Origin of the sequence: Acinetobacter sp. CWB-B33, from assembly GCF_039655955.1 — a bacterium.
Lineage (GTDB): Bacteria > Pseudomonadota > Gammaproteobacteria > Pseudomonadales > Moraxellaceae > Acinetobacter > Acinetobacter bouvetii.
Window position 1 is genome coordinate 600,311 of record NZ_JAGFEU010000001.1, and the last position, 57,671, is coordinate 657,981.

At 44.8% G+C, this 57,671-nt stretch carries 47 protein-coding genes, 1 tRNA gene and 1 pseudogene (2 of these 49 running past the window's edge); 21 read left to right on the forward strand and 28 right to left on the reverse strand.

Annotated features, from left to right (window positions below; all coding sequences use genetic code 11):
- Together JZ784_RS02845 and JZ784_RS02850 are read left to right on the forward strand one after the other, a co-directional pair.
- Positions 1-177 carry the 3' portion of a hypothetical protein gene (locus tag JZ784_RS02845; RefSeq protein WP_005010937.1) on the forward strand. Its footprint begins 132 nt before the window's first position, so the window shows 177 of its 309 coding nt (coding positions 133-309); the start codon falls outside the window, past its left edge; the stop codon is at positions 175-177.
- A gap of 117 nt (positions 178-294) precedes the next feature.
- The gene (locus JZ784_RS02850) at positions 295-1,068 is read left to right on the forward strand and encodes a M48 family metallopeptidase (RefSeq protein ID WP_005010932.1); all 774 of its coding nucleotides are present in this window, start codon (positions 295-297) and stop codon (positions 1,066-1,068) included.
- A 322-nt stretch (positions 1,069-1,390) separates the two neighbouring features.
- Here JZ784_RS02850 and JZ784_RS02855 read toward each other — a convergent pair whose 3' ends face one another.
- The 3 genes from JZ784_RS02855 to JZ784_RS02865 all read right to left on the reverse strand — a co-directional run bounded on the left by JZ784_RS02855 (position 1,391) and on the right by JZ784_RS02865 (position 4,748).
- Entirely contained in the window at positions 1,391-1,873 is a 483-nt protein-coding gene (locus JZ784_RS02855; RefSeq protein WP_005010926.1) for a peptidylprolyl isomerase, read from the reverse strand.
- 135 nt (positions 1,874-2,008) lie between these two features.
- Complete coding sequence (locus JZ784_RS02860) at positions 2,009-3,310, reverse strand: NAD(P)/FAD-dependent oxidoreductase (RefSeq protein ID WP_346313726.1); 1,302 nt, start codon at positions 3,308-3,310, stop codon at positions 2,009-2,011.
- A 124-nt stretch (positions 3,311-3,434) separates the two neighbouring features.
- Entirely contained in the window at positions 3,435-4,748 is a 1,314-nt protein-coding gene (locus JZ784_RS02865; RefSeq protein ID WP_346313727.1) for a D-alanyl-D-alanine carboxypeptidase PBP6B, read from the reverse strand.
- A 177-nt stretch (positions 4,749-4,925) separates the two neighbouring features.
- Between JZ784_RS02865 and JZ784_RS02870 the strand changes: the two genes are divergently transcribed.
- On the forward strand, positions 4,926-6,629 hold the full coding sequence (locus JZ784_RS02870; RefSeq protein WP_346313728.1) for a M61 family peptidase: 1,704 nt from the start codon (positions 4,926-4,928) through the stop codon (positions 6,627-6,629).
- Between the two features lie 64 nt (positions 6,630-6,693).
- Positions 6,694-7,458: a hypothetical protein gene (locus JZ784_RS02875; RefSeq protein ID WP_346313729.1), complete on the forward strand. Its 765-nt coding sequence runs from the start codon at positions 6,694-6,696 to the stop codon at positions 7,456-7,458.
- Between the two features lie 37 nt (positions 7,459-7,495).
- Here the strand turns inward: JZ784_RS02875 and JZ784_RS02880 are convergent, their stop codons facing one another.
- The gene (locus JZ784_RS02880) at positions 7,496-8,284 is read right to left on the reverse strand and encodes a pseudouridine synthase (RefSeq protein WP_346313730.1); all 789 of its coding nucleotides are present in this window, start codon (positions 8,282-8,284) and stop codon (positions 7,496-7,498) included.
- Positions 8,285-8,481: 197 nt separating this feature from the next.
- Here JZ784_RS02880 and icd point away from each other — a divergent pair, with 197 nt between their 5' ends.
- The 3 genes from icd to JZ784_RS02895 all read left to right on the forward strand — a co-directional run bounded on the left by icd (position 8,482) and on the right by JZ784_RS02895 (position 10,849).
- Positions 8,482-9,735: an NADP-dependent isocitrate dehydrogenase gene (icd, locus tag JZ784_RS02885; protein WP_346313731.1), complete on the forward strand. Its 1,254-nt coding sequence runs from the start codon at positions 8,482-8,484 to the stop codon at positions 9,733-9,735.
- A 125-nt stretch (positions 9,736-9,860) separates the two neighbouring features.
- Positions 9,861-10,157 carry a hypothetical protein gene (locus JZ784_RS02890; protein WP_346313732.1) on the forward strand — a complete coding sequence of 99 codons (297 nt, stop codon included), beginning with the start codon at positions 9,861-9,863 and terminating at the stop codon, positions 10,155-10,157.
- Between the two features lie 533 nt (positions 10,158-10,690).
- Complete coding sequence (locus tag JZ784_RS02895) at positions 10,691-10,849, forward strand: hypothetical protein (protein ID WP_005010906.1); 159 nt, start codon at positions 10,691-10,693, stop codon at positions 10,847-10,849.
- 222 nt (positions 10,850-11,071) lie between these two features.
- Here the strand turns inward: JZ784_RS02895 and JZ784_RS02900 are convergent, their stop codons facing one another.
- Entirely contained in the window at positions 11,072-12,244 is a 1,173-nt protein-coding gene (locus JZ784_RS02900) for a YbfB/YjiJ family MFS transporter (protein ID WP_346313733.1), read from the reverse strand.
- A 222-nt stretch (positions 12,245-12,466) separates the two neighbouring features.
- On the opposite strand from JZ784_RS02900, the gene JZ784_RS02905 reads away from it, so the two are divergent.
- Positions 12,467-14,446: an acyltransferase family protein gene (locus JZ784_RS02905; RefSeq protein WP_346313734.1), complete on the forward strand. Its 1,980-nt coding sequence runs from the start codon at positions 12,467-12,469 to the stop codon at positions 14,444-14,446.
- A gap of 61 nt (positions 14,447-14,507) precedes the next feature.
- On the opposite strand, the gene JZ784_RS02910 is transcribed toward JZ784_RS02905, so the two are convergent.
- Positions 14,508-15,938 (reverse strand): pyridoxal phosphate-dependent aminotransferase, encoded by a 1,431-nt coding sequence (locus JZ784_RS02910; protein ID WP_005010899.1) that lies wholly within the window; start codon positions 15,936-15,938, stop codon positions 14,508-14,510.
- 228 nt (positions 15,939-16,166) lie between these two features.
- Here JZ784_RS02910 and msrB point away from each other — a divergent pair, with 228 nt between their 5' ends.
- Positions 16,167-16,586: a peptide-methionine (R)-S-oxide reductase MsrB gene (gene msrB, locus JZ784_RS02915; RefSeq protein ID WP_005010896.1), complete on the forward strand. Its 420-nt coding sequence runs from the start codon at positions 16,167-16,169 to the stop codon at positions 16,584-16,586.
- The gene (locus tag JZ784_RS02920; RefSeq protein WP_346313735.1) at positions 16,583-17,065 is read left to right on the forward strand and encodes a glutathione peroxidase; all 483 of its coding nucleotides are present in this window, start codon (positions 16,583-16,585) and stop codon (positions 17,063-17,065) included. The genes msrB and JZ784_RS02920 overlap by 4 nt, the downstream gene beginning before the upstream one ends.
- 173 nt (positions 17,066-17,238) lie before the next feature.
- On the opposite strand, the gene dapC is transcribed toward JZ784_RS02920, so the two are convergent.
- From dapC to JZ784_RS02945, 5 genes are all read right to left on the reverse strand, one after another.
- Complete coding sequence (gene dapC / locus JZ784_RS02925; protein ID WP_346313736.1) at positions 17,239-18,408, reverse strand: succinyldiaminopimelate transaminase; 1,170 nt, start codon at positions 18,406-18,408, stop codon at positions 17,239-17,241.
- A 24-nt stretch (positions 18,409-18,432) separates the two neighbouring features.
- The gene (gene glnD, locus JZ784_RS02930; protein WP_219189666.1) at positions 18,433-21,099 is read right to left on the reverse strand and encodes a [protein-PII] uridylyltransferase; all 2,667 of its coding nucleotides are present in this window, start codon (positions 21,097-21,099) and stop codon (positions 18,433-18,435) included.
- Between the two features lie 29 nt (positions 21,100-21,128).
- On the reverse strand, positions 21,129-22,343 hold the full coding sequence (purT, locus tag JZ784_RS02935; protein ID WP_346313737.1) for a formate-dependent phosphoribosylglycinamide formyltransferase: 1,215 nt from the start codon (positions 22,341-22,343) through the stop codon (positions 21,129-21,131).
- A gap of 179 nt (positions 22,344-22,522) precedes the next feature.
- The gene (gene ygaH / locus JZ784_RS02940) at positions 22,523-22,870 is read right to left on the reverse strand and encodes an L-valine transporter subunit YgaH (protein ID WP_346313738.1); all 348 of its coding nucleotides are present in this window, start codon (positions 22,868-22,870) and stop codon (positions 22,523-22,525) included.
- A 1-nt stretch (position 22,871) separates the two neighbouring features.
- Positions 22,872-23,618 carry an AzlC family ABC transporter permease gene (locus tag JZ784_RS02945; RefSeq protein WP_346313739.1) on the reverse strand — a complete coding sequence of 249 codons (747 nt, stop codon included), beginning with the start codon at positions 23,616-23,618 and terminating at the stop codon, positions 22,872-22,874.
- Positions 23,619-23,721: 103 nt separating this feature from the next.
- Between JZ784_RS02945 and JZ784_RS02950 the strand changes: the two genes are divergently transcribed.
- Together JZ784_RS02950 and JZ784_RS02955 are read left to right on the forward strand one after the other, a co-directional pair.
- Entirely contained in the window at positions 23,722-24,204 is a 483-nt protein-coding gene (locus tag JZ784_RS02950; protein WP_346314246.1) for a hypothetical protein, read from the forward strand.
- Positions 24,205-24,598: 394 nt separating this feature from the next.
- A complete protein-coding gene (locus JZ784_RS02955) occupies positions 24,599-24,757 on the forward strand; it encodes a hypothetical protein (RefSeq protein ID WP_228128316.1) in 159 nt (52 codons plus the stop codon).
- Between the two features lie 121 nt (positions 24,758-24,878).
- Here JZ784_RS02955 and JZ784_RS02960 read toward each other — a convergent pair whose 3' ends face one another.
- On the reverse strand, positions 24,879-25,580 hold the full coding sequence (locus JZ784_RS02960; protein ID WP_346313740.1) for a Crp/Fnr family transcriptional regulator: 702 nt from the start codon (positions 25,578-25,580) through the stop codon (positions 24,879-24,881).
- Positions 25,581-25,689: 109 nt separating this feature from the next.
- On the opposite strand from JZ784_RS02960, the gene JZ784_RS02965 reads away from it, so the two are divergent.
- Positions 25,690-26,223, forward strand: coding sequence for an Mpo1-like protein (locus tag JZ784_RS02965; RefSeq protein WP_346313741.1), 534 nt, complete (start codon positions 25,690-25,692; stop codon positions 26,221-26,223).
- 53 nt (positions 26,224-26,276) lie between these two features.
- Here JZ784_RS02965 and JZ784_RS02970 read toward each other — a convergent pair whose 3' ends face one another.
- The 9 genes from JZ784_RS02970 to JZ784_RS03010 form a co-directional block, all read right to left on the reverse strand.
- Positions 26,277-26,582, reverse strand: coding sequence for a hypothetical protein (locus tag JZ784_RS02970; RefSeq protein WP_346313742.1), 306 nt, complete (start codon positions 26,580-26,582; stop codon positions 26,277-26,279).
- 353 nt (positions 26,583-26,935) lie between these two features.
- Positions 26,936-28,027 carry a redox-regulated ATPase YchF gene (ychF, locus tag JZ784_RS02975; RefSeq protein ID WP_130145234.1) on the reverse strand — a complete coding sequence of 364 codons (1,092 nt, stop codon included), beginning with the start codon at positions 28,025-28,027 and terminating at the stop codon, positions 26,936-26,938.
- A gap of 106 nt (positions 28,028-28,133) precedes the next feature.
- Positions 28,134-28,793, reverse strand: coding sequence for a methionine ABC transporter permease (locus JZ784_RS02980; protein ID WP_346313743.1), 660 nt, complete (start codon positions 28,791-28,793; stop codon positions 28,134-28,136).
- Positions 28,774-29,844, reverse strand: coding sequence for an ATP-binding cassette domain-containing protein (locus JZ784_RS02985; RefSeq protein WP_346314247.1), 1,071 nt, complete (start codon positions 29,842-29,844; stop codon positions 28,774-28,776). The genes JZ784_RS02980 and JZ784_RS02985 overlap by 20 nt, the downstream gene beginning before the upstream one ends.
- A gap of 11 nt (positions 29,845-29,855) precedes the next feature.
- The gene (locus tag JZ784_RS02990; RefSeq protein WP_346313744.1) at positions 29,856-30,692 is read right to left on the reverse strand and encodes a MetQ/NlpA family ABC transporter substrate-binding protein; all 837 of its coding nucleotides are present in this window, start codon (positions 30,690-30,692) and stop codon (positions 29,856-29,858) included.
- 10 nt (positions 30,693-30,702) lie between these two features.
- The gene (locus JZ784_RS02995; protein WP_346313745.1) at positions 30,703-31,533 is read right to left on the reverse strand and encodes a MetQ/NlpA family ABC transporter substrate-binding protein; all 831 of its coding nucleotides are present in this window, start codon (positions 31,531-31,533) and stop codon (positions 30,703-30,705) included.
- Between the two features lie 36 nt (positions 31,534-31,569).
- Positions 31,570-32,997 (reverse strand): LLM class flavin-dependent oxidoreductase, encoded by a 1,428-nt coding sequence (locus JZ784_RS03000; RefSeq protein ID WP_346313746.1) that lies wholly within the window; start codon positions 32,995-32,997, stop codon positions 31,570-31,572.
- Positions 32,997-34,229 carry an SfnB family sulfur acquisition oxidoreductase gene (locus JZ784_RS03005; protein WP_346313747.1) on the reverse strand — a complete coding sequence of 411 codons (1,233 nt, stop codon included), beginning with the start codon at positions 34,227-34,229 and terminating at the stop codon, positions 32,997-32,999. The genes JZ784_RS03000 and JZ784_RS03005 overlap by 1 nt, the downstream gene beginning before the upstream one ends.
- A gap of 10 nt (positions 34,230-34,239) precedes the next feature.
- Complete coding sequence (locus tag JZ784_RS03010; RefSeq protein WP_346313748.1) at positions 34,240-35,442, reverse strand: SfnB family sulfur acquisition oxidoreductase; 1,203 nt, start codon at positions 35,440-35,442, stop codon at positions 34,240-34,242.
- Positions 35,443-35,806: 364 nt separating this feature from the next.
- Between JZ784_RS03010 and JZ784_RS03015 the strand changes: the two genes are divergently transcribed.
- Positions 35,807-36,571 (forward strand): glutathione S-transferase, encoded by a 765-nt coding sequence (locus JZ784_RS03015; RefSeq protein WP_005010862.1) that lies wholly within the window; start codon positions 35,807-35,809, stop codon positions 36,569-36,571.
- Positions 36,572-36,641: 70 nt separating this feature from the next.
- Here the strand turns inward: JZ784_RS03015 and JZ784_RS03020 are convergent, their stop codons facing one another.
- On the reverse strand, positions 36,642-37,982 hold the full coding sequence (locus JZ784_RS03020) for a hypothetical protein (protein WP_346313749.1): 1,341 nt from the start codon (positions 37,980-37,982) through the stop codon (positions 36,642-36,644).
- Between the two features lie 503 nt (positions 37,983-38,485).
- Here JZ784_RS03020 and JZ784_RS03025 point away from each other — a divergent pair.
- On the forward strand, positions 38,486-38,956 hold the full coding sequence (locus JZ784_RS03025; RefSeq protein ID WP_005010857.1) for an Lrp/AsnC family transcriptional regulator: 471 nt from the start codon (positions 38,486-38,488) through the stop codon (positions 38,954-38,956).
- A 103-nt stretch (positions 38,957-39,059) separates the two neighbouring features.
- Here JZ784_RS03025 and JZ784_RS03030 read toward each other — a convergent pair whose 3' ends face one another.
- A complete protein-coding gene (locus tag JZ784_RS03030) occupies positions 39,060-39,809 on the reverse strand; it encodes a YebC/PmpR family DNA-binding transcriptional regulator (RefSeq protein WP_005010856.1) in 750 nt (249 codons plus the stop codon).
- Between the two features lie 105 nt (positions 39,810-39,914).
- Complete coding sequence (locus tag JZ784_RS03035) at positions 39,915-40,484, reverse strand: 1-acyl-sn-glycerol-3-phosphate acyltransferase (protein ID WP_005010855.1); 570 nt, start codon at positions 40,482-40,484, stop codon at positions 39,915-39,917.
- A 778-nt stretch (positions 40,485-41,262) separates the two neighbouring features.
- On the opposite strand from JZ784_RS03035, the gene JZ784_RS03040 reads away from it, so the two are divergent.
- Together JZ784_RS03040 and JZ784_RS03045 are read left to right on the forward strand one after the other, a co-directional pair.
- Positions 41,263-41,339, forward strand: a tRNA-Ile gene (locus JZ784_RS03040).
- A 253-nt stretch (positions 41,340-41,592) separates the two neighbouring features.
- Positions 41,593-42,031 (forward strand): annotated as a pseudogene (locus tag JZ784_RS03045) (transposase); the annotation flags it as partial.
- A 1,402-nt stretch (positions 42,032-43,433) separates the two neighbouring features.
- Here the strand turns inward: JZ784_RS03045 and JZ784_RS03050 are convergent.
- The 4 genes from JZ784_RS03050 to JZ784_RS03065 form a co-directional block, all read right to left on the reverse strand.
- Positions 43,434-44,672 (reverse strand): hypothetical protein, encoded by a 1,239-nt coding sequence (locus JZ784_RS03050; RefSeq protein WP_346313750.1) that lies wholly within the window; start codon positions 44,670-44,672, stop codon positions 43,434-43,436.
- 15 nt (positions 44,673-44,687) lie between these two features.
- Positions 44,688-45,821 (reverse strand): hypothetical protein, encoded by a 1,134-nt coding sequence (locus JZ784_RS03055; protein WP_346313751.1) that lies wholly within the window; start codon positions 45,819-45,821, stop codon positions 44,688-44,690.
- A 135-nt stretch (positions 45,822-45,956) separates the two neighbouring features.
- A complete protein-coding gene (locus tag JZ784_RS03060; RefSeq protein ID WP_346313752.1) occupies positions 45,957-49,859 on the reverse strand; it encodes a hypothetical protein in 3,903 nt (1,300 codons plus the stop codon).
- Between the two features lie 44 nt (positions 49,860-49,903).
- Complete coding sequence (locus JZ784_RS03065) at positions 49,904-50,173, reverse strand: hypothetical protein (protein ID WP_346313753.1); 270 nt, start codon at positions 50,171-50,173, stop codon at positions 49,904-49,906.
- Between the two features lie 26 nt (positions 50,174-50,199).
- Between JZ784_RS03065 and JZ784_RS03070 the strand changes: the two genes are divergently transcribed.
- The 4 genes from JZ784_RS03070 to JZ784_RS03085 form a co-directional block, all read left to right on the forward strand.
- Positions 50,200-52,320, forward strand: coding sequence for a type I secretion C-terminal target domain-containing protein (locus JZ784_RS03070; protein ID WP_346313754.1), 2,121 nt, complete (start codon positions 50,200-50,202; stop codon positions 52,318-52,320).
- Between the two features lie 144 nt (positions 52,321-52,464).
- Positions 52,465-53,988 (forward strand): glycosyltransferase, encoded by a 1,524-nt coding sequence (locus tag JZ784_RS03075; protein WP_346313755.1) that lies wholly within the window; start codon positions 52,465-52,467, stop codon positions 53,986-53,988.
- A gap of 125 nt (positions 53,989-54,113) precedes the next feature.
- Positions 54,114-55,634 carry a TolC family protein gene (locus JZ784_RS03080; RefSeq protein WP_346313756.1) on the forward strand — a complete coding sequence of 507 codons (1,521 nt, stop codon included), beginning with the start codon at positions 54,114-54,116 and terminating at the stop codon, positions 55,632-55,634.
- Positions 55,631-57,671 carry the 5' portion of a type I secretion system permease/ATPase gene (locus tag JZ784_RS03085; protein WP_346313757.1) on the forward strand. 107 nt of this gene lie beyond the right edge of the window, so 2,041 of the gene's 2,148 nt are visible here — the first part of the coding sequence; it begins with the start codon at positions 55,631-55,633; the stop codon falls past the right edge of the window. Before JZ784_RS03080 ends, JZ784_RS03085 begins: the two co-directional genes overlap by 4 nt.

The following is a 57,671-nucleotide window of genomic DNA, read 5'->3' on the forward strand; positions in this document are numbered from 1 at the left end:
TTATCGGCCATGATTGCCTGTATTTTAGTGCCAATTATATTGATTCAAAATGCATTTCTATTTTTTAAACGTAAAAGTGAAACACTTGAGACAAAGGTCGAGCCGCTGTGCAAGCTGTATCTATTTTTGAATGCCTGCTGTTTGCTCTATTGGCTTTATATTCAGTTTATTGGATGAACATATTTTACATAAATCCTATCATAATGTGCTTTAACTTCATTCAACCTCCTAAATTTGAAGAATATAATTGCTATAATTCATGCTGTTTAGATTGCGGGTTTGGAGTCCTGAATAATGAATAAAAAAATATTGATGAGCTTATGTGCAGCAGGTGCTGTAACAATTTCTGGCTGTACAACTGTGGCCGATATGGCTGGCGCGGATACCGCAACACTGAATGCGGCAGCGACTCAAGGTTTTAATAAAACGGTCACTGAAGCGCGCAACAGCAATACTTTAGACACCTCATCTGCGACTTATAAGCGTATTTACAGTGTGTTTACCCGCCTTAAGCCTTATGCCGATCAAATGAACCAAACCGGGACTAAATTTGACTGGCAGCTTGCGGTGCTGAAATCGCCGCAAGTCAATGCTTATGTGGCGCCAGGCGGTAAAGTTGTATTTTATACAGGGATTGTCACGAAGTTGAATCTGACAGATGCTGAAATTGCCGCGGTGATGGGCCATGAAATGGTGCATGCCCTTGAAGAGCATTCGAAGAATAAAGTTGGCGCGCAGGCGCTGACAGATTTGGCGCTGGGCATTGGCTTAAGTGCAGCGGGTGTAGGTCAGACAGGAACAGCGGCAGCGCAATTGGGCAGCCAAATTGGGATTGGCTTGCCCTATTCACGCAGTTTGGAAAGCCGAGCGGATCAGGGCGGCTTAATGCTGATGGCGCGGGCAGGCTATAATCCTCAGGCTGCAATTACGCTGTGGGAAAAAATGAATAAGCTTGAAGGCGCTGGCGGTTCATCGTTCCTGTCGACTCACCCGTCAAATAGCCAACGGATTGATGCCATGCGTAAAAACCTGCCGGCTGCGCAGCAGATTTACAACCAACGCAGATAAAAAAATTTAAAGCGTATGCGCAGGATATAAATTCCAATAAAAAGCAGAGTATAGGCTCTGTTTTTTTATGTGATCTAATTTTCAAGTTAAACGGAGGCGCTGTTTTAAGATTGATGTTTATTCAGATGATGATGTGTGCCTTGGTGCTTGCATGCTAGCTAAGCAGGATTTGAAGTCATTCATCCCGATTCAGCTGTATGAAATGATCTAAAGCCGGATGAATAGCCGAAACTGCGCTGGGTGCGGAATATCATTTGCCATGTATCAGCAATAAAAAAGGCAAAGTAAAAACTTTGCCTTTTGCACGTCAGATCATAAGATCTTAGTGGTGGTGGCCGCCGGCACCGTGTACGTGACCGTGATCTAATTCTTCTTGAGAAGGTTCACGGATTTCAATGATTTCAACGGCAAAAGTCAGGTCTTGGCCAGCAAGCGGGAAGTTTGCATCTACAACAACATTGTCGCCTTCAACTGCTTTAACAGTTACGATTTGAACGCCGTCGTCAGTTTGAGCTTGGAATTGCATGCCAGCTTGAATATTGTCAACGCCTTGGAACATTTGAGCTGGAACTTCTTGTACTAGGTCTGGGTTGTATTCGCCATAACCTTCAGCAGCAGGAACAGTTACAGTAAATTTTTCACCAACTGTTTTGCCTAATAATGCTTTTTCTAGGCCAGGGATGATGTTGCCAGCGCCGTGCAAATAGGCAAGTGGTTCACCTTGAGATTGGTCAAGTGTTTCACCTTCAGCATTAGTCAATGTGTAGTGGAAAGAAACCACAAGGTTATTTGCAATAGCAGTCATGTTATTGATCCATTCAATTTTTTAAGGGTACATCATAAAGTGAAATTGCTTTTTTGTAGACTAAATTTACTAAAAAATTGCACTTTTACTATTCAGATGATGGTTTTTTCATTAATCGGGGTGAATATTAAAATTTCAATGCATTTTTATTTTTGGCGAGATTTTTCTGTTCACAAAATCTTTGGCGGTCAGTAAGCCTGCATGCGCATAGCCGTAAATGGCGGCTTGATGCATGCGGTATAAAGACACATACATGGATTTTGCGATAAAGCCCTGCACATTAACCTGGCCTAATAATTCACCGACGGCTTTATTTTTACTGAGTGAAACTAAAGAGCCTTTATCTGAAAAATTAAACATGGGCAGCGGTTGACCGTTCAGGCGGGCTTTTAAGGCTTCTGCCAAAAAAGACGCCTGCTGGCTTGCAACCTGCGCCCGCGGGCCAAGTACAGGCTCGTCGGCCCGCGGCTGGCAATGCGCACAATCCCCAAAGGCAAAAATATTCGGGTCTGCCTTGGTCTGCAGGGTAGCATAGACGTCTATGCGGCCCATACGGTCTTTGGCAAAGCCTGGCAGGCTGGCAATGACTGGCGGGGCTTTAATGCCTGCAGCCCAGACCTTGAGTTCTGCATGAATGCTGCTGCCGTCATCAAAGTAAATTTTGTCAGCATCTACTTTTGCGACGCGCTTAGAGGTCAGCACATCAATTTTCATGCGGTCCAGCTGCTTATATGCATGATCCGCCAGTTTTTCGGGCAAGGCGGGCAAAATTCTGTCAGCGCCTTCAATTAAGGTGATTTGCACATTCTGGGGCAAGATTTTATTGAGCCCGAATTTATAAAAATTATGCTTGGCTTCTGTCAGCGCGGCAGAAAGCTCTACGCCAGTCGCGCCAGCGCCAATAATGCCGATGTTCAGCTGGCGGGGTTCATTGCTGTTTTGCGCATCCAAATACAGACGCAGCAGATCCTGCTGGAAGATTTCAGCCTGCTGCAGGCTGTCTAAATAATGGCAATGCTCGGATACGCCGGCTGTGCCAAAATCATTGGACACAGAACCTACAGCTAAAATAAGGGTATCGTAATGCAGCATCAAATTTTCGTCTGAACTGCTGTATTTTCCCAAGGGTGCCCGGTTCAGGACTATGCGCTTTTCTGCAGGAATGATGTTTTCCAAGCAGCCTAAAACAAACTCATAAGAATGTTTGGCGGCATGGGCATAATAATTGGTGGCTTCTTCATTGATATTCATGGTGCCGGCTGCAATTTCATGCAGCAGCGGCTTCCAGACATGGGTGAGTTTCATGTCAACCAAAGTAATATGCGCCTTGCCTGATTTTCCAAGACTGCCGCCTAACTGTGTGGCCAACTCCAGACCGCCAGCGCCGCCGCCGACAATGACAATCCGGTGCAGATTGCTATTCTTTTCAGGATTCATTGAAATGCCTATTTTTATTGTAAAAAAAAGAAGATGGCAGGAGTATGCCATCTTCTTTTTGCGGGTGTTTTTTGAATTGTCTTACAAGTTACATTATCTCACCGATAAGAATTCTGCAGGCCGATTATTGCTGCAATGGGTAGGTTTTTACAGCGCCTGAATCTGATGAGAAAATACCGAAAACACTTTTAAGCCAAAATAGGAAACGTTCGAAAACATTGGCTTCATCAATATTTACGTCATCTTCAATATCAATGGTGTTGATCAGCTGGTTGTTTTGATACACATTTACGGTGACTAATTTCATCACTTGAGCCAAAGGCGCCGTGAGCAATTTTTCATTCACTTCGATATTCATATGCGTTTGAGTTTGCTGCAGCGGTTCAATGCCTTGCAATAAGCCATTGCCGGTATCCAGCATGATGCGCTGATGCGGCTGATCAAAGGTGTTCATATCAATGGTCAGCGCAGGGTCAAATAATGACGTGGTAATGATTTGCGGCTTTTTGGTTTCCACTTTAAACATTTTTAAAGTGGACTTAATGACTGGCAATTCGGCAATCAGCTGTTTGTCTTTAATGGCAACTTCATTGCGGGTATAGACATAAGCAAGGTTCATCAGCTTATGGGCTACTTCAGCGCGCTTCAGCCCGCTTTTAGTGCCCATAACCACTACAATTAAACGGCGGTCAGGCACATTATGCAAGCCTGAAGGGCGGTTGGCGGTTAAGGCCAGGTTATAGCCAGCCGCTTTGGTAAAGCCGGTTTTCATTCCATCGACTGTTGGGTCTTGCTTCAGCAGGATATTGGTCGCTTTATGAAAATGATTGTTATAGCTGAAGCTGGTTTGTTTGGAATAGTTGAGATAGTCTGGCGTTTCCTGCACTAAGGCGCGGCCTAAACGCGCGAGGTCTGCTGCGGAAGAATAGTGCTCCGGCATAGTAATGCCCGCCGGATTTTGAAAGTGGGTGTCATTCATGCCGAGCGCTTTGGCTTCTTTATTCATGCGCTCAATAAATTGCGGAAGCCCGCCGGAAATTTTCTCTGCCAGAGTGACCGCCGCATCATTGGCGGACATGACCACTAGGCCTGCCAACAGGTGATCAACCGTAATTTGCTCGCCTTGCTTTAAATACATTTGCGATTCATCCCACTGAACCACATTGACTACTGGGGTCGCCGTCAGAACTTCATTTTTATTCAAATGGCCCGCTTTGATTTCTTTCAGGGCAATATAGGCCACCATCATTTTGGTTAAAGAGGCAGGAGCGCGCTGTACATGGCTATTATGTTCAGCAATCACTTGTCCTGATTGCGGATCTAGAATAGTCCAAGCTTCAGCTTCTACCGTTTCTGGATTGATGTTCAGCAGTGCAGCATTTGCTACCGTGGAGCATAAAGCGCATAGCGCCACGATGAAGTAAATTACGCGTTTCAATGAGATTCCTTATAGCCTTTCCGTAGGCCGAAAATACAAAAAATTTAAGGAATGCTATGCCTTTTTTTTTCCGCTGACTAGTCTTAATTGTAGACAATTAAGACTGTTGCGCACCGTTGTGTCAAAAAATGTTAAGCTTATTGCCAAGTTATCTTTTTTTATTTTGTATTGCCCATTATGCTGCATTATCAAATCGAATTTGACGATTATCGTCAGCACCTTATTCATGTCACTGCGCGTTTCTTGGCAGATCCAACGCAAGTGCTGTCACTGCCGTCTTGGATACCGGGAAGCTATTTAATCCGCGAGTTTTCAAAACATATTGAAGCGGTACGCGCTTACGATGAAGACGGGCGCCAGCTGCAGATTCAAAAATTTGAAAAGAATAAATGGCGCTTATTCAACACCGATCATGAGCTGATTACGGTTGAATATGATGTCTATGCCTATGATTTGTCAGTGCGCGGCGCTTATGTTGACCAGTCCCGTTTATATGTTAATCCAGCTTGCGCATGTTTAGGTTTGGAAGGGCAGGAACACAAGGCCATTGAAGCGGAAATTTTCTTGCCTGAAGAACTGAAGCATTTCCAAATTGCCACTGGCTTAAAGTCTAAAACGTTGGTGAAAGGCCGTTACACCCTGTATGCCGACAATTATGCGCAGCTGATTGATTCGCCTTTTGAGCTTGCAGATCAAACACGGTTTAGCTTTGAAGCCCATGGCATTCCGCATGAGTTTGTGGTGTCTGGCAAACATGCCATGAATGCGCAGCGCATGCAACAGGACATTGAAAAAATCTGCAGCACTGAAATTTCAATGTTTGGTACTGCGCCGTTCGCGGACTATACCTTTATGACCATGGCGACAGGCAGCAGCTATGGCGGTTTAGAGCATCCAAACAGTACGAGCCTGATTACACCGCGTGATGACCTGCCAAAAGCCGATGAACCGGAAGAGCCGTCAAAGGACTATCAGCGCTTTTTGGGCTTATGCAGTCACGAATATTTCCACTCATGGCTGGTGAAATTTATCCGCCCTGAAAATTTCGTCAATTATGACCTGAACAAAGAAGGCTATACTTCTTTGCTGTGGATCTTTGAAGGGTTTACCTCATATTATGATGACCTGATTTTACTGCGCAGCGGCGTGATTCATCAGGATTCATATTTGACATTGCTGAAAGCGCAAATAGACCGTTATTTGCAAAACCCTGGACGTTTCGTGCAGTCAGTGTCTGAGTCTAGCTTTGATGCATGGGTGAAGTTTTACCGCCAGGATGAAAACTCAAATAATGCGGGTACGAGCTACTATAACAAAGGCTGTTTAGTGGCGCTGTGCTTGGATTTAGGCTTGCGGATGCGCGGTTCGAGCTTGGATGCGTTAATGCGTAAGCTGTACGAAAATGCGCAAAATGGCATTCAAGTCAATGAACGCACCATTTTCGATTTATGTAAAGAACTGACGGGTGACAGCTGGCTGGAACAGATTAATCATCTGATCAATACCACAGATGAATTGCCCTTAGATCAGCTGTTCCCAGAGTTTGGTTTAAGCTATAGCCTAAAAAATGACAAAGCATTGCCATTTGGCTTAAAGCTTGCTGACAAGCCTGAAGGCGTTCTAGTTCAGTCTGCGCGCCGTGATGGCGCTGGCGCTCAAGCAGGCTTATCTGCCAATGACATCATTATTGCTGTTGATGGCTTGAAGGCGACAGCCAAACTGCTTGAACAGTATGCCAAGCAAGCTGGCAGTTATACTGTGCTTGCATTCCGCCGTGATGAATTGATGTCTTTTGATGTGAAGGCTGTAGGTTCTGAACTGAGTGAAGTTGAACTGAAAGTTGTAGATCAAGCAAAAGCGGATTTATGGCTGAAAGCTTAATTTGATAAGCCTTTAATTTTAAGGTAAAACCCATACTTAGGTATGGGTTTTTTATTAGAAAAAGATGAATCAGAAAAGTTTAAATTGGGGTGTTGGCATTACAGTGATTTGGCTTGCTGTAATTTTCTTTGTTTGGTTTTTTTGCGGTCTGAAATCTCCTGAATCACTTAATGAATTAGGTGATGCATTAGCAGGAATTGTCGCGCCCATTGCATTTCTTTGGTTGATTTTGGGTTATATCCAGCAAGGTAAACAGTTAGATCAAAATACTAAAGCTTTGGAACAGCAAGAAAGAGCGCTTCAATTGCAAATTGATGAAATGCAAAAAGGAATTGAGCAACAAGCACAATTGGTTCAAACCCAAAAAGAGCAGCAGTTGGAACAGCGACAGCTGTTAGCCCCGAAACTTTTCATTTCAGATTTTCAAGCAAGAGCCGCTTTCGGTAATAGTGTCCCAGTAGATACCGATACAGGGGAGTATGTGTACGATAATGTGGTTTTTATTACTATATATTTTAATATAGAAAACTTGGGAGAAGAGGCTTATCATTTTAAAATTATTGAAAAAAAGACATTAGAGTGTTTAGAAAATATAGATCTTTTGAAGAGATCTGATAAAGCAGAAATGAAACTTCATCTATCAACAGAATTAGTTGATCAATTAAATTTGAATAAACAGTTAGAAGAACTCTTCAATGTGTCTTACGAATGTAAGAATGGAGTTGAAATTCAAAGAGATTTATTCATGCAATTATATCCAAGAAACGTAAATTCACCATTTTTTCACGTAAACATGCATTTGGATAAAGAATTAAAGTATGAAGCATAAAAAAGCCCACTTACGTGAGCTTTAATATTCTTGAATCTTAACGGCCATTACGTCCGCGGCCGCGTGGCGCTTTAGTATTTGGGCGTGTCGTACCGTTGGTACGGCGTTTCGGCTTCTCGCTATCATCCATTTGCCAAATGCGCTTTGTACCAGACTTCTTCACAGAGCCGTCTTTGTTTTTACGCACCATTGGCTTGCCGCCCGTACCGCCTGGTTTTTTCACATAAGAACGTGAACGGTAAGGCTCTTCCGCAGGAATATTTTGGAAGTCTGGGTAAAGCAGCGGTTCAATCTCTTTTGTTTCACCTGGCTTTAAGTCCATTTGAACCAGACTGATTCCGCCAATTTGAGTGCGGATCAAGCGCAAAACTGGGAAACCCACAGCAGCGCACATACGGCGCACTTGGCGGTTACGGCCTTCACAGATTGAAATTTCAACCCAAGACGTAGGAATAGAGGCGCGGAAACGTACAGGAGGATCACGGTCCCACAACCATTCAGGCTGTTCAACTTTGTCCGCTTTGGCAGGAAGTGTCATGCCGTCTTTTAGCTCTACGCCTTTGCGAAGCTGCTCAAGTGCTTCTTCAGTGACATCACCTTCCACCTGAACCAAATAAGTTTTAAACTTTTTATTGACAGGGTTGGTAATGTATTGGTTTAGACCGCCGTGATCGGTTAGGAAGACTAAACCTTCGGAGTCCATATCTAGACGGCCAGCCAAACGCAAAGTTGGATCGTCTACGAAGTCGGACATGGTCATGTGCGCTTCGTCTTTACGGAATTGGGAGAGCACGTCATAAGGCTTATTGAGAATGACGATTTTCATATGAAATAGCTTCTTCACTAATATAAATAAAAGAAACATCGAGTTTTATTTAAGCGGGAAATAAGGTTATTTCCCTTATAAATCTCAAAGATGTTTGAATTCGATTAATCTATTATGCGTGAAGATAGAATGAAAGTATTGTGAATTGGCAAATATTTTTTAGATTGCCAGATAAAGAAGAAGGAGAATTACAGAAAATGGGTTATCAGAAAATTGCCGTACCCGCGGATGGCAGTAAAATAAGCGTAAATTCAGATTTGTCATTAAACGTGCCTAATCAGCCGATTATCCCTTTTATTGAAGGGGACGGCATTGGTGTCGATATTACCCCGGCCATGAAAGCCGTGGTTGATGCAGCTGTGCAAAAAGCTTACGGCGGCAAGCGTTCTATTGAATGGATGGAAGTCTATTGCGGTGAAAAGGCCAATAAAATTTACGGCACTTATATGCCGGATGAAACTTTGGAAGCGCTGCGTGAATATGTTGTATCGATTAAAGGCCCGCTGACAACTCCCGTAGGCGGCGGTATCCGCTCGCTTAATGTTGCACTGCGTCAGGAACTTGACTTATATGTCTGCGTGCGCCCAGTACGCTGGTTTAAAGGTGTGCCGTCTCCTGTGCAGCATCCGGAACAGACCGACATGGTGATTTTCCGTGAAAATTCTGAAGATATTTATGCAGGCATTGAATGGAAAGCGGATTCTCCGGAAGCGAAAAAAGTCATCAAATTTTTAAAAGAAGAAATGGGTGTCACCAAGATCCGTTTTGAAGAGAACTGCGGTATCGGCATCAAGCCAGTCTCTAAGGAAGGCACTCAGCGTCTGGTTCGTAAAGCCATTCAATTTGCGATTGATAACAATAAGCCGTCTGTGACGCTGGTTCATAAAGGCAACATTATGAAATATACCGAAGGCGCATTTAAAGAGTGGGGCTATGAACTGGCACTGGAGCGTTTTGGCGGTGAACTGATTGACGGAGGCCCTTGGGTTAAAATTAAAAACCCCAAAACAGGTAAAGATATCATTATTAAAGATGTGATTGCTGATGCATTCCTGCAGCAGATTTTAATGCGTCCATCCGACTATTCTGTAATTGCGACGCTGAACTTAAACGGCGACTATATATCCGATGCGCTGGCGGCCGAAGTTGGCGGTATTGGCATTGCTCCAGGAGCGAATATTGGCGGTGCAGTTCAGGTGTATGAAGCGACACATGGCACAGCGCCTAAATATGCAGGCCAAGATAAGGTAAATCCAGGCTCCATTATTCTTTCTGCCGAAATGATGCTGCGCGATATGGGCTGGGAAGAGGCTGCTGACTTAATTATCAAAGGCATTTCCGGAGCAATTGCGGCCAAGACCGTCACTTACGATTTTGAGCGTTTGATGCCGGATGCAACGCTGCTTCGGTGTTCTGAATTTGGTCAAGCCATTATTGATAATATGGAATAGCCGCCGGCAAGAAGCTCCATAAAGTTTCAAATAACCCGCATATATTGCGGGTTATTTGTTTGTAAAAGCTAGAATTTTAAAAAACTTGATGATATTTTGTACGGAAATTATAAGGGAAATAAAAAATGAAGCTTTACTGGTCAGTTTTAATTTTGCTGGGAATGCCATGTTTAGCGCAGGCTGGCGCAGTGTATAAATGCAATCTGAAAGGTTCAATCATCTATCAGTCCAAGCCTTGTCCGGGCGCGACAGCAGATGCCAATTTTCAGCAAGAGCAGCGGCGGCTATACGGTCAAACCCGTGCTCCCAGTCAGCCTAAAGCAAAAAATGGTACAACGAATGAAATTGCTGATACCGACGAAGGCAAAAAGAAAAGTTTGGCCATTGCGCAAGATGCTTACAACGTGACGAAAGAGCGCTAGGCCTTCAGTGTTGAAAGCAGCGCTTAAAGCAAGTTTGTATGATGCCTGATTGCCGTCAAATAATAATCCCGCTTTTTGCGGGATTATTTTTGCATAAGTGATGCACATCCTGATTGTTTGGCCTGCAGCTTGGGACATGATCTGAAGGGATAGATAGCCCAGCGCTGCATCAGATGATTTTCAGATCTATTGCGGCATGAGGCTATGCAGGCTCAGTATTTGCAGTACAGTCGGGAAAAATTTTTACTCTGCTGAAGGTTGTGTTTAATTAAGTTTGCATCGTTAGCAGTAGCGTTAATTCCGTAAATATTAAATTATCGGGCTGCTGAATTTATTCATTTTATTTAAAGTGTCATTACATTGAAGCATTTTGAAACAGCTCGGGGCTTGGAAACACGGATAACTGGGCTAAAGTGGTTATTGCCAAGATGTTGAATAAGGAAAGCTGAACAAAGCGGTATTTTTATCACAGATGGATACATGGCTTTAGGTGTATGCATTGATTTCATTTCACAGAGCAGGAGTTACATGAAATGGCCCGTCATCAGCAGCAACAGCAAAACCAGCAGCAACAGGATCAGCAACAGCAAAACCAGCAGAATCAACAACAGCAACAGCAACCGCAGCAAGATCAGAAATCTGGCAAACAGCAGCACAACCAGAAAAATCAACGCAATCAGCAGCAGCGCTAAAGTTTCAGCTGAGCTGCGAATGACAGTGTTTATATGGAGTTTTTAAAAATTTAGGCTCAATAGCCAAGGCATTGCTTTGGAATTAGACGGTGTTTTGGCTAAGAATAAAACCCATAGCAAAAGCTATAAAATAAACAGGCGTCAAGGGATTTGACGCCTGTTTATTTTTGCCATCAATAGCAGTATTGCTTTTCTGCTGGATGGCAGGCTTAACTCACGGGACTATTGAGCTGCTATATGTGCATTGCTTCGTGTTGCCCAAAACAATTGCAAAGTGCCAATCAGCAGAACAGCAGAAGCAATCATAAATTGCTGATGATAGCTGATGCCAAAATGCTGCAGCGCGCTGAAGCTCAGCCCCCCGATCAATTGGATGGCGGCAAAAGTCAGTGTGGCAATGCTCCACAGCTTTTTATAGGCGTTGCCGTATAATTGCAAAATGGTGTAGGAGGTTAAAAAGACCACGGCAGGGTTGAGCAGGCCTGTCAAAAATGAAGACATAAAGGTAAAGAGCGGGCTGATGTTGAGTACTGCCACGGCAATAGCAAAAACATAGGTGCAGTAAAGAATTTTTAAAGTGGTGAAATTCCCTAATTTCTTGGCTAAGAGATAAGAGCAGAATGCGCCTAGGGCGCTGCCGGAACCATATAGAATCCAGTTGAAATTCATCCAATATAAGTCCAGCTTTAACACTTGGGTTAAATAATCAATCCAAAATAATGAATGCGGCACATAAGCAAAAGCGCTGCAGCCATAGACTGCAATTAAGCTTAAAAATACGGTATTCAGCTGCACTTGCTCATGCTGTTTTACTGAATGGGTGCTGAGCAGCGGTTTAAGGTCTTGCAACAGCACACTTAAGCAGATACTGATCGCCAGTGCAAATGCGCTTAAGATGAGCCAAGCGGTACGGACTGCGATCTGGTCCAAATAGGGCAGGAACAGCGTGGCCAGCAAAACTCCAATGCCTATACCGCTAAAGCCGATGAAGTTGATTTTAAAACGGTCTTTTAACTCGCAGCACTGCGCCACAATGCTGGGTGAAAGAATCATGATCAGACCGCCGCAGATGCCGGAAATAACCCGCCAAAATAAATACCACAGGTCAGGAAAGCCGGAAAAGGCGCAGCTCATTAAACTGAACATGCCGGCAAAGGCTGCGGCTTGAATATAGGCTGCCATGACACGGGTTTGCGGCAAACGCATCGCCCAAAATGCGCCCATTAAATAGCCCAGCAAATTTGCACTGCCGAGGATGCTGGCAAAATGAGCCGTCCAGCCAAAAGATTCACGTGTTGTCGGTAAAAGCGCGGTATAGGAAAAACGCAGAATGCCAATGCCTAAACACATGCATAGGCATAAAAAAATGCTTAATTTAACGCGGGTTGAGGACATCCTGTACTCATTAGGTTCTACATTTGCTTAAAAAATAGCATGAATAAGGCAGGTTTTGTAGGACTGTAAATCACAAAAAATGATAAAAAATAGGCCTATATCCTCAGCTTGTATGTTTGTCTTGTACTCAGGCGTACAGTGAATAAAACGTTTAAGCTTGCAAATTGAATTTTCGAAAGAAAGGCATACAATCGCGATACTATTTTGCCACTGTCATAAATCATGAATCTTTCATACCGCGCTGATATTGACGGTCTAAGAGCGGCTGCAGTTTTATTGGTCATTTTCAATCATATAGGCTGGACTTTTTTTTCCGGCGGCTACATTGGTGTGGATATTTTTTTTGTGATCTCTGGTTATTTGATAACAACGACGGTGATTCATGATATTCAGACAGAAAAATTTTCAGTAGCTCGTTTTTATAAGAAACGGGTGGTCCGATTAGCGCCTGCGTATTTTACGGTATTGACTGCTGTGTCTCTTGGCGCTTGGCATGTGCTTTTACCTGATGATCTTATGACTTACTTTAAAAGCGTGCTGTATGCAACGTTTTTAATGGCTAATATTTTTATGCAGAAGGAAGTGGGAGATTACTTTAGTCAAAGTGTGCACGAAACGCCTTTGCTGCACTTATGGTCTTTAGGCGTGGAAGAGCAGTTTTATATTTTTTGGCCGCTGATCCTGCTGTTTTTTGTTCAGAAATGGGGATTTAAGCATGTCCTGTGGCTGATTGGCGCTTTATTTATTGTGTCTTTGGCCTATGCGCAATTTGAACTTCATGATAATGCAGAAAAAGCGTATTACAGCATGCCAGTACGGGCTTTCGAGCTGCTTTGCGGAGCATTGATCTGCTTTATGCCTAAAATTAAGTTGCCGGCTGCTGTAACTAAGCTCATTGTCTGGTTGTGTTTGTCGGTTATTTTTGCTGAGGCATGCTTAATGGATCATAAAACGCCATTTCCGGGAGTAATGGCGCTATTTCCCTGCGTGGCTGCTGCATTGATTATTTATGCTGGCGGTTCAGCGCCGCAGCACAATTTGCTGCTCAGCAATGGTTTTAGCCGATGGGTGGGGAAAATTTCTTATCCGCTGTATCTTTGGCATTGGCCGGTTATTGTGCTGTTTTATATGTATATGCGGCCGATGAATGAACTTAACCAGTTTTTGGTGCTGGTGATTTCCATCTCACTGGCATATATAACTTATATATTCATTGAAAAGCCCTCGAAACGCTTTGTCATGCTGCCAAATAAGACGGTGATTTTAGCGGGTTTTGTACTGCCAGCCTTGCTATTTTCCTGTGCGGCATTTTCGATGTGGCAGCAAAAAGGCTATCCGCAGCGTTTTCCCCAAGCGATTTATACGCAAACAGCGGCCTTGAATGCTTTTGCGCATGAGGTCCGCTATAAATGCATGGATACTGAAGATCCCAGCACTTTGCCAAAACCTGAAGACTGCGTATTGGGCCGGCAAAAAGATGAAATTGATTTTTTACTGATTGGTGATTCACATGCCAATAGTTATAGCGGCATGCTGGATGTTTGGGCTAAAGATGCTCAGTTGCGCGGCTATGATGTGACACAAAGTTCAACATTCTATTTGCCAGATGTGCATACCTTGCAAATGAATTATGGCAAATGGATAGAATTGGAACAAACGAAGCAAAGAAATGATGCTATTACTGCGCATCTAGCGCATAAGCATTATCCTATGATTATCTTGGCTGGCGGGTACTATCCGTATTTTCATCAGGGATGGAAATTGCAGGATGGCACAGACCACAGCAGCGAAGAGATCTTTGAAAACGGGCTGATGAAAGCAATTGCAATTGCTTCCCAATCTGCTGATCAAGTGATCCTGCTGGATGATATGCCGCGTTTAATGCAGAATGATGTTCCTGCAGATTGCATTGTGCGAAATGAAATATTAAATATACGAGTCAATTGCGCTGTTTCCCGGCAAGTGTTTCAGCGGGATTTAATCCAGTTTAATAAGATGGTTGCGCGGGCAGAGCATCAGTTTCCACAGCTTAAAGTTATCCGTCCTGCCTATTCAATTTGTGGCGCAGCATTGTGCAGCATCAATGTAAATGGCGTGCCGCTGTACCGGAATAAAGATGATAATCATCTAAACTATATAGGTTCACAGCAATTAGGCTTAGCCTACATTAAGCAATTCGGCAATCCGCTTAAGCTGCATTAAATTTAACTTTATTATGAAAACTAAAAAACCGCACTGTTGTGCGGTTTTTTAGTTTTGTGGCTTAACGCATTTTAGACAAGAAACGTCCTAAGCGGGTAATTGCTTCACGAAGTTCATTTTCTGCTGGCAGGAAGACAACGCGGAAGTGATCCGGTGTCGGCCAGTTGAAGCCAGTTCCTTGAACCAGCAAGACTTTTTCAGCCCTTAAGAAATCCAGCATGAATTTTTCATCATCTTCAATTGGATAAACTTCAGGGTCTAATTTAGGGAAGCAGTACATTGCGCCTTCCGGCTTAACACAGGATACGCCAGGAATTTCATTCAGCATTTCCCATGCAATGTTGCGCTGCTCGTACAAACGGCCGCCTGGGCGGATCAGATCATTAATAGACTGATAACCGCCAAGCGCGGTTTGAATCGCATATTGCGCTTGGTGATTTGCACATAAGCGCATGGACGCCAGCATGTCCAAACCTTCAATATAATCCATGGCGCGGGATTTATCGCCAGTGATGGCCATCCAGCCTGAACGGTAGCCTGCAATGCGGTACGCTTTGGACAAACCATTAAAAGAAATGCACAGCTGATCACCGGCTAAAGCTGCTACGGATACATGCTCAATGCCGTCATAAATAATTTTGTCGTAAATTTCGTCAGCGAACAAAATTAAGTCATATTTTTTGGCTAAGGCAACAATTTGTTCCAGCACATGGCGAGGGTAAACCGCGCCAGTCGGATTGTTTGGGTTGATAATCACAATACCGCGGGTATTGGGGGTGATTTTGCTTTCCATATCCGCAATGTCTGGATACCAGTAGTTTTCTTCATCACATTTGTAGTGAATGGCTGTACCGCCAGATAAGTTAACGGCGGCAGTCCAAAGCGGATAATCCGGCATGGGCACCAGCATTTCATCGCCGTCATCCAGTAGGCCCTGCATCGCCATTACAATCAGTTCTGATACGCCATTGCCCACATACACGTCGTTTACGTGCATGTTCAGAATGCCTTTTTGCTGATAATACTGGCAAATGGCTTTGCGCGCAGGGAAGATGCCTTTTGAATCTGTATAGCCAATCGCATTCGGCAGGTTCAATGCAACATCATTGATGATTTCTTGAGGGGCTTCAAAACCGAATGGGGCAGGGTTGCCAATATTCAGCTTAATGATTTTGTGTCCAGCCTCTTCCATTTCGTTGGCCGCTCGCAACACTGGCCCGCGAATGTCGTAGCATACATGCTCGAGCTTAGACGATTTCTTAATTTCGCGTGGGGTGTGGAAAGTGTTCGGCATTTTAATGTTCTCGGAAAGAGTGGAGGTCACTTTTGCATAACGGTATAAATAGCTTTTAAATGTCTCGGTTGTTACCAAATCGAGATGATGTTCATCTCTGAGTAAAGCAACAATTTTTTCATGCGTAAACCCTGCCTGTTGATATTGTTTAATCACGGGCAGCAGATTTTTAAAAATTACGCTCTTTTTCTGCGACATTTTTTAATCCTGAGCAAGAGTCAGACCAAGCCTAACACTAAATTTGCTCACAAAAAAGCATTTAATTTTTATATTTGCTTACCTTGATTTTATATTTGCTTACCTTTTGCTTTTTTGAGCATTATATTGATTTTGTAAATTGTTGAATAAAGACTAGAAATTTAAGATTGAATGACGTAAATATACGATTATCCTATTTTAAATAGCACAATATAAAGGGACGTCATCATGGGAAAACTCAATAAAACAGAAAGAGAATGGCAACGAGAGTTATCGCCAGAAGAGTTTCGCATTACACGTCAGAAGGGAACTGAACCGGCTTTTACGGGAAAATACTGGAATACTAAGCAAGAAGGCACATATGTTTGCCGCTGCTGCGGAGAGCCATTATTTACTTCTGAAACAAAGTTTGACAGCGGATGCGGCTGGCCAAGTTTTTTCCGCCCTGTAAATGGGACAGTGATTGAGGAGCATCAAGATACATCGCACGGCATGCTGAGAACAGAAATTGTCTGTCATCATTGTGACGCACATTTAGGGCATGTTTTCCCAGATGGTCCGCAGCCGACAGGATTGCGCTATTGCGTGAATTCGGCTTCATTAGACTTAAAAACACAAGAAAAAAATGACGAGGAAACTTATCCATGACAAGCATTTATCAGTTTGAAGCTGAGTTGTTGGACGGTAAAAATAAATCTTTTGCAGATTACGAAGGGAAAGTTTTACTGGTCGTGAATACCGCAAGCAAATGCGGTTTTACCCCGCAATTTGCAGGATTGGAAAAACTCTATCAGCAGTATAAGGATCAGGGCTTTTTGGTGCTGGGTTTTCCATGTAATCAGTTTGGCGGGCAGGATCCGGGCAGTAATGATCAAATCGGCGCCTTTTGCCAAAAAAACTATGGCGTAGATTTTCCAATGTTTGCCAAAGTGGATGTAAAAGGCCCTGAAGCGCATGCGATTTTCCGTTACTTAACCAATAATTCTAAAGGCGTATTGGGAAATGGCATTAAATGGAATTTCACTAAATTTTTAATTGGCAAGGATGGCAAGGTATTAAACCGTTATGCGCCGACAACTAAGCCGGAAGCCTTGCAGGAAGATATTGAAAAAGCTTTAACTGGTTAAAATTTTCCAAATATAAGATTTAAAGGCGCATAAGCGCCTTTATTATTTTCTTTCCGCCTGATGTTTAAAAAATAAAACCCGCTGATTAAAGCGGGTTTTATTTAATCTGGATCACATTTCATAAGCATTGCTCGACAATGTCAAAGCAGTCTGTCAATGTTAATCTTAAGGCATTATAGAATTGCTTTCAGGCGCTGAATGGCTTCGTCACATTGTGCAATATCTGCAACAAGCGCCATGCGGACATGGTTTTCACCCGGATTTCCTTCAGGTGTTTCACGTGACAAATAACGGCCAGGAAGCACTTTAATATGCGCTTTTTCCATCAGCATCTTTGCAAAAGCTTCATCATTGTCTACTTTGAGCCAGTAATAAAAACCAGCATCGGGTTTTTTAAGCGGCAATACGTGGCCTAATTCAGTTTGGAATAATTCAAATTTCGCTCGGTAGAGCTTGCGGTTCTCTTCGACATGGGTTTCATCATCCCATGCTGCAATCGATGCTATTTGATGCTGCACCGGCATAGCTGCGCCGTGATAAGTTCGGTATTTCAAATAAGGCTTCAGCAGCGCTGCATCGCCCGCGACAAAGCCAGAACGCATGCCCGGCAAGTTGGAGCGCTTAGACAGGGAGTGAAAGACAACACAGTTTTTATAGTCATCCCGGCCGATTTCGGCGCAAACTTCCAATAGGCCTGCAGGCGCTTCATCAAACCATAATTCTGAATAACATTCATCTGATGCAATAACAAAGTTGTACTGGTCAGAAAGCGCAATCAGCTTTTTAAACTGTTCTTTAGACAGTACCGCACCTGTAGGGTTGCCCGGTGTGCAGACAAAAAGCAAAGCTGTTTTTTTCCACACTTCAGCTGGAACGGCATCGAAATCGCCTATGTAGTTATTTTCTTCAGTGCAGTTGATGAAATAAGGCGTAGCGCCAGCAAGCAGTGCCGCGCCTTCATAAATTTGATAAAACGGATTCGGCATCACCACATAAGGCGCATCTTCACGGTTTACCAAAGCCTGCACAAACGAGAAGATGGCTTCACGTGTGCCGGAAACAGGCAGCACATGATTTTCAGCGCTGATGCTGTTGAGCTTGAAACGGCGTGTCAGCCAGTTGGCAATGCTGCTGCGGAGTTCAGGAAGGCCTTTGCTGTTTGGATAAGTGGAGAGGTGCTGGAAGTTGTCAATAATTGCCTGCTTCACAAATTCAGGTGCAGGATGCTTTGGTTCACCAATAGATAGTGGAATCAAAGGCAAATCTGCAGGTCTAACGTCCTGAAAAAGCTTATTCAGCTTTTCGAATGGATAGGGGTGCAATAATGACAAACTAGAGTTCATGGAATGGTTACCGGTTCAAATAAGTTAATGATGGCCGCAAACTAAATGCGAGGCTTCGTCCAGCGCGGACTTCAGCTGAGCAGCGAAGGTTTCGGCTTCATCAGCATTCATTGGCGTGCCATCTTTTTTAGTCACAAAGAAAATATCTTCAGCGCGTTCGCCTAAAGTGGCAATTCTTGCAGAGTGAATATCCAGCCCCTGCATCATAAATAAACCGCCGACTTTGGCAAGTAGGCCAGGGTGGTCAAGTGTCGCAATTTCAACCATATTTTGCTGCAAGGCTTCGTTCAGTGAGATATCTACTGTATTTTCAATATCAAAGTGGCGCAGCTGGCGCGGAATGCGGCGCTGCATCAGGCCTGGATATTTATCAGACTGGCTGAGTGCTTTCACCAGCGCTTGAATCACGGTTTCCTGCCGTTCAGGGTCATTCAGCAGTGTGCCAAAACGGTCCAAGACCACATAGGTATCCAGACTGAATGCTTTTAATGCAGTAATAATCCGCGCATCCTGCACGTCTAAATTCATGCGGTCTAAAATGGCCACTGTCGTGGCAAAGAGGTTGGGCTGATCTTGCGTGTAAATAAAAATCTGCACGGCATCTTGCGCATATTTGCGGTGCGCGCGCATCAGCACCAGCGGTTCAGGATTATCGCCGTGTTTCAGAATCGCTCGGGTGTGCCATGCAATTTCATCAGCAGATTCTTTAATAAAGTATTCATCGCCTAATTCCTGCCAGACTTTTTCCACTTCATCCAATGAGAATTCTTCGACCAGCTGTTCGCTGGCCGCAAATTTTGTGTCTTCAATCAGCATTTGATAGTCGACTGGGCGGCCAAGGCCGGAACGGATCACATCGCGCGCTTGGGTATACAGCTGGCGCATCAATGATGCGCGCCATGTATTCCATAATGTTGGATTGGTGGCGTTGATATCTGCCACCGTCAGGGCATACAGATAATCCAAGTGCTCCATGTCGCCCATTTTCTCTGCGAATGTGCGCACAACATCGGGGTCTGAAATGTCTTTTTTCTGTGCAGTCACCGACATTTGCAAATGATTGTTGACGAGCCATGCGACAAGATTGGCTTCGCGTTCGCTAAAGCCATGCGTCATGCAGAATTTAATTGCATCGGCTGCGCCCAGTTCACTGTGATCGCCGCCGCGGCCTTTGGCAATGTCATGGAAAATAGCCGCGAGGTAAACAATGTCTCTGCGGGCAAGGCGCTGGAAGACTGAACTGACTACAGGGAAATCCTTAGCAAATTCAGGTTCTTTAAAGCGGTTTAAATTGCGGATCAGCAATAAAGTATGCGCATCAACCGTATAAATATGGAATAAATCATACTGCATCAGCCCCATGATTTGCCCAAATGCAGGAATGTAATTGCCTAAAACACCGTAGCGCTTCATGGCAACCATGGTGTCATACAGGCGGTAAGGCGAGCGGATGATTGCCATAAACATGGCTTGATGTTCTGGGTTATCCCTGAAATTTTGATTGATGCGTTTCGCAGCCAAAGTCAGCAGGCGCAACGTGCGCGCGCGGATGCCAGTAATTTCAGGACGGTTCGCCAGCAGATAGAAAATTTCTAAAATCGCGCTTGGATTTTCTGAAAAAATTTTGTGATGCTGCACAGCCAGTTTGCCGTCAACCAGTTTAAAGTTGCTGTTAATCTCTTCAATGCTGCGGCTGTAGTCCGGCAAGCGCGGGGTAATAACCGATTCATTGAAATACGCCAGCAGCATTTCATTTAAGGTGGATACTTGCTGCGCATTACGGTAATAGCGCTTCATGAACTGTTCGATTGGATAATTCGGCGATTTATCCTCTTCACGCACATAGCCGAATTTTGCTGCGATTTCACGCTGATAATCAAACAGTAAGCGGTTTTCATCGCGTTTGGTTAAACGGTGCAAATGATGGCGGATTTCCCAAAGGAAACTTTCAGCCGCCTCTAGTACGCCCAGTTCAAATTCAGAAATAAAACCCAAATGCACTAAATCGTAAATGCGGTTGACCCGGAAATGCCGTTTGGCAATCCAGCCAATTTGGTTGATGTCGCGGATGCCGCCTGGCGCGTTTTTAATGTCAGGCTCTAAGTTGCTTTCTGTGTTGTTGTGCTGCGCATAGCGTTTAGCCTGTTCCTGCATTTTTGCATCATAGAAGGTTTTGTCTGTCCATGTCTGCGATACAATGCGGCGCGGCCATTTGGTCAAAAACAGATTGCCGGTAATTAAGCGTGATTCAATTAACGCAGTCGCGACGGTCAGGTCATTGGTGGCCTGCGTTACGCAGTCTGCAATGGTGCGCACGCTGATGCCCGGCTTGAAATTGCCGACATCCCATAAAGATGAAATAAAGGTCGATATCAATTTTTCGTGTTCTTCAGAAATGGTGTCTTCTGAGAGAATCATGATGTCAACATCGGAATAGGGCAACATTTCACGGCGGCCGTAACCGCCTACGGCAAATAAGCCCAAGCCGGTTTGATCGAGCCCGGCATGTGTCCATAAAAATTGCAGCGCTTCATCAATAATATTGGAACGCGCCAAAATCACATCACGGATAGACTGTCCATTGTCAAAATATTCCTGCAGCTGATTTTCAACATCTGTGCGCCATTGATTGATTGCTTGAATGTCTTGATTACTTTTAATGTAATTCAGCAGCGGTAAAGTATTGATCATGAACAGTGGTCCGTTATGGTGTTGCAAGCTTAGTTTTGATGAACACTGACTTGCTGCGCAGTAAATTGAGCAAGTTCGCGCGCCAGATCTGTTGTTTCTGCTCGTGCAGTTGCGACACCCATGCGGCGGCGTTTAAAACCTTCTGGCTTGCCAAAGAGGCGCAAATCAGTATTTGGATTTGCCAAAGCAAGATTTAAGCCAGAAAATGATAAATTCGTGTCATCAACCCCCGCATAAATGACCGCGCTGGCTGCTGTACTATGGCGTGCCGTATTTACTGGCAAACCTAAGATTGCGCGCGCATGCAGCTCAAATTCGCTTTGGAATTGAGATGCAAGCGTGACAAGGCCTGTATCATGCGGGCGGGGGGATACTTCACTAAACCACACTTTGTCGCCTTTGACAAATAGTTCAACGCCAAAAATACCGCAGCCGCCAAGCGCAACGGTCACTTTATTGGCAATGCGTTTAGATTCTTTCAGAGCGGCAGGTGCCATGGCTTGCGGCTGCCAGCTTTCAACGTAATCGCCAGCGTCTTGACGGTGGCCAATCGGATCGCAGAATGATGTTTCTATTTCGCCTGTTTCAGCATTTTTAGCGCGCACGGTCAGCAGAGTAATTTCAAAATCAAAATCAATTTGCGATTCCACAATGACTTTGCCTTGATTCACCCGTCCGCCTGTTTGCGCATATTCCCAAGCAGTATCCACTTCTGCAAAGCTTTTCACGCGGGATTGGCCTTTACCTGAAGAAGACATTACAGGTTTAACAAAATTTGGGTAGCCAATATCGTCGCAGGCGGCGCGGAAAGATTCCAGTGTATCGGCAAAACGGTAAGCAGATGTTGGAAGGCCTAATTCTTCAGCAGCAAGGCGGCGGATGCCTTCACGGTTCATGGTGAGATTAACCGCTTTGGCGGAAGGAATAACCGTGGCAATATTCTGCTCTTCAATTTCGACTAAAACCTGCGTTGCAATTGCTTCAATTTCAGGAACAATCAGATTGGGCTGTACTTGATTAATCAGCGCTTTTAGTGCAACTGGATCGGCCATATTCAGCGCATAAGAGAAATGCGCAACTTGCATGGCTGGGGCGTGTTCATAACGGTCTGCAGCGTGGACTTCTACACCTAAACGCTGCAAAGAAATCACCACTTCCTTACCCAGTTCGCCAGAGCCTAAAAGTAAAACCTTAAAAGCAGAAGATTGAAGTGGGGTACCAATAGTCACGCTCATGTGAATCATCCATGCTTGATTTTATGGGCTTTTAGCATAACAGAACTGACTGATGGATTAAGCGCCGATTCACAGAAATAAATGATATTGTCCAACAATTTTATTTATGAAGAAACGCAGGGAAAGGATGGCAGCGCAGCGCCTCTGATCATCACAGGCGCTGCGCATAATGCGAGTGCGTTAAAGGCTTAAAAATTGAAAGGCACATAGGTATAGACCAAACCATAGGTGAGTGCTGCGGTCAGTGTGGCGGGAACAATTTTCTTGAATTTAAAATATAAGCCAGCAAGCACGATAAAGCCCGCCAGCATCGCCATGCTTTTATTCGGTGTTTCTAAAAGTGGGGGTAAAGTAGCAACCACCAGCATGGAGCTGATGGCTGAAATGCCAATCGATCCTAGAGCGATTTTTAGCCATAACGAGCCGCGCTGCTGAGAGCCTTGCTGGAATTTTTGAATAAAATAAAATGGTCCAAAGCGTGAAGCAAAATTGGCAATGCCAACCATGAGGCCAACTAAAATAATTTCTAAGCTCATCTTAGCCTCCAATATGCTCTGGGTCTGGTTGTTTCAGCACATAATGCTTAAATAATCCTGCACAGATGCCCGATGAAATGCCAATGAAAATGGCGGCAGATAAATCGATAAAATAACAGGCAACGGCAGAAACGATGATAGTCACTGCGACGACAAAGGTATGCTTTTTCTCAAAGGCAGCCAATAGGAAGCTGAGGAACAGCGCTGGCAGCAGGAAATCCAGTGCAGCTTGCAAAAACTGAGGCAGATTGCTGACTTGATCGGCAAACAAGCCGCCTAAAAAAGACCCTAGCGCCCATGACATCCAGCTGAAAAGGCTGAGTCCCAGCATCCATGATTCAGACCATTCCTGACGGCGCTGTGACAGCTTGATCATGCCGGAAGCAAAAACCTCGTCAGTCAAACCCCATGCCCAAACGGCTGTTTTCTTTAGGTTTAAGCGGTCTTGAATCAGGTTTTGCAAGGCTGGGCCGTAAAGTAAATGGCGGATATCCAGCGCGATGACAGTAAGCGCCGTCATCCAAATGGATGTGCCGCTGCCCAATAATGCAACCACTAAAAATTGACTGGCGCCCGCATACATGGAACAGGAGAGAAACAAAGCTTCCCATGCGCTGAAGCCGAATTGGGTTGCAGATACGCCAAAGGCAAAAGAGACAGGAAGATAGGTAAAAATAATGGCTTGGCTGTCTTTAGCGCCTTGCCAAAAGCCAGCAGGCTGTACTGGAGAGGGATTGTACTCTGACACGACACACCTTAGCGGGAGAGTTGATCAATAGGTCAAATAAGATTGTGTATTGTAGCTGAATTTACTAGCATAGTGCCGAAATGTTTGTATGAGTAAACTTAAGATGTTCAGCTTTACTTCGAATGCTTTTAAAGCAGTCATTTTGGCCAGCAGTGCACTTTTTCTGCAAGCCTGCGGCAAGCCGTCAGATCAGGCAGAAGAAAAGGTTGTGATTAAGCCTGCGCCAAAACTCAGCAACGACGCAACGACTTATGCAAATGAGGCATGGAAATTCATTAATCAAGTAGATGGGCTGGTTTACAGCAAGAAGCTTGATCAGCTGGAAGAGCACGTCCGCAAGCCGGCTCGCAAGCTCAGTACAGACTGGCGCATTAATGTCAAAATGACGGATTCGGTGACTGAAGGCAAATATGCGCTTTGCCGTAAAGCGCTGACCAGTTTGGAAATTTGGGCCAGGGAAACCATGGAACAGACTGATACAGCGGCACAAAAGCAGGTGGATTATGAGAGAGATAAAAAGCAGTGCCAGGGTGCAATTGAAAACCCGGATTTAGGCAATACAGATCCGAAAAAAGTGGGTGTTTGAGTTTTTTTCAGGCCGCAAAGGCAATTCCATTGCGGCTTTTTGAATCATCATAAAAAATAAATCTGTAGAAATAGATAATCATTAATTTAAGAAATCTCATATTAAAAATATTTTTTATTTAATAAGTCTTGCATCTTAATGAGTATGATGAACTTGCTTGGTTAGCGTTGTTTTATCTTTTGTATTTAGTCTAAATTATTAATTTATCAATATAAAAAATATGAATCCTAAAGTGGGAATGGTTTTATTTAATATCTTAAAACGCTGAGTAATATAAAAATACAATAACATTATAAAAAATGAAAATTATCGCTATTTGATAAAATGTGTAAAAATATCCTCGTAAAAGATGAGTTGTATCAGTAAATTTAAAGAAGATGAATGGGTGATTAATATGAAAAAAGCATTAGTGATGCTAGTTCTATTTGCCGTTATGACCGCAGCTGCAAATGTACAGGCAAATACAAAAGGACAAGCCGATTCCAGCTCCCAAGAAGTAGCGGCCTGTACCAATGGTTTTGATAGCGTTAATGTCTGCGAGTTATTGTCTTAAAATTTTCTAGTGACATACTAAAAGCACTGTTTTAAATCACAAAAAAAAATCGTTCCGAAAGAGTGCGCAATACTGCACTGAAATTGCACACAGATGCTGTGTCAAATTCAGAATTGAATCATTAAGTTTGAGGCAATGCATGCGCAATCCGATGCAGCAGAGCAGCATCCAGTATTTCAATTTTCCGAAAAGCCACCTTCAGCACGCCAAGCCTTTCCAGTTCTTGCAGCTCTTGGTTAACCGTCTGTCTAGAGCATACCAGCAGCTGCGCCAGCTGTTCTTGTGATAGATGTATGCTGCGATGCGCTATTTCAATGTGATTGCCATAGCCATTTAAAATAAACAGCAGGCGCTGCGCTAAACGCTGTGTGATATTTTGCGTCTGTATGGAAATCAGTTCTAAAAATGCGAAACGCAGTTTCTGGCTGGTGAGCTGCGCGATATGAAACCAAAATTGCGGATGCAGAGTCACCAGCTGCTGAATGCTGCTGCTGGGCAAATGCAGAATCGTGGATTTTTGCATGGCAATGGCGTCATGTGAGCGGGGCTGCTGATCGACCAGTGAAATCTCACCGAACCACATAATCGGTTCTGCAATGGCAGCCAGCGCTTCTTTGCCGTGAATATCAATGTAGCCTAGGCGTACAGCGCCTTCCAAAACTGCATATAAGCCATCAAAAGAATCACCTGAAAGGAAAATATTTTGATCCTTTTGCACTTGAAGCAGCTGAGCATGTTCTAAAATATAGTGCTGATAAGCTGGGCTGAGCTGCGCATACCAAAAATTGTTCTTTAAATGCGGCAAATATTGCGGATCGAGCATTAGGGTAAATTCCATTTATATTTTTTGGCTTCAGTTGTCGGCTGCGCGACATCTTGCTCACTATTATTCTTATATAGTGAAAGCATAATCGGTACAAGGATGCATCACCATGACTAAACTCGAACAGCTGCTGAGCCAGTATGCGGCTTATCATTTGAACCACAAAAATATTGTGAGCCATTTTGCCGGTATTCCCCTGATTGTTTTTTCTATCATGTGTTTAACGGCTCGGGCGGGCGTGATGCTGTCTGGATTTGAATTAACACTGGCCTTAGTGATTATGGCCATCACCATTATTTATTATTTAAGTCTGGATAAAATTTTCGGACTGATTATGCTGGCCATTTTTGCGCTGGCTTATCCGCTGGCGTACTCAATTGCACAATGGACCTTGGCCGCATGGCTGCTTGCCAGCATCGGGTTTTTTGTTGTCGGCTGGATCATTCAGTTTATCGGGCACTTTTATGAAAAGAAAAAACCAGCCTTTATGGATGATGTGATTGGCTTAGCCATAGGGCCGTTATTTGTGCTAGCGGAAGTGGTGTTTATGCTGGGCTTTAGAAAAGAGATAGAACAGCGCATGCTGGAAGAAGCAAGGAAGCAGCGGGCATTGATGGATGCCAAAATCGTGAACATCTCTTAATTTAAAAAGCTGAATGATAAAAAAGCCGGTTTATTGAACCGGCTTTTTTAACCTTATGGTTTGGTCTTATTCATCTCGGTATGGGTTTTATTCATATCTGTTGCCGGCTTGTTCATTTTCATATTGGCATTGTGCATATTTTGCTCTGCAGGTTTCATCATATTGGCGTGTTCTTTAGCGGTATGGCTTTTGGCTTTTTCATGCGGTTTAGCGGCATGCATTTTGGCTGGAACACAGGTGCCGCCTTTATGATTGGGGCCTGTGCCGCCTGTAGCGGTTGTTCCTTTAGGGCATGCAAATGCTGTTGCGCTAAGCATGGTGAGGATTGCTGCAGTCAGGATTGTGCTGAGTTTTTTCATTGCTGTTATTCTTTGGAAACAGGCATCAGCGCCTGTTTCCAAATTAGGCAAATATGATTCATGATTCAGTTGCAATGCAGTTGCTGAAACGCAATCAGCTGCAGTGAAATTGTGGGTTTTTTTGAGATTTTAAGCAGGATTTAAGCTTGTGTTGATCAAAAAACAACAATCAGAAAATTAATCAAGGAGCATCATTTTTTATGAATTTTAATCAAAATAGCGCAGAACATAGAAGGAAAGGAATCTAGCATAACGAACGTACATGCTGCGCATCGCAGCGTTCATGAAAGATGGGCAATGCAAAAATTTTGAAAATAAAAAAGCCAGCTTAACGCTGGCTTTTCCAATTGGGTTTAAACGTTAAAACGGAAGTGCAATACATCACCGTCTTGAACGATATATGTTTTTCCTTCTAAACGCCATTTGCCAGCCTCTTTCGCGCCAGCTTCACCGTTGTACTGAACAAAGTCATCATACGCTATGCATTCCGCGCGGATAAAGCCTTTTTCGAAGTCAGTGTGAATAACGCCAGCCGCTTGCGGTGCCGTTGCGCCGATTTTAACTGTCCAAGCGCGGACTTCCTGTACGCCAGCCGTAAAGTAGGTTTGCAGGCCAAGTAAGCCATAACCTGCGCGGATTACGATGTTCAAGCCAGGCTCTTCCATGCCTAAAGCTTCTAAAAATTCAGCACGGTCTTCATCTTCAAGCAATGAAATTTCCGCTTCAATTTGATTGCACAGCGGCACCACAATCGCATTTTCTTCAGCTGCTAGCTTTTTCACAGCATCAAGGTGAGGGTTGTTTTCAAAACCGTCTTCCGCTACGTTGGCAATGTACATCGTCGGTTTTAAAGTCATTAAGCCGAAACCGCGTACTAGCTTGCGTTCATCATCGTCTAAGTCCGCAGCGCGGGCAGGTTTGCCTTCTTCAAGTAAAGGCAAGATTTTGTCTAAAACGGCTTTGGTTGCAATCGCGTCTTTGTCGCCGCCTTTGGCAGATTTCGCTAAACGTGTGATTGCTTTAGTAATTGTATCTAAGTCAGCCAGCGCCAGTTCTGTGTTGATGGTGGCAATATCGTCCAGCGGGTCAATTTTGCCATTTACGTGAATCACGTTTTCATCTTCAAAACAGCGCACTACATGAGCAATCGCGTCAGTTTCACGGATATTTGCAAGGAACTGGTTGCCCAAGCCTTCGCCTTTAGATGCGCCGGCTACAAGGCCTGCGATGTCGACGAATTCCATCGTAGTTGGGATGACGCGCTGCGGTTTAACAATAGCAGTCAGTTTATCCAATCGTGGGTCAGGTACAGGCACGATGCCTGTGTTTGGTTCGATGGTACAGAATGGGAAGTTTTCTGCAGCAATCGCAGCTTTAGTCAATGCATTGAAAAGTGTAGATTTACCAACGTTCGGCAAGCCGACAATACCGCAATTAAAACCCATGAAATGACTCACACAGTGTTATATAAAAATTGCCGATGATTTTACATGAAAGCCATGACAAAGTCATGGCTTGGTTGAGCTGCGGGAGCAGGCAAATACGTTAGGCTTAAATCTTGCGCTTATCCAGCTGTGCGGAAATGGTATCTCCGGCAGCCTGCACCAGCATGACTAAAATGACCAGCACCACAATCACCGCCAGCATGATGTGCATATCAAAGCGCTGATAGCCATAACGGTAGGCAATATCGCCCAAGCCGCCTGCGCCAATTGCCCCGGCAATCGCCGATGAATTAATCATGGTGACGAGGGTGACGGTAAAGCCTGCGACAATGCCCGGCAGCGCTTCAGGCAGCAGCACATGCCAGATAATCTGCTTGCGGTTGCAGCCGATGGCTTGCGCGGCTTCAATCAGGCCATGATCCACTTCGCGCAGGCTGACTTCCGCTATGCGGGCAAAAAATGGCGTCGCAGCTAAAGTCAGCGGCACAACGGCGGCCCAAACGCCATAACTGGTGCCGACAATCCAGCGGGTCAGGGGAATCAGCGCAACCATTAAAATTAAAAATGGCACAGAGCGCGTTACGTTCACGATCCACCCTAAGCTTTGGTTAATGCCTTTTGATGGGTAGATGCCATGTTCAGAGCTGATAACCAGCAGAATAGCCAAAGGCAGGCCAATTAAAAACGCCAAAATGGCCGAAGACCCAACCATCAATAGGGTGTCGATCAGGCCAGTCAGTAATAAATCAATAAGCTGATTTTGCATAACCCAGCACCTCCAGCTGTGCAATAGATGGTTTTAATTTGGCAGACAATGCGCTGAAATCAGCATCGGTTTGCTTCAAAGCAATAATGAATGAACCAATCAGATAGTTTTGAATGGTATCGACATGGCTTTGCAATAGATGCACAGGCGCATCAAACTGTTCAAAAATCGTCTTTAAATTGGGGGATTGATCAACGGCAGATTCATAGCGCAATTTTAAAATGCTGTAAGCGCTGTCTGGCTGTATGTCCGGCAGATAATCAATCGGAAGATCCAGCTGTTCCAGGTTCAGCAATTCCTGCGTGATTTTTTGCTGCGGTGATGAAAACACTGACCAGACTTGCCCTGATTCTGCAATTTCACCGTGATCAATCACCACGACTTGATCGCAGATTTCACGGATCACCTGCATTTCATGGGTGATAAGCACAATGGTGATGCCTAACTTCTGATTAATTTCTTTCAGTAAAGACAAAACAACTGAAGTGCTTTCTGGGTCAAGCGCAGAAGTTGCTTCATCACACAGCAGCACTTCCGGATGATGCACCAGCGCGCGGGCAATGCCGACACGCTGTTTCTGACCGCCGGACAGCTGAGAGGGATAACTGCCGGCTTTATTGCTCAGTCCAACTAAATTGAGCACTTCATTGACACGCGCATCAATTTGATCTTTCGGATAGGACGCAACTTTTAACGGCAGCGCGACATTTTCATAAACTGTTTTTGCCGACATTAAGTTGAAGTGCTGAAAGATCATGCCGGTTTTTTGACGCAGCTGAATCAGCTCTGCGTGATTGAGCTGGGCTAAATCTTGCTGGTGAATATGAATACTGCCATCACTGACGCTTTCCAAACCATTCAGTGTGCGGATCAGGGAGGATTTGCCTGCACCGCTTTTGCCGATTATGCCGAAAATAGAGCCTTTAGGAATATCTAAGTTGATATCCTTCAATGCATGGACCTGTGTGCCTTGAACAGTATAATATTTATTCAGGTTGCGGATTTTAATATAGGGAACGGAAAATTCCGTATGTGCGCCAAAACTAACCATGGTCATTCTCCTTATTTCCAGCCTGCAAACCACATGCCTTTGCCAAAGTCGCGGTCTAAAATCGCTTTCACTTTTTCAGAGTTTTGAAAGGTGCTGACAAAGGCGGCCAATTTTTGGTTTTCATCGGCATAGTCTTTGCGTGTGACAAAAAGGATCGCGTATTTTTTATCGACAGGGTCTAAAAACAGCGCGCTGTGCGGGTCCGCTTTCTTTGCCATGTTTAAGTAATGCGGAAAGCCAAAGATTAAATCGGCATCGTCATAGGCGAGCGCAGTTTGCGGGCCTTCGACTTCAAGGAACTGCAGCTGTTTCGGGTTGGCCGCAATATCTGCAAGTGTTGAATGTTCATTCTTGATATCTTTGAGCTGAATCAGTCCGGCGCGGTTCAATAGAATTAAAGCGCGGGCGGAATTGACCGGGTCGCTTGGGATGACCACGCGCGCTTTTTGCGGCAGCGCGTCCAGTGTTTTATAGTGTTTGGAATACAGGCCCACATGGCTGCCGCTGCCTGTTGCAAAAGCATGCAGCTTATAGCCGGTTTGCTGCACTGCATTGGCAAGAAACACGCTTTGCTGGAAAAAATTGGCGTCAATATCGCCATTTTGAACGGCAACATTTGGCGCTTGCCAGTCGGAAAATTCAATCAGCTCCACATGGATGCCTTGCGGTTTAAGGTCATTTGCGACACTTTGCAGCAGTTCGGCATAGGGCGGACTAATGCCGATTTTCAGCGTATTGCGCTGCGTGTGCTGCGTTGACAAGCGGTAAGCAATGAGGCTTAGCGCGAGGACAGCCGCTACAATGGCGATTGCCCAAATTTTTCGGTTTTTGCGGAGTAAACTTGGCATCATGCAACCCTTATTTCCAGCCTGGGAACCAAAGTTTTGCGCCAAAGTCAGCATCCAGCGCCTGTTTTACTTTTGGAGAATTTTGGTAAATATCAACAAATTTGCGCAGCTTGCCGTTGGTGTCTTGGTAGTCGTCACGCACCGCAAATAAAATGGCAAAGCGTTTGTCAGTATTGGAGTCAAACAGCAATGCGCTTTCCGGATCTGCCGTTTTGGCCAGACGCAAGTAATGCGGGTAGCCAAAAGCCAAGTCGGCATCGTCAATAGCGCGGGCGGTTTGCGGGCCTTCAACTTCGATGAACTGCAGCTTTTTCGGGTTTTCAGCAATATCATTTACACCAGACAGGAAGTTATCCGGCTGTTTCAGCGTAATCAGCTGAGCTTGCTGCAGCAGCTGCAGGGCGCGGCCTTGGTTAACAGGGTCATTTGGAATGACAACTTTTGCATTTTGCTGAAGTTCGTCAAAGCTTTTAACTTTTTTTGAATACAGGCCCACATGCGTGGCAGCGCCGACATCAAAGGCTTTAATTTTAAAATCAGTTTCTTTTTTTGCATTGTCTAAAAATGGCTGATGCTGGAAAAAGTTGGCGTCTATATCGCCATGATCTAAAGTAATATTGGGGGTATTCCAATCGGAAAATTCCACCAATTTTACATTCAGCCCTTGCTGTTTAGCTTCTTCTGCAGCCGCCTGCAGCGGTTTGGCAAATGATGGGCTGATGCCAATCACCAATTCATCTGCAACCGATTTTTTCTGATGATTCCAAACCAGCAGTCCGATAATCAAGACGGCTGCAATTGCGCCGATCAATGTCAGTTTGGATTTTGAATTAAGCGCCATAGGTTCCCTCGAAATTTTTAAGTCTGTGTAATGTGTTTATTCAGTGTGCTCGGCAGATTGAGGCGCCAGTTTTTGCGCTGCGCTGTTCAATCGGTATTGGTCAGCAGGGTGCGGAGCAGACAGGCGGTTGCCGTTTTGAAAAAGCTTGTTGCGCAAGCTGCCATGCGTATACTCAGTTTTGTAGCGCCCGCGCTGCTGCAGCTCTGGAATGACAAAACGGATAAAATCCTGATGTGATTCTGGCGCAACCGTGCGGGTGAGGTTAAAGCCGTCGACTCCAGTTTCATCGAGTAGCTCAATAAGCTGCTCGGCAACCGAAGCGCCGCTGCCGACAATCAGTGGGTAGCGTCCGCCGAGTTTGAGCTGCGCTTTTAAATCTTTTGGCGTGATTTTCTGTTCTTTGAATTTGCTGTTGACTGAGGCAATGCTGTTGGTTTTCTGATAAGGAATAGCTTCATCATCTGAAAACTTGCTGAGATCCATGCCGACCGAGCTGGAAAAATGAGCGAGGCCAGCTTCCGGGCTGGCATAGCGGATATATTCAGCCAGCTTCTCCTGCGCCAGTTCATCGGTTTCTGCAGTTACTACGCTGATGCCGACAAACAGCTTGATGGCATGCGGGTCACGGCCTTGTTCCAGCGCTTGGGCGCGGATTTTATCCACTTGCTGCTTTATTTTTTCAGGCTTGTCTGCGCCGATAAACATGCCTTCTGCATGCTGTGTGGCAAAGGCCAGGCCTCGCGGGGAAGCGCCTGCCTGATACAGTACTGGTGTCCGCTGGAGAGAAGGCGATACCTGAAACACGCCCTGGCTTTGGTAAAACTGCCCTTGATGCTGAATGACATGCACTTTGGCTGGGTCAGAGAAAATCCGCCGGGTTTTGTCTTTGCGCACAGCATCATCTTCCCAAGAGCCTTCCCAGAACTTATAGCAAAGTTCTAAAAATTCTTCGGCTTGTTCATAGCGCAGGTCATGATCTTTTAAGCCTTTTTGTCCAATCAGCCGTTCGGCGCTGTCTAAATAGCCAGTGACAATGTTCCAGCCAATGCGGCCTTGGGTTAGATGATCCAAACTGGCCAAGCGCCTTGCAAATTGATAGGGCGTTTCATAGCTTAAATTCACCGTGACGCCAAAGCCGAGATGTTCCGTCACGGCTGCCATCGCGGAGACTAAAGTACTTGGGTCATGGCTCGGCAGCTGGATCGACTCTTTTAACGTCAGGTCGATATTGCCTTGATAGACGTCATACACGCCGGTAATGTCCGCAATGAATAAGCCGTCAAATAGGCCTTGTTCTAAGGTCTTGGCAAGGTCTGTCCAATAGCTGAGTTCATTGAAGCGGTGCGATTCATCACGTGGATGTGTCCACAAGCCATGATTGATATGGCCCGCACAATTCATGTCAAAGGCATTCAGGATGATATGTTTTGATGCATGTGCATCTGCAGTATGATTATTTGTCATTACAATGTCCCTCTGCGCGGCGGCAGGACACCGTTTAATAAATAATTGGCAATAAAGTAATATTTCCAGCGTGAGGCGTCGTGCAGGGTATGCACGCGGGCATTGCGCCAAAATCGGTCTAAGCCGTCTGCACGCTGGCTGCCACGGCTGCCTGCCAGTTCAATCAGCTTGGAAGATGCTTTGAGTGCAGTTTCTGAGCTGTGCGCGCGGACTTTGGCCACATCTAAAGAGGCTTTGGCGACACTTTCAGAAGTCGGCTGAGGGCGGGCAGCATCAATTGAGCGTCCGGCCTGTTTCAGTAACACTTCGCTGGCACGCACATCGGCAATAATGCGTCCAAGTTCCAACTTGGTCAGCGGGTCATCTGTGGCATGTTCGACACCAGAATCAATCCATGGGCGGGCTTGACGGACACGGACAAGGGTTTCTTCAAAAGCGGCGCGGGCTATGCCAGTTTCAATCGCGGCATGCATAATCTGCGCAAATGGGCCAACAAGCGTGGGTTCAGAAAAAGCGCTGCTGAATGGAATGACATCTTCCGCAGCGACGGGGACACGATGAAACTTTACTGTGCCGCTGCCTGTGGTACGCTGCCCAAAGCCAGACCAGTCATCAGCCAGTTCTAAGCCTTGGCTGTCACGCGGAAGAAAAGCTAAAAATTCATGACCGTCTGCATCTTTGACTAATGTGGGGATGCGGTGCGCAAACAGGCTGCCTGTGCAGTAGAATTTTTCGCCATTGATTTCATAGCCATCCGCTTTGGGTGAAATCACGGTTTGTTTTTGAGATGCGCTTTTGGTTTTAAATTCCGCTAAGGCATTGCCAAATCGTGCGCCTTGCAGCACTTCTGCATACAGTTTTTGCTTTTGCTGTTCAGTCCCTGTATTGCGCAGCACTTCCAGCGCATAAAAGTGGTTTTGCGGAATTTGGCCGATTGAACCGTCTGCACCGCTCATCATCGCAATGACTTGCGCGACGGTATAGCTGGAAACATCGGCGCCGCCGTATGCTTTCGGCACGGTAATGGCCCATAAGCCAGACTGGCTGTACGCTTCAATTTCCTCAAACGGCAAAATGCGCTGTGCATCTCGGGCCACAGCGGTCTGTTTGAATTCTTCAGCCAAACGCTGCGCGATTTCCAAAGCTTCAGCATCAGAGCGAATAATATGCGCATGCGCTGTTTCAGAGGCAGTACCCGATTTAAACGGCACAATATTTTGAAATGAAGTCATCGTGTTCTCCTTAAATCCAAGCGTGGCGGGCGGGCAAGGTATGGTTCAGGTAATAGTCGCCTAGAGCATGCAGTTTCCAGCGGATTGGGTCATGCAGGGTATGCACGCGGGCGTTGCGCCAGTGCTGGTCAAAATTGTGCACATTTAAGCTGGAGCGGCTGCCGCCCAGCTCTAAGAGTTTTTCAGAGATCTGCAATGCGGCATCATTGGCATAGACTTTGGCTTCCGCCACTAAAATCGAGGCTTTGGCGGCCTGCTCATCACTGACATTTTTCAGCAGATCCAGCTCATCTAAATATTCAGCAGCTTCATCCAGCAGCAAGATGGCGGCATCCAGCAGCACAGCAGATTTGCCGACTTCCTGCAGGGTGTAATGCTCTTCACTGGCTTTTTCCACCTGCGCATCGGCAATAGGCCGCGCTTTTTTGACGGCTGCAACGGTATCTGCAAAAGCCGCTTCGGCAATGCCGACATCAATGGCAACTTGAAGCAGCTGTGAGAAAGCGCCGCGGTAACTCGGCTGCGACGCCAGTTTGCGTTCATCAAAAATTAAAAAAGCATCCACTTCAACATGATTGAGTTTAACCGTGCCGCTTGACGTTGTGCGCTGTCCAAAGCCATCCCAATTATCAATTACAGATACGCCTGGAGACTGGCGGTCAACAATGGTTAAAACCACATGGCCTTCAGGATGAATGGCTTTGATGGCCAGCCAATGCGCAAAACTGCTGCCGGTTGAATAGAATTTTTCACCGTCTATAAAATATTTGCCATCTTCAATCTGCAAAAAAGTGCTTAAGGTTTTTGTATCTTTGGTATTGCGTTCAGGGCCGCCATTGGCCAAGCGCTTTCCTTTTAAAATTTCATTGAAAATAAAGGTTTTTTGCTCAGCTGTTCCTATGATGTCAATCATGTTCAGCAGGGCAATTTGATTTTGCGGAATTTGCCCGACACTGGAGTCGGCTTTGTTTAAAATACGGAAGACTTGTGCGAGGGTTTTGTTGCTAACAAACGCGCCGCCGAATGCTTGCGGAATGCGGATGCCGCCTAAGCCTTTTTGACTGAATAAATCAATTTCGGCAAAGGGAAGCTGACGGTTTTGATCACGCTCATTGCGGCCTTCCAAGGCAAAATCTGCCACATGATAGGCAGCCGTAATGGCATCTTGATCGCTTTCGATTATATGAATATTTTCAGCAGTTAAACGAGACATAATGACACCTGTACTAGATATCAAAACGCTAACTGTTCAGTGTAGAAAAATTAAATGATGGATTTAGATTTAAATATCAAAAAATGTCTTTTAGAGAATTATTGATTAATATGTATTGTATTTTTATATGTTAAGATTATGAAAAATATTAAATTTATTTAATTTGAAATTAAAATTATAAATTTAATATCATCTTTTAATATATTCATGCGCTAAATATGTATAAATGTATTCATTAGCAAATGCTTTTAATATTTAATTTAAGGTAAAAAGTCCATTGTTTTTCTAAAACGGTATGTCTAAAGTATCCCACTAAAATACTTAGCAATGCTGGGTCGTGTAAAACAATAAATTCGGAGCATTTATGCGTACGTTATACCAGTTTCCGTTATCACACTTCTGTGAAAAAGCGCGCTGGCTGCTGGATTACAAAGAACTGGAATATACCGCTCATAATTTGATGCCCGGTGTGCACCGGGCCTTTGCGCAATTAAAAACCGGGCAGAACAAATTGCCTATTTTACGTGATGGGGAGCAGTGGATTGCAGACTCCACCCAAATCGCGCTGTATCTGGATGAACAGTATCCTGAGCATGCCTTGCTGCGTGCAGATGCAGACCTCCGTCAGCAGGCGCTGGAGATCAATGAACTATCTGTTGAATTAGGCCGCCATGTGCGCCGCTGGGCGCTGTCGCATGTGCTGAAAGAAAATGAAGAATCTTTAGATATTTTAATTGGCGAGAAGGGCTATTTGCGCCAATTTGAAAAATATTCAAAACCGTTGATTAAGGCGCTGGTCTCGAAAGGGTATCAATTAGACTCTGATCGGGTTGAACACTCGAAAGAGGCGATGCAAGGCATTATTGAAGAATTAAATGGGCGGCTCATTCAGCATGGCTGCCGCTATTTGGTTGGCGACCGCTTAGGCTTGGCGGATATAGCGGTTTGTTCAATGCTCGCACCGATTTTGGAAATTGCAGGAACGCCTTGGGAAAAAGAGCATTCCGACAACTTATCTGAAGATTTTAAAGCCTATAAAGCATATTTAACGGATTTGCCGCTTGGGCAGTATGTGCTGCGCATTTATCAGACTGAACGCAATTCACGGGTGGATTGGCGCGGCGTTTAACCGTTCAATGCCGCAATAAAAAACGCACGTTAAGGTGCGTTTTTTATTGCGCTAAAGCAGCAAGCTGCAATCAAATGTAGTGTGCGGCCTGTTCAAGATCTAACTGGACCGCTGGATTCGGCAATGCCGTATAGTCTTGCGGCGCAGTTTGAGCGGTATTTGGGGCTGCAGCCGATGCAGGCGCTTGCGGAATCAGATCGCTTAAATTGATCGTGCCTAGGCTGCTGGTATTCTGAAACAAGTCACTAATGTTGGGAAGATGATTTTCTGTGCCATTCAGCAGGTCACCCAATGCGCTTTTCGTGCTGCCTGCTAACAGCTCAGGTTTATAGGCGCCGGTCAGCAGGCCGCTTAAGTCAGGAATTTCAATGTGATCCAGCAGCGCGCTGAAATCGCCTTTTTGGTCAATCATGGCAATGATAGGCTTCAGTGAGTCGATCACTTGGTTTAAATCTTTAGACAACGTCAGCAATGAAGGATCATTGACAAAGTCTAAAACTGTTTTCACGCTGTTTAAGACATCATAAACTTTGTGCACTGTATCCGCCTGCGTGCTGTCTAAGGCGCCGCTGTTTTCCAAAATTTTAAGCAGGGGATTAATGCCCTTAATCACGCCAGAAATGGTTTCAGGAATATTGCCTTGATTGGCTTGGGTCAGTGTGGCAATCAAAGTTGTCACACTGCCAATCACCGCTGGAAGCGCTTGCTGCAGCTTTGCCATATCAATATTTGCAGTGCCTGTATCAATTGACGCCAGCAGAGGCATTAGGGCCTGCGCTGCGCCTTGGGCAATATCCCCTAAGTCTGCATGGCCAGCAGCGATTGAGCCGGCTGCTTGAATTAAAGGCTGCGCGTGTTCTAAAACTTGATTCAATGTTGAAATAATTTGTGCAGCATCGGTATTTGCTGCCGCACTGCTGAGCACATTTAACAGCGGTTTAATGGCGGTTAAGGCCGATGAAAGATTGTCTGGCAGATTGCTTTGCCCATTGAAGCTGCTGATCAGCGTTTGCACGCTGTTGACTACAGCTGGCAAAGCCTGAAGCACTTCGCCTTGCTGTGCCGAGCCTGCTCCGCTTAAGGATTGAAGCAAGGGCTGTAAGGTCTGCATCAACGTATTCAGTGTATTTGAATTGCTGCTTGAAGTTTGATTAGCAAGAATGCTTTGCATCAGATCCATAATTTTAGGCAATGAATTGGTCAAGCTGCTTAGGTCAATGGTACTGGATTTAGGTGTGCTGGCAGCGCTAAATAAGTTTGAGAGAGTGCTGCTGATTTTTTCAGGGTTTAGCAGGCTGCTGAGCGCCGTGCTGTTCAGCTTTAATTGCGCCGATGCTGAATTCAGCTGAAAAGCAGGACTGAGAGCTGAACTGAGTTTAGAGGTCAGAGCGTTAAGAGACTTGATCGCCATGTGTATTTATTCCTTATTGTTTTAAGATTTATTGTTCTTTTTCAAACTGAAATTTTTTAAAGCATTTCTAAAGGAAAGTAAAATTTGCATGACACATCCGTCCGCAGTTTAATGTGATATAAGTCTCTCTTTAGGTTTGGTCCTATTTATAATCAATTATTTTTAAACAAAAAAATATTCATCGGATGATAAGGTTTTGCGGATGAGCGGTATAAAAAATCTACAGTTTGAGGTGTGAAATTCACAGAACGGATAAGCGGGTTGAAAGTAGGAAATTTTACGGTTAACAGCAATCCAAAAGAAAAAATAAGTCAAAATAATTTGCAAAATATAAATATATTTTTTATATATGGAGGATACATGAAAATAAATTTTAAAAACTGTCAGGCATTTTAAGAATAATTTAAATGGCCTTGATCGGGGGGAATCCCCATCGGCTGTTCAAAGTTATTTATTCAATGCATTGAAACATGCATATGCGTCGGGCAGTGACTGGAGAAAAAATGGAATTGGATCGTTTTGATAAGCAAATCTTAGAAATTTTAACGCATGAAGATTTAAATCTGAATGAATTATCTGAACGCATCAATCTTTCAGTCAGTTCTGTGCACCGCCGAATTAAGCATCTTATTGATGCGGGGGTGATTTCTGGACTGAAACGGGAACTGAATTATCAAAAGCTGGGGTTTAGCCTGCATGTGCTTTTGCAGGTGTCGCTGAGTAAGCATGATACAGACACCTTTGCAAAATTTTTAGAAGAACTGGAAAGCATTCCTGAGGTGATAAATGCATTTTTAGTCACGGGGCAGTCGGCTGATTTTATTGTGGAAGTTGTTGCGAAGGATATGGAAAATTACAGTGATGTCCTGCTTAAGCGCATTGGTAAAATTGAACATGTCGTGGCGCTGCATTCGAGCTTTGTGATTAAAGAATACAATGTATTTAACTGCACAGGTTTGCTGAGCAAAGCTTAAAAAAGCAGCGGCTGATCAGCATCATTTATCATCATCAGCCTGTTGATTACAGGCAGGCATAAAAAAACGCGCTTATAGGCGCGTTTTTTTATTTTTTGAAAGATTACTCATCAAGCTGAGCTAAAACTTCTTCTGTGAATTCAACGTTTGTATAAACGTTTTGCACATCATCTAAATCTTCAAACATATCAATCATTTTTACGATTTTTTTCGCTTGATCAACATCTGAAATTAAGGCTTTGGTTGAAGGGTTCATTACTACTTCAGCATTGTCAGACTTTAAACCTGCCGCTGTAAGCGCATCTTGAACTTCACCAAAAGTTTCAGGTGTAGTGATGACTAAAATTTCATCTTCAGCCACTTCAATATCTTCTGCGCCGGCTTCTAAAGCGACGTCCATGATTTTGTCTTCTAAAGACACATCTTCAAACGTAATTTCCCCGCGTTTAGTAAACATATATGCCACTGAACCAGCAGTACCTAAGTTACCGTCCGTTTTAGAGAAACAATGGCGTACATCAGGCACTGTACGGTTTAAGTTGTCAGTCATTGTTTCAATAATAACCGCAACGCCGCCAACGCCATAACCTTCGTAAGTGACTTCTTTTAAATCAGCATTTTCTTCACCGCCAACACCGCGCTGAACTGCGCGGTTGATGGTGTCACGTGTCATGTTTGCAACTAAGGCTTTCTCAACGACAGCACGTAAACGTGGGTTAGACGCAACATCACCGCCGCCTAAACGGGCAGCTGTAACGATTTCACGAATAAATTTTGTGAATACTTTAGCGCGGCTCGCATCTTGTTTTGCTTTACGATGCTTTGTGTTAGCCCACTTGGAATGACCCGCCATGCGAAATATGCTCCTTGTAGATTGGCTTTATGCCTATCAGATTGTGCAAATTCTACCATAAGCCCTTTTTTTTGATAAAGGGCTAGCCTTCGAGTTTTTAAACAATCATGCCTGATTTTTGGGTTCTGGAATAATAATGTCCAGTCCAACATTTTCTTTATACAGTTTTTTCATCAAAGCGAGGTCATGGTCGAGTTCTGTTGGATAAATTTTTCCAAAGATGCCGCCTTGCTTGGTTTTAGAGTTGGCATACATTAAAACAATGGGGACGCCAGCCGCTTTAGCAATGTGCCAGAACCCAGTGCGGATGGGTTTTCGGGCTTCACCGCGCTCTGCACGTGTCGCCTCAGGCGCAATCACCAGATTGAATTTTTCATTTTTTTCAAAATGCTCAACCATTTGTGAAACAATATCTTTGCTCGACTTGCGGTCTACAGGAATGCCGCCAACCGCCGTTAAAAAAGGCTTTAAAGGCCCTTTAAACAGTTCTTTTTTAATTAGGGTATGAATTTTTAGGTCATAAATTTGGAAGAGGGCTAGAGACAGTACCGCATCCATCATAGAGGTGTGTTCAAAGCCGACAATGACTTGCTTATTTTCAAGCACATCCGGCTTTACTTCATAAGTCCAGCCAGCCAATTTGAATGAGGTTTCACCGATAAATTTTTTCAACATACAAAATTACAGTTTCTGCAAAGGCAATCTGCGCTAATTTCTGCTTGTTTCAGAGGACAGTCAATAGGAAATTTGCGAAAGCAGATAAATAAAATACATTTGCATTTTTATAGGCCATTTCAAATGGAGATGCAGGAAGCTGACTAAGACTTTAAAATGATAATTCTATTTGTATTGATAGAAAATTAGTCTCAAAACATAGAAAAAGAGTATTAAAAAAAACTGCCTCATGTCTATTCACACAGCCTAATTCTTATTAGACTTTTGTCGTAGGACTTGAAAAATGTACGATGATTTTTTAAGTCATGAATATTCTGCAGAGGCTGAGAAAAATGACTTATTTGACTGCTTTTTTGTTTGCATCAGTAATTTTTGCTTTAGTGCTGGTATGGTCGCTGGTTGAGTTTTATGCAGAATCAAAAAAGCAGGAACAGTTTGATCTCTAATTCTGGAGATCAGCGGGATTCAAATTTAAATCGCGGATCTTATTTCTGAAACAATCAACCTTATTGGTGTGTGATGTTCTGATACTTATAAAGTATCAATGCTGCAATTGGCCGCGGTTTTTATCTTTTTTTTGATTGTTTATTGCTTTATTTATCATCAATTTTTTTCATTTTTGAAAAAGCTATTGCTCATTCTTTCGCTATAGATTGGCCATTTTTTTGGATTGTTGTCTTAATGTGCAAGCAGTCTTAAAAATGCTTGTATTTTAAAATAATCTCCGATACTATTCTTTCCGCTTGAACTTATTGATATATAACGAGTTCAGCTTATAGGGCCTATAGCTCAGTTGGTTAGAGCAGCGGACTCATAATCCGTTGGTCGACAGTTCAAGTCTGTCTGGGCCCACCAAATTTTATACTTATATTGCTTTATATGATTTTCAAACCCTTAATTTAAAAAGAATTAAGGGTTTTTTATTGCCTAGAATAAACCCTTATCAAAACACGTTCTGTATTCGTAACGGTATTCTGAATTTTTTAATGGCCGCAGGTTTTTTTCAAAGTTTGATTAAATTGTCTGGGCTTGATCGGACCGCAGCAGCAGATTGCTGTTGCGGCTAGCTGCAAGAAAAGTAATGTGATGGATTATATTTGCTTGTCGCAACCGAGCTGAATATCGCCGGAAATGGCATAAATTTCACATTGGTATTGATACAGAGACCTTTCAAATACAGGCAATTCGGCTCACAGCGAATAATGTATATGATTCACAAGTACTCGGAAATTTACTTGATTAGCTTCCGCAAGATGAATGAATTGATTTTGTCTATACTGATGGAGCTGATGATGCTTAGCCTTAGAGAGATACAAGGGCGAGTTCTATTAAACAAAATGAATTTTTTATGACCATAAATTTTGCGAAGCGGCGCTTCTCAGGTAGGGAAATCTGGAAAAAAGGACCGGGTTATCAGCGCGAAGCTTGGTTGAAACCAAGATGCATTGCATAACTTATTGTGCGGCAAGCTTAGCGCAAGGAACTTTTGAAGTCCGGTGAATGAGGTACATGAATGTGGGGCAGTCCTCAATAAATTTACAGAATGAGGCAGACCACATACCCGAGTTATAACTCAAATTTGAGCCGTTATAATGTCGTGCTCAATTAGAAAAAAATCATTAAAATTTAATTATTAACGTGACTGATTTTACTTGACCATTACACGGAATAAAAAGAGTTGGATTGATTGAAAAAGACAGCATTTAAATGTTTTATTCTGATATTTATTTTGTATTTTTTATTAAAAACAATGTGTTATTTTTAAATTTTTTTGGGCATGCCATATAAAAAAAGGCAGTAGTATTCATCATCACTTATCAGTGACTAATCATTAAACTGCATTAAATAGGTTTAATTTCTCTTTAGTTTCCCGCCTTAATTTTGCATACCTGCCAAGTACAGGAATCAAACCAAATTGTAATTTTCCATGACATGCTGCTCATGTAAAAAGTCCAATTGGCAATAAGATATTTTTTAGATTGAGTCTTATCGCAGACAGGATCTGCATGCGATTGGCAAAATATACCAATCTAAAAAAAACCATAAAAAAAATATGAATTAAATTTTGTAAATAAATTTTAATTATTTTTTTAGGAAAAGTTAATAGTTTGGATAATTATCGACCATGTTTGCATATTTTAAATATATTGTGATTTTGTTTACATAATCCGCCGATTATATAATATTTCCTTTAATAAGATTCAATTTTTTGTAAAAAGATACAATAAAAATAGTGGATTTATATTCCGACCAATTAAGTATACATAAAATAACAATTATTTTATGTGTGATATTTTGAAAAAAATCATTAATTAACAAAATTTTATTTTTTCTAAGAACTTTCCAAATGTGTGTGGTTTGTGAGTTTTATTGCCTTCATTTTTTTTGCAATTCAATCCCTTTACGAAAATAGCTAAATATATAACGTTAATAAAAACTGATTAAACATAATTCATAAATTTATAAAAGTCATATAACAATCAGAGGGAGTATTTTTATGGCTAATATTCAGGTTGTGTCCAAGCAAAGCCATAAGGTTTTGGACAAGACACTCGATAATAAAGTTCTCTTAACGGAGAATTCAGTTGTAAAAATAAATGTTGATAAAGAGTTGGTGGAAAGCATCACACGTGATGGGAACTCTGCCGTAGTCAAGCTGAAAAATGGTGAAACTATTGTTATTGAAAATTTTTTCAATGGCTCTATTGATGCCAACAGTATTGTACTTGAGGGTAAAGATGGACTTTATTGGGTTCAGTTTACAGATGCTGCAGGTAATGTAACCCCTTCAATTGTATATAATCCTTTAAATGAAATTACGCCATTACTGTATGGTGAGACTGCTTCATCCATACAGCCGTGGCTGATTGGCGCTGGAGTTGTAGGTGGTGTGGCGGCAATTGCTGCAAACTCATCATCTTCTTCTGGTGATGATGGTGATAATAAAGATCATACTCCGCCTGAATCTCCAAAGAATCTTCTGATTAGTAATGACGGCACTAAGGTTACAGGAAAGGCGGAGCCGGGTTCTAAAATTGAAGTCAAAGATGCCGGCGGCAATGTGATCGGTACTGGCACAGCGGATGCGAATGGCGATTTCGAAGTAGCGTTGAATCCTGCGCAAAAGAATGGCGAAACGCTGCAGGTCACGGCGACGGATGCGGCAGGCAATGCGTCTGCGCCGGCGCCGGTTACGGCGGATGATACCACTGCACCGGCAGCGCCGACCGATTTGGACGTCAGCGATGACGGCAGCAAGGTCACAGGCAAAGCAGAACCGGGCTCTAAAATTGAAGTCAAAGATGCCAGCGGCAATGTGATTGGTACTGGCACAGCGGATGCAAATGGCGATTTCGAAGTAGCGGTGAGTCCAGCGCAGAAAAATGGTGAAACGCTGCAGGTCACGGCGACGGATGCAGCAGGCAATGCGTCTGTACCGGCGCCGGTTACAGCGGATGATACTACTGCGCCAGCAGCGCCGACCGATTTGGATGTCAGCGATGACGGCAGCAAGGTCACAGGCAAAGCAGAACCGGGCTCTAAAATTGAAGTCAAAGATGCCAGCGGCAATGTGATTGGTACTGGCACAGCGGATGCAAATGGCGATTTCGAAGTAGCGGTGAGTCCAGCGCAGAAAAATGGTGAAACGCTGCAGGTCACGGCGACGGATGCAGCAGGCAATGCGTCTGTGCCGGCGCCGGTTACAGCTGATGATATCACTGAGCCGGCAGCGCCGACCGATTTGGACGTCAGCGATGACGGCAGCAAGGTCACAGGCAAAGCAGAACCGGGCTCAAAAGTTGAAGTGAAAGACGCCAGCGGCAATGTGATCGGTACAGGCACAGCGGATGCGAACGGCAATTTCGAAGTGGCGTTGAATCCTGCGCAGAAGAATGGTGAAACGCTGCAAGTGGTGGTCACAGACCCAGCAGGCAATGCGTCTGCGCCGGCGCCGGTTACAGCAGATGATACGACTGCGCCGGAAGCACCGGAAGCGACGGTCAGTCCTGATGGCAAGAGTGTACTGGGCCGTACAGAGCCAAATGCGGCAGTAGAAGTGAAAGACGCCAATGGCGATGTGATCGGTACAGGCACAGCGGATGCGAATGGCGATTTCGAAGTCGCAGTAAATCCAGCAATTGATAACGGCGCCAAAGCCACAGTGACAGCAACAGATGCTGCAGGCAATAAATCAGCGGCAACTCAAGTGACAGGCGGTTTGGATACTTTAGCGCCGGCAGCGCCGACCGATTTGGACGTCAGCGATGACGGCAGCAAGGTCACAGGCAAAGCAGAACCAGGCTCTAAAGTTGAGGTGAAAGATGCTGGCGGCAATGTGATCGGCTCTGGCACAGCGGATGCAAATGGCGATTTCGAAGTAGCGTTGAATCCTGCGCAAAAGAATGGCGAAACACTGCAAGTCACGGCGACGGATGCAGCAGGCAATGCATCAGCGCCAGCGCCAGTTACAGCGGATGATACCACTGCACCGGCAGCGCCGACCGATTTGGACGTCAGCGATGACGGCAGCAAGGTCACAGGCAAAGCAGAACCGGGCTCTAAAGTTGAGGTGAAAGATGCCAATGGCAATGTGATCGGCTCTGGCACAGCGGATGCAAATGGCGATTTCGAAGTAGCGGTGAGTCCAGCGCAGAAAAATGGTGAAACGCTGCAGGTCACGGCGACGGATGCAGCAGGCAATGCGTCTGTGCCGGCGCCGGTTACAGCGGATGATACTACTGCGCCAGCAGCGCCGACCGATTTGGATGTCAGCGATGACGGCAGCAAGGTCACAGGCAAAGCAGAACCGGGCTCTAAAGTTGAGGTGAAAGATGCTGGCGGCAATGTGATCGGTTCTGGCACAGCGGATGCAAATGGCAATTTCGAAGTAGCGTTGAATCCTGCGCAAAAGAATGGTGAAACGTTGCAAGTCACGGCGACGGATGCAGCAGGCAATGCGTCTGCGCCGGCGCCGGTTACGGCGGATGATACAACTGCACCATCAACAGCGACCAATTTGGACGTCAGTGATGACGGCAGCAAGGTCACAGGCAAAGCAGAACCGGGCTCAAAAGTTGAGGTGAAAGATGCCAGCGGCAATGTGATCGGTACAGGCACAGCGGATGCGAATGGCAATTTCGAAGTGGCGGTGAATCCCGCGCAAAAGAATGGTGAAACGTTGCAAGTGGTGGTCACAGACCCAGCGGGTAATGCGTCTGTGCCAGCGCAGGTTACAGCGGATGATACGACTGCGCCAGATGCTCCAATTATAAATACGATTACTGAAAATAATCCAATCACTGGTACAGGTGAAATTGGTACTACATTGATAATCACATTCCCAGATGGATTAACTGACAGTGTGGTTGTAGATGGACAGGGTAAATGGGAAGTTCCAAATCCTGGCTTAATTAATGGTGATATTGTTCAAGCTGTACTTAAAGATTCTGCAGGAAATATATCGGATAGTACTCAGGTAACTGTTAGTTTTGTAACGGATTCAGAATCTGCATCGGCATCTGAATCCGCATCGGCATCAGCTTCTGAATCTGCGTCTACGTCGGCTTCTGAATCCGCGTCTACGTCGGCCTCTGAATCCGCATCTACGTCGGCCTCTGAATCCGCTTCGACTTCTGGTTCAGGTTCTAGCTCAGCGTCTGAATCTGCATCTACGTCAGCGTCTGAATCCGCGTCTGCGTCGGCCTCTGAATCGGCGTCTGCATCAGCTTCTGAATCCGCGTCGGCATCAGCTTCTGAGTCCGCGTCTGCGTCGGCCTCTGAATCGGCGTCAACTTCAGCGTCTGAATCGGCGTCAGCTTCTGAGTCAGCATCGGCATCCACTTCAGCTTCTGAATCTGCGTCTGCGTCGGCCTCTGAATCGGCGTCTGCATCAGCTTCTGAATCCGCGTCGGCATCGGCTTCTGAATCGGCATCCACTTCAGCTTCTGAATCTGCGTCTGCGTCGGCCTCTGAATCGGCGTCTGCATCAGCTTCTGAATCGGCGTCTGCATCAGCTTCTGAATCCGCGTCGGCATCAGCTTCTGAGTCCGCGTCTGCGTCGGCCTCTGAATCGGCATCAGCTTCTGAGTCCGCGTCTGCGTCGGCCTCTGAATCGGCGTCTGCATCAGCTTCTGAATCCGCGTCTACGTCGGCGTCTGAATCCGCATCGACATCGGCTTCTGAGTCCGCGTCTACGTCGGCCTCTGAATCTGCATCTACGTCAGCGTCTGCGTCGGCCTCTGAATCAGCTTCGACATCAGCTTCTGAATCTGCATCGGCATCGGCTTCTGAGTCCGCGTCAGCATCGGCTTCTGAATCGGCGTCTACATCGGCCTCTGAGTCCGCGTCTACATCAGCTTCTGAATCTGCATCAGCTTCTGAGTCAGCATCGGCATCGGCTTCTGAGTCGTCATCGACATCGGCTTCTGAGTCTGCGTCGGCCTCTGAATCTGCATCGGCTTCAGCGTCTGAATCGGCGTCTACGTCGGCTTCTGAATCGGCATCGGCGTCAGCTTCTGAATCAGCATCGACATCAGCGTCTGAATCGGCGTCTACTTCGGCTTCTGAGTCAGCATCGACATCGGCTTCTGAGTCCGCGTCTACTTCGGCTTCTGAATCTGCATCGACATCGGCTTCTGAATCCGCGTCTGCGTCGGCCTCTGAATCAGCTTCGACTTCTGGTTCAGGTTCTAGCTCAGCCTCTGAATCTGCATCGGCGTCAGCGTCTGAATCTGCGTCAACTTCAGCTTCTGAGTCGGCGTCTACTTCGGCTTCTGAATCGGCATCGGCGTCAGCTTCTGAATCAGCATCGACATCGGCTTCTGAGTCTGCGTCTGCATCAGCGTCTGAATCAGCATCGGCTTCAGCTTCAGCTTCTGAATCGGCGTCCACGTCAGCTTCTGAATCGGCGTCCACTTCGGCTTCTGAATCGGCATCGGCTTCAGCGTCTGAATCTGCGTCTACGTCGGCCTCTGAATCTGCATCGACATCGGCTTCTGAATCGGCATCCACGTCAGCTTCTGAATCTGCATCGGCTTCAGCGTCTGAATCTGCGTCTACGTCAGCGTCTGAATCTGCGTCTACGTCAGCGTCTGAATCTGCGTCTACGTCAGTGTCTGAATCGGCATCCACTTCGGCATCTGAATCGGCGTCCACATCAGCGTCTGAATCTGCGTCTACGTCGGCCTCTGAATCTGCATCGACATCGGCTTCTGAATCGGCGTCCACGTCAGCTTCTGAATCGGCGTCCACGTCAGCTTCTGAATCGGCATCGGCTTCAGCGTCTGAATCTGCGTCTACGTCAGCTTCTGAATCGGCTTCGGCATCGGCTTCTGAATCGGCTTCAGCTTCTGAGTCGGCGTCTGCATCAGCTTCTGAATCAGCATCGGCTTCAGCTTCTGAGTCGGCGTCTGCATCAGCTTCTGAGTCAGCATCGACATCGGCTTCTGAGTCTGCGTCTGCATCAGCGTCTGAATCAGCATCGGCTTCAGCTTCAGCTTCTGAATCGGCTTCGGCATCGGCTTCTGAATCGGCGTCCATTTCAGCTTCTGAATCGGCATCGGCTTCAGCGTCTGAATCTGCGTCTACGTCGGCCTCTGAATCTGCGTCTACGTCAGCGTCTGAATCGGCGTCCACTTCAGCTTCTGAATCCGCGTCTACGTCAGCTTCTGAATCTGCATCGGCTTCTGAATCGGCTTCAGCTTCTGAGTCGGCGTCTACATCAGCTTCTGAATCAGCATCGGCTTCAGCTTCTGAGTCGGCGTCTGCATCAGCTTCTGAGTCAGCATCGACATCGGCTTCTGAGTCTGCGTCTGCATCAGCGTCTGAATCAGCATCGGCTTCAGCTTCAGCTTCTGAATCGGCTTCGGCATCGGCTTCTGAGTCGGCGTCCACTTCGGCTTCTGAATCGGCATCGGCTTCAGCGTCTGAATCTGCGTCTACGTCGGCCTCTGAATCTGCATCGACATCGGCTTCTGAATCGGCATCCACGTCAGCTTCTGAATCTGCATCGGCTTCAGCGTCTGAATCTGCGTCTACGTCAGCGTCTGAATCTGCGTCTACGTCAGTGTCTGAATCTGCGTCTACGTCAGTGTCTGAATCGGCATCCACTTCGGCTTCTGAATCGGCATCGGCGTCAGCGTCTGAATCTGCGTCTACGTCGGCCTCTGAATCTGCATCGGCGTCAGCGTCTGAATCTGCGTCCACGTCAGCTTCTGAATCGGCATCGGCTTCAGCGTCTGAATCTGCGTCTACGTCGGCCTCTGAATCTGCATCGACATCGGCTTCTGAATCGGCTTCGGCATCGGCTTCTGAATCGGCGTCCACTTCGGCTTCTGAATCGGCATCGGCTTCAGCGTCTGAATCTGCGTCTACGTCGGCCTCTGAATCTGCGTCTACGTCAGCGTCTGAATCTGCGTCTACGTCAGTGTCTGAATCGGCATCCACTTCGGCTTCTGAATCGGCATCGGCGTCAGCGTCTGAATCTGCGTCAGTGTCTGAATCGGCATCCACTTCGGCTTCTGAATCGGCGTCCACGTCAGCTTCTGAATCGGCATCGGCGTCAGCGTCTGAATCTGCGTCTACGTCGGCCTCTGAATCTGCATCGACATCGGCTTCTGAATCGGCGTCCACGTCAGCTTCTGAATCGGCATCGGCTTCAGCGTCTGAATCGGCGTCCACGTCAGCTTCTGAATCGGCTTCTGAATCGGCGTCCACTTCAGCTTCTGAATCCGCGTCTACGTCAGCTTCTGAATCTGCATCGGCTTCGGCGTCGGCTTCTGAATCGGCTTCAGCTTCTGAGTCGGCGTCTGCATCAGCTTCTGAATCAGCATCGGCTTCAGCTTCAGCTTCTGAGTCGGCGTCTGCATCAGCTTCTGAGTCAGCATCGACATCGGCTTCTGAGTCAGCATCGACATCGGCTTCTGAGTCTGCGTCTGCATCAGCGTCTGAATCAGCATCGTCTTCAGCTTCTGAGTCCGCGTCTACGTCGGCCTCTGAATCTGCATCGGCTTCAGCGTCTGAATCGGCGTCTACGTCGGCTTCTGAATCGGCTTCTGAGTCCGCGTCAGCATCAGCGTCTGAATCTGCATCGGCGTCGGCTTCTGAATCTGTATCGGCTTCTGAATCTGCATCGGCTTCAGCTTCTGAATCTGCATCGGCATCAGCCTCTGAATCGGCGTCCACGTCGGCTTCTGAATCTGCATCGACATCAGCGTCTGAATCGGCGTCCACTTCAGCTTCTGAATCTGCATCGGCTTCGGCTTCTGAATCCGCGTCTACGTCGGCTTCTGAATCGGCGTCCACTTCAGCTTCTGAATCGGCATCGACATCGGCTTCTGAATCTGCGTCTGCGTCGGCTTCTGAATCCGCGTCCACTTCAGCTTCTGAGTCCGCATCGGCATCAGCTTCTGAGTCGGCGTCTACTTCGGCTTCTGAATCGGCATCGGCGTCAGCTTCTGAGTCAGCATCGACATCGGCTTCTGAGTCAGCGTCTGCATCAGCTTCTGAATCAGCATCAGCTTCAGCTTCTGAGTCGACATCGGCCTCTGAATCTGCATCAAGTTCGGCATCTGAGTCGGCATCGGCTTCAGCATCTGAGTCCGCGTCTGCATCAGCCTCTGAATCTGCATCAAGTTCAGCATCTGAGTCAGCTTCAGCATCAGAATCTGCATCGGCGTCTGAATCAGCATCCGAATCTTCATCAATATCTGAATCTGTGTCTGCTTCTGAAGCTGCGCACTCGATTACTGCAGATGATGATCAAAATGCAACTAATTATGAGTTAAGTACTACTGAAGCTCGTCCAGACATTGAAGGCAATATTTTCACTCTTGCCAATGTGGGGGTTCTAGGTGATTTGATTTCTGTTGATTTAAGTGCATCTACAAATCCTAAGGTCACAGTTGCGGACAATGAAGCATTAAGCTTTACGCTTACTGCCTCTGGGGCAACTGGTATTACTGGGGCTGGTGTTGGTGCTATTATTGATGCAATTTTGGCAGGTGGAAGTATTAATGGTTCTATGGATCTAGTGATACTGAAAGACAATGGAGCTGGAAAGTATGAGGTTTATGACCGTATTGAAAATGCATACCAGTTAACTAACGTATTGCTTTCATTTAGTGCTAGCGGCAGTACAACTGTTACGTTGAATGAAGCTGGAAAATATAGTTTTGTATTAACTCAAAACGGTTCGGAAACAAATAATCTCTTAACGCAGCTTTTATCATTGAATGTTCTTGGCTCACTGAACTTGGATGCAAATGGAACCGTTGTTGCCACTATTAATAACACTGATCCTGTAACTGGAAATGTATTCACCAACGATGTGATTCACCCAGTTGGGCTAGATGTGAAAGTGACTACAATTAGTCATGGCTCTGAAAATAAAGGCGTTACTGCTGGCGTTGAAACCAAAATCGAAGGAGATTACGGCACATTAACTATTCATGCAGATGGCTCTTACAGTTATCAAATGACTGCTGGCCCAACAGCGCTCGGTAAAGTAGAGACATTTACTTATATTGTTGCCGATGGGGATACACATAGTGCCACAGCAAATATCTATATCCGCTTAGATTCGGACTTAGTGAATCTGGATTGGACAGGTAAAACAGGAGCACAAGAGGCAACGAAAGTTGCAAATGTTCTAGTCGCAGATGTAGATGGCACAGCAGTAACGATCGGCAACCAATACAATATAGCAGTGAAAGGAACTGGTGATGCTGATGGTTCGATCCTAACTACTGGGCAAGGTACAACTTTACAAACAATTCCAGAAGATACTAGCTCAACATTTAAGGTGGCAGCGGGTCAAACGGCATATATTGCGTTTACTACAGTTGTACCAGCGAATGTGCCTCAAAGCGGTCTTACACCTGCGTCTAATTACTCGACAACTGTAAAACTACTTCAGGAAGGTCTAGTTCTTGATACTACTCTTAAAACTTGGAGCAGCAGTACGTCAGGAACAACTTACTACTATAAAGTGACTAATACTGGTACATCAGAAGCGACTTATAAACTAAGTGTATCGGGTGATGATGGACAGCTGTTGACCAGTTATCCTAATACGGTTGGAGCACAGTTTGGAGCGAATAATATTTCTATTGATATTAAAGCGCCAACTTATACCGCAACTCCTGTAACAGGTAATGTAATAACAGGTACAGCCGGTGCTGGTGAGGATACCTTGTATTCTTCTAGCTTCAAACTTGGTGCTGTAGCAGGTACAACTGATCCGGCAGGCTACAATGTCGGTACTGGAATTCAGGTTGTGGGCAGTTATGGAACACTGACAATTAATGGAAATGGTTCATATAGTTACCTGGCCAATGGTAAGGTCAGTGACCTAGGCAAAGTTGATGTCTTTACGTATAAAGTTGAGACTTTGGACGGTTCAAGTGCGAGCTCTACCTTAAGCATTACGCTTGGTAAGGATTCCGTACTGATTGGAGATCCTGCAGGCGGTACAGCTGGTAATGATACAGCCGTATCACAATCTGGAGCTGAGACATTTATCTTAGGTACTGGTCAAGATACATTGATATTCAATGTATTGAATGCGGCTGATGCTCACGGCGGCAATGGTCATGATACTTGGAGTGATTTCAGTAAAGCGCAAGGTGATGTCATTGATATCAGTTCATTGCTTACTGGCGCAACGGCTGACAACATTGCAAATTATGTCAGTGTGACAACTGCGAATGGCGTTTCAACCATTTCAATTGATCGTGATGGTAGTGGCCCAGCGTATACATCTAAGGTTGATTTAATCACTATTAATGAAACCACGACACTTGAGGAACTGTTAAAAGGCAATCATTTGCTGTTCTAAGTTTCTAAAAAACACATCTAAAAAAGAGGCTCTTAGGAGCCTCTTTTTTTTGTTAAGAAACGTAATTTTTAACAAAAAAAATAGAAAATGATTTAAAATTTTATTTATTTAAATTAATAATTTATAAGATTTATAGAGGGTTTTATGACGGATTATAAAAATTTTTATTTCTGTAACTTGGACTTCGGAAAACAGTTAACCGGTGTAGAGCGGGCAGCGCTAAAAAGAGCTCGGCTTTTCAAAAATTATTTTGGCATATCTGCTGTATTTTTAACGAGCAGATTCAATACAGAGCTCGATGAAAATATAGAAAATCTTAAAAAAATTGGCTGGATGCCAAAATCTTGTGATGTGCTGAATGTGTATGAATATTTGAGGGGCGGGTACACCAATGAGTTAAAAATCAGCAATCATTTTGCTTTAGATCAATCCCTATACAATATAGTTGAAGTTGATGTGAATCCTATGCATGAGAAATGGATCTCTAAAGTTGATCAAAATTTCTATAAATATGTCGTGTGGAATAATATAAAAAAAGAAAAAATCGTTTTTGTTAATAACCTATTTAACAACAAAATTATAAAAAGAGAAAAATTTGATAAAAATGGAAGGATTTTTGCAATTCAAGAATTGGATGAAAATGGGAAAGTGACAATTGAAGATCTCATTCATATTGATGGCCATTTAGTATTGCAAAGATATTTTGGTGAAAATAGCCGATTATTAAAAATTGTTTTATTTACTCAATCTGGAATGGTCGATCAGATTTTTACAGGTGAAGAACAATTGGTCGATTACTGGCTTAGAAAGATCATTGATATTAATGAAAAGTCATGCTTTATTATAGATAGAAACCCGAATTGGAATATTGCTTTAAGAAATTTTCATGAACAAAATGGTCAAAAGAGCATATCTGTCTTCCATAGCAGCCATTTGGTTGAAATGGAAGATGATATTATGACAGGTCAATTAAACTCTAATTTTAAATATGTACTTGAGAAAAAATATACTGTTGATCATATTATTACACTGACAGATCATCAAAAAATCGATATCCAAAAAAGATTTAATCAAGTCAATAATATAACAGCCATTCCGCACAGTATTGATGATGAACCGGAAAAAATTATATTTAAACAGCGTGATCCTAATAAAATTGTTGCTCTCTGCCGTTTAGCGCCAGAAAAGCAAGTGATAGATATGGTTTTGATGATGAGCGAACTATTAAAGACCAATCCTGCAATGCAGCTTTATATTTATGGGGATGGAGGGGAAAAGACAAATATTGTTAATAAAATAAATGAGTTAAATTTGAATCATAATATTCATTTAATAGGTTATGTTGAAGATATTTCGAAGGCTTACAATGACGCTGTTTTTTCATTGCTGACGAGCCGCTGTGAAGGTTTTTCATTGGCTGTTTTAGAAAGCCTTTGCCATGGTGTTCCTGCAGCTTCTTATGATATTCCTTATGGCCCATCAAGCATGATTCAAAATAATGTAAATGGAATACTTGTAGAGCATGGAAATTATAAAATGATGGCTCAGGAAATTTCAAAAATATTAAGTGCTAAAGGTAAGTTGGAAAAAATGTCACAAAGCGCTTACGGATCTATTAGTAAGTATAAAGAAGATAACGTGGCAAAAATATGGAAAGCATTAATTTAAAATAACAGTATGGAAAAAAAGCAGTTTTAATGCTGCTTTTTCTGGTTTAAAAGGAATTAGGATTATATTTTCAATATAGTCCTGCCATATAAAAAATATGCAAGGGTTAAAAATAAATTTCTATAATGAGTACTATTAAATTAAGGTTAGGGCTGATTTTATTGCTGCCTCTACCTCTGGCTTTACAGCAAGTGCAGGCAGCTGCATTTCAAGACTATTTAAATTCAGCCAAGAAAGAAATTAGTCAAATATTTAACCCTCAGCAAAGCGTCAGCAACAAAATCAGTATTCAAGCATTAAGCAGCTTTCAGCTGCAACAGCCGCAGCAGCGGGAAGCGCTGCTTATGGTTACAGGCTCTAGAGCAATGACAGGCGCTCCAGCAGTCTCGGTTTTGAACGGTCAGTCATCCGGCACAATGGAAGTGTCGCTGATTGATGCAATACATCAGGCTTTACAGCAGCATCCGAATATCGCACAAAATATTGCCAGCATGGCTGGGCAAAATGCCAATATAGATACAGCAAAATCGCAGTATTATCCGCAAATTTCAGGCGGTATCAGCAGTGCCGATTTGACCACTGGAGAGCGGGGCAGACAGCTGTATACTTTGTCCGCAACACAGATGCTGTATGACTTCGGCAAAGTCAAAACATCTGTAAATACAGAAGAAGCTAAATTGTTGGAAAAGCAAGCATCATTGCTTGTCAGTGTGGATGATATTGCCTATCAGACGGTCAATGCCATTGTGAATATCAACCGTTATCAAGAAATTGTAAAAATTGCCGATCAGCAGATTAAAGGGGTTGCCCGCATTGCGGAAATTGCTAATTTGCGCGCCAATGCCGGCATCAGCAGCCAGGCCGATCCAGTACAGGCGCAATCCACTTTAGAAGCGGCGCAAAGCAATAAAATTGTGCAGGAAACAGCGCTGCGTCAGTATCAGCAGAAGCTGAGAACATTGTTAGGCTATGATGTTTCGGCGGTAAGATTTAATATTCCAGATTATATCGTGCGAAATGCAGGATTATATCAAGATCCTGAATTTACGCGGATTCCAGAGATGATGGCGGCGCAGGCCGAAGTTGAAATTGCCAAGTCGCAAAAAGAACAGGCAAAGCTGAATGCCTATCCCACCATTAATATTAAGGGCGGCCTCAGCCAAGCCTTAAATGGACGCAATCCAAATAACAACGAAGATGATGGCCTCTACAGTTCCATCATGCTCGAAGCCAGCAGTGATTTCTTTCAAGGCGGCGCAATCCGCTCAAGAGCGCGTGCGGCCAGTTATGCAGAAGAAGCGGCTAAGGCGCAGGTCAATGTTGTATATCGAGATGTCAATGATCAGGTGCGCTTAATCCGGGAGCAAGTTGCAAATAAGCAAAAGCAGATGGAGGTTCTGTCTTCACGCAGAGAAACGACGGCACGCACCAAAGAGCTGTATCAGGAACAATATAAATTAGGAACACGTACTGTTGTTGATTTATTAAATGCCGAGCAGTCCATTCATAGCGTGGCGCAAGAAATAGAAAATGCCAGATATGATATTTATTCAGGCCTGACCGAATATATTCGGGTTACAGGCCGTTCTCGAGAATTTTATCAGTTAAATAACTTATCTATTCAAGGGATTGAGATAGAGCCATGAGCAATTCTATACAATATCAGCCATGGCTAAATGCCGTACTCACCATTGCCAAGCATTATCGCATGGAACCCTCGGAAGAGCGGCTGCGGTTACAGCTGGATTGGAATCCAAATCAGACCGTTGATGAGGTGCTGGGCACGGTATGCCGCCAAATAGGCTTAAGCCTGAGAAAAAGCAGCTTCAGTGAAGATGTGCTGAATCCTTGGCGTTTGCCTGTCATTATTGAAATGCAAAATGGGCAAGTCGGCGTTTTGGATAAGGTGGATGCTGAAGGCAATGCCAGCATTCAATTCAGCGGCGATCAAGGCCTGGCGCAGGTTTTAACGATTGACCTGCTTAAGCAGAATACGGCCAATGTCTACATTTTGCGGCCAGAAAAATCCATTGCCGATGTCCGTGTCGATGAATATGTTAAGCCTTATGAAGCCAGCTGGTTTTGGTCAATTGTGCTGAAAGACTGGAAGCGCTATGTTGATATTATGTTTGCCTCGATGATGGCGAATATACTTGCGCTGGCCACCATTTTATTTTCGATGAATGTTTATGACCGCGTCATTCCTGCACAGTCTATTCCGACTTTATGGGTGCTGGCTGGCGGTGTGCTGATTGCAGCTGTTTTTGAATTTGGCCTGCGGGTTGCGCGGATTTATTTATCAGACATTATTGGCAAGCGCGCCGATTTAAAAATTTCTGACCGGGTATTTGGACATGCGCTTAGAATTAAAAATAAAGAGCGTTCAAAATCTACAGGTACCTTTATTTCACAAATCCGTGAATTGGAAGGCGTGCGGGAGTTAGTGACCTCAACGACAATTTCTGCAATTGCAGATTTGCCATTCTTTTTGCTGTTTCTGGCGATTTTCTGGCTGATTGGCGGCAATCTATTTTGGGTGATGGTGCTGGTAGTCCCTATGATGATTATTCCCGGCATTCTTATTCAAAAGCCCTTAGCAAAGCTGGCGTCTGAAGGCATGCGTGAAGGTGCAATCCGCAATGCCACACTGGTCGAAGCGGTGCAGGGCATCGAAGATATCAAGCTGCTGCGCGCTGAGTCACGCTTTCAAAATCAATGGAATCACATGAATGAAGTCTCTGCGGATATTTCAATGCGCCAGCGCAAACTGGTGGGCATGATGACCGCATGGACGCAGAAAATTCAGGGCTTAACTTTTGCCATTGTTGTGCTGGTTGGCTGCTTTGCAGTGATGAAGGGCGATATGACGACAGGCGCATTGGTCGCATGTTCAATTTTATCTTCACGGATGCTGGCGCCGATTGCGCAAATTGCGGGTGTATTGGGCCGGCTGCAGCAAGCCAAGGTGGCAAAATCCAGTCTGGATGAGCTGATGAAGAAACCGGTTGATCAGCCTGAGCAAGCGCATTTGATTCATCGTCCAGCCATTATGGGGCATTACGAGTTAAACAATGTCATTTTCCAATATGAACAGGATGATGAGCGCGCCTCTTTGGCGATTCCTAAACTGGAAATTAAGCCCGGCGAAAAAATTGCAATTTTGGGCCGCAATGGCGCGGGCAAGTCGACATTGCTGCAGCTGCTGTCCGGCATGCAGGAACCTGTGCAAGGCAAAATAAAACTGGAAGGCATTGATTTAGGATTAATTGACCCATCGGATGTACGCCGGGACATGGGGCTGCTGAATCAAAATGCGCATTTGTTTTTTGGTTCTGTGCGGGAAAATTTAAAATTGGGCGCACCTTTGGCGAATGACGATGAAATTCTGCATGTGTTGAAAATTACAGGCGCTTTAAATTTTGTCATGGATAAGAAAGAAGGCTTGGATTACCAAATCTTAGAAGGCGGCATCGGCTTCTCTGGCGGTCAGCGTCAAGCTTTGCTGCTGACCCGCTTGCTGCTGCGCCAGCCCAATATTCTTTTGCTGGATGAGCCGACAGCGGCCATTGATGATGTGTCAGAAAAAATGCTGATCGATCAGCTAAAAGCATGGCTTGGACAAAGAACCTTAGTGATTGCCACACACCGCCGGGCAGTGCTGGAACTGGTTGACCGCATTATTG

Excerpts from the sequence above, each read along its gene's own strand:
- JZ784_RS02850 (WP_005010932.1), top strand. The coding sequence starts at position 295 with ATGAATAAAAAAATATTGATGAGCTTATGTGCAGCAGGTGCTGTAACA.
- JZ784_RS02855 (WP_005010926.1), bottom strand. The coding sequence starts at position 1,873 with ATGACTGCTATTGCAAATAACCTTGTGGTTTCTTTCCACTACACATTG.
- JZ784_RS02860 (WP_346313726.1), bottom strand. The coding sequence starts at position 3,310 with ATGAATCCTGAAAAGAATAGCAATCTGCACCGGATTGTCATTGTCGGC.
- JZ784_RS02870 (WP_346313728.1), top strand. The coding sequence starts at position 4,926 with ATGCTGCATTATCAAATCGAATTTGACGATTATCGTCAGCACCTTATT.
- JZ784_RS02875 (WP_346313729.1), top strand. The coding sequence starts at position 6,694 with ATGAATCAGAAAAGTTTAAATTGGGGTGTTGGCATTACAGTGATTTGG.
- JZ784_RS02880 (WP_346313730.1), bottom strand. The coding sequence starts at position 8,284 with ATGAAAATCGTCATTCTCAATAAGCCTTATGACGTGCTCTCCCAATTC.
- icd (WP_346313731.1), top strand. The coding sequence starts at position 8,482 with ATGGGTTATCAGAAAATTGCCGTACCCGCGGATGGCAGTAAAATAAGC.
- JZ784_RS02890 (WP_346313732.1), top strand. The coding sequence starts at position 9,861 with ATGAAGCTTTACTGGTCAGTTTTAATTTTGCTGGGAATGCCATGTTTA.
- JZ784_RS02895 (WP_005010906.1), top strand. The coding sequence starts at position 10,691 with ATGGCCCGTCATCAGCAGCAACAGCAAAACCAGCAGCAACAGGATCAG.
- JZ784_RS02900 (WP_346313733.1), bottom strand. The coding sequence starts at position 12,244 with ATGTCCTCAACCCGCGTTAAATTAAGCATTTTTTTATGCCTATGCATG.
- JZ784_RS02905 (WP_346313734.1), top strand. The coding sequence starts at position 12,467 with ATGAATCTTTCATACCGCGCTGATATTGACGGTCTAAGAGCGGCTGCA.
- JZ784_RS02910 (WP_005010899.1), bottom strand. The coding sequence starts at position 15,938 with ATGTCGCAGAAAAAGAGCGTAATTTTTAAAAATCTGCTGCCCGTGATT.
- msrB (WP_005010896.1), top strand. The coding sequence starts at position 16,167 with ATGGGAAAACTCAATAAAACAGAAAGAGAATGGCAACGAGAGTTATCG.
- JZ784_RS02920 (WP_346313735.1), top strand. The coding sequence starts at position 16,583 with ATGACAAGCATTTATCAGTTTGAAGCTGAGTTGTTGGACGGTAAAAAT.
- dapC (WP_346313736.1), bottom strand. The coding sequence starts at position 18,408 with ATGAACTCTAGTTTGTCATTATTGCACCCCTATCCATTCGAAAAGCTG.
- glnD (WP_219189666.1), bottom strand. The coding sequence starts at position 21,099 with ATGATCAATACTTTACCGCTGCTGAATTACATTAAAAGTAATCAAGAC.
- purT (WP_346313737.1), bottom strand. The coding sequence starts at position 22,343 with ATGATTCACATGAGCGTGACTATTGGTACCCCACTTCAATCTTCTGCT.
- ygaH (WP_346313738.1), bottom strand. The coding sequence starts at position 22,870 with ATGAGCTTAGAAATTATTTTAGTTGGCCTCATGGTTGGCATTGCCAAT.
- JZ784_RS02950 (WP_346314246.1), top strand. The coding sequence starts at position 23,722 with ATGTTCAGCTTTACTTCGAATGCTTTTAAAGCAGTCATTTTGGCCAGC.
- JZ784_RS02955 (WP_228128316.1), top strand. The coding sequence starts at position 24,599 with ATGAAAAAAGCATTAGTGATGCTAGTTCTATTTGCCGTTATGACCGCA.
- JZ784_RS02960 (WP_346313740.1), bottom strand. The coding sequence starts at position 25,580 with ATGCTCGATCCGCAATATTTGCCGCATTTAAAGAACAATTTTTGGTAT.
- JZ784_RS02965 (WP_346313741.1), top strand. The coding sequence starts at position 25,690 with ATGACTAAACTCGAACAGCTGCTGAGCCAGTATGCGGCTTATCATTTG.
- JZ784_RS02970 (WP_346313742.1), bottom strand. The coding sequence starts at position 26,582 with ATGAAAAAACTCAGCACAATCCTGACTGCAGCAATCCTCACCATGCTT.
- ychF (WP_130145234.1), bottom strand. The coding sequence starts at position 28,027 with ATGGGTTTTAATTGCGGTATTGTCGGCTTGCCGAACGTTGGTAAATCT.
- JZ784_RS02980 (WP_346313743.1), bottom strand. The coding sequence starts at position 28,793 with ATGCAAAATCAGCTTATTGATTTATTACTGACTGGCCTGATCGACACC.
- JZ784_RS02985 (WP_346314247.1), bottom strand. The coding sequence starts at position 29,844 with ATGGTTAGTTTTGGCGCACATACGGAATTTTCCGTTCCCTATATTAAA.
- JZ784_RS02990 (WP_346313744.1), bottom strand. The coding sequence starts at position 30,692 with ATGCCAAGTTTACTCCGCAAAAACCGAAAAATTTGGGCAATCGCCATT.
- JZ784_RS02995 (WP_346313745.1), bottom strand. The coding sequence starts at position 31,533 with ATGGCGCTTAATTCAAAATCCAAACTGACATTGATCGGCGCAATTGCA.
- JZ784_RS03000 (WP_346313746.1), bottom strand. The coding sequence starts at position 32,997 with ATGACAAATAATCATACTGCAGATGCACATGCATCAAAACATATCATC.
- JZ784_RS03005 (WP_346313747.1), bottom strand. The coding sequence starts at position 34,229 with ATGACTTCATTTCAAAATATTGTGCCGTTTAAATCGGGTACTGCCTCT.
- JZ784_RS03010 (WP_346313748.1), bottom strand. The coding sequence starts at position 35,442 with ATGTCTCGTTTAACTGCTGAAAATATTCATATAATCGAAAGCGATCAA.
- JZ784_RS03015 (WP_005010862.1), top strand. The coding sequence starts at position 35,807 with ATGCGTACGTTATACCAGTTTCCGTTATCACACTTCTGTGAAAAAGCG.
- JZ784_RS03020 (WP_346313749.1), bottom strand. The coding sequence starts at position 37,982 with ATGGCGATCAAGTCTCTTAACGCTCTGACCTCTAAACTCAGTTCAGCT.
- JZ784_RS03025 (WP_005010857.1), top strand. The coding sequence starts at position 38,486 with ATGGAATTGGATCGTTTTGATAAGCAAATCTTAGAAATTTTAACGCAT.
- JZ784_RS03030 (WP_005010856.1), bottom strand. The coding sequence starts at position 39,809 with ATGGCGGGTCATTCCAAGTGGGCTAACACAAAGCATCGTAAAGCAAAA.
- JZ784_RS03035 (WP_005010855.1), bottom strand. The coding sequence starts at position 40,484 with ATGTTGAAAAAATTTATCGGTGAAACCTCATTCAAATTGGCTGGCTGG.
- JZ784_RS03065 (WP_346313753.1), bottom strand. The coding sequence starts at position 50,173 with ATGCTGATTCAGACGCCGATGCAGATTCTGATGCTGAAGCTGACTCAG.
- JZ784_RS03075 (WP_346313755.1), top strand. The coding sequence starts at position 52,465 with ATGACGGATTATAAAAATTTTTATTTCTGTAACTTGGACTTCGGAAAA.
- JZ784_RS03080 (WP_346313756.1), top strand. The coding sequence starts at position 54,114 with ATGAGTACTATTAAATTAAGGTTAGGGCTGATTTTATTGCTGCCTCTA.